The organism is Achromobacter sp. RW408 (genome assembly GCF_003184165.1).
GTDB lineage: Bacteria > Pseudomonadota > Gammaproteobacteria > Burkholderiales > Burkholderiaceae_B > Achromobacter > Achromobacter xylosoxidans.
In genome coordinates this window covers 385,938-441,680 of sequence record NZ_QHHO01000022.1, presented here as the reverse complement: position 1 = coordinate 441,680, position 55,743 = coordinate 385,938, and the positions used below count along the sequence as shown (strand labels likewise).

The following is a 55,743-nucleotide window of genomic DNA, read 5'->3' as shown; positions in this document are numbered from 1 at the left end:
GACGGCGCGGCGCGCCGCTACGACATCCCGGCCGGCCCGCTCGATGCCGTACTGGCGCGCTATGCGGCCGAATCCGGCGTGCTGCTTGCCAGCCCGCCCGGCCTGGTGCAAGGGCGCCACAGCCCCGGGGTGCAGGGCACCTACGATTCACAGGCCGCGCTCATGGCGGCGCTGTCGGGAACCGGCGTGGAAGCGGTCAGGGATGCCCAGGGCCAATACCGGCTGCGCGCGGCTACCAGCGCCGAGGTTGCAACCCTGGCGCCGGTCACCGTGCCGGGTCTGGGCATCGCCACCACCGAAGGCACCGGTTCGTACGCTTCGAACGTGGTGACGATCGCCAAGGGCGACCAATCATTGCGCGAGATCCCGCAGGCGGTCTCGGTGATTACCCGCCAGCGCATGGACGACCAGAACATTACCGATATCCGCGACGCGCTCAATCACGCGCCAGGCGTGTCGATGGTGGCGAACGAGCCGGGCGGGCAGTTTTATTCGCGCGGATTCTTCATCCAGAGCTACCAGTTCGACGGCGTGCCGCTGGAACGGCAGCTCTACGCGCGCGGTTCGGCCTTCAATTCCGATGCGGCTCTCTATGACCGCGTGGAAATCATGCGCGGTCCGCAAGGGCTTTTCGAAGGAGCCGGCGACCCGTCGGGCTCGGTGAACATGGTCCGCAAGCGGCCGACGCCGCAGCGCCAGTTCGTCTTCACCGGCAAGGCCGGCTCGTGGGACCAGTACGGCGCGCAGGCCGACCTGGGCGGCGCGCTCAATGACAGCAAGAGCGTGCGCGGCCGCGTGGTGGTGAACTACGACACCGCCGGTTCGTTCCGCGACTATATCAACTCCCATGACCGCACCTTCTACGGCGCGCTGGACATCGACCTGGGCGCCGCCACCACCGTCGGCATCGGCTACAGCCGCGAGAAGCCCTATGGCGTGATCGACTGGTCGGGCCTGCCCAACTATGCCGACGGGTCCATGCCCGACTATGCGCGTTCCACCAACCTGAGCGCGCCGTGGAACCATGCCTCGAAAACGCAGGACACCTGGTTCGCCGACCTGACCCACCGTTTCGCCAATGGCTGGAAATTCAAGGCCGCCCTGGTGCGCGTGCAAGAGGCCAACGACATCAAGTACCTGCTGCGCACGGGACGGTTGGGACCGCCCAATACCTACCGTGGCGACGCCTATGCGTTCGACATGGAGTCCAGGAACCTGGGCGGCGACACCTATCTGACGGGGGATACCACGCTGTTCGGCCGCAAGCTCGGCCTCACGGTGGGGGCCAACTTTTCGCACCTGCGCAGCAACGACACCTGGGGTTGGCTGCGCAACGTCGAAACCCTGAACCGCAGCCCGTATCAACGATTCACCGCGCCCGCCCTGAACAGCGACGAAATCATCGCGGCCAACCGCATGGACGATGGCTATCGTTCCGACAAAAAGGGCTTGTACGCCAGCGCGCGCTACCAACTGGCCGATCCGCTGCTGCTGGTGCTGGGCGGCCGCTACTCCTGGTACAAGCAGACCTACATTTCCAATGGGGTCTGGGGCTACAGCGAGACCACGGCCGAGGAGTCCGCGGAGTTCACCCCCTTCGTGGGGGCCGTGGTCACGCTCGACGACCAATGGTCGGCGTATGCCAACTACGCCGACATCTTCCGCCCGCAGAGCCAACGCGGCGTTTCCGGAGAATTCCTTGCGCCGGTGACAGGCCGCAACTATGAGCTGGGCCTGAAGGGTGAGTTGCTGGACGGCCGGGTCGATGTGGGTCTTGCGTTGTTCCGCACCGAGCAGAAGAACGTCGCCTTCGAGGATACCGACGTCCCGCAGGCCGTGGCCAACGCCCAGTGCGGCGGCACCTGCTACCGCCCCACGGCGCAGGTGCGCAGCCAGGGTTTCGAGGCCGAGATCAATGGCGAGGTGCTGCCTGGATTGCAGCTGTCCGCCTCATACACCTATACGCAGACGCGTCACCGGAGCGCCGATGTGCCGGCGGTGGGTTACGACATCTCGGCCAACACGGGGATCCCGCGCCATTTGGCGCGCCTGTGGGCCAACTATCGCCTGCCGGGGGAATGGAGCCGCTATTCGGTGGGCGCCGGCCTGACCACCCAGAGCAAATCGTCAGGCTTCGGCTATTACGGCCGCGAGCAGGGTGGCTACACCGTGCTGGACGCGCGCCTGGGCTACCGCGTGGACGAACGTCTGTCGTTCGCGTTGAACCTGGGCAACCTGACCGACAAGAAGTACTACAGCTCCATCAGCTACGACCACAATTACTACGGCGCGCCGCGCAATTACCTGCTGACGGTGCAGTACAGGATGTAGCGTCGGCGGCGCCGCGTTCGCGGTATAACCGACAGATGCAGCGCCGCGGCTCGCGCACCCCGCGCGAGCCGCGCCCGCCAGATCGGGAGACAGTCATGGCCGACATCGTCCAATTGCGTCCGGAAGGCTTGTATTGCGCCGCGGGCGGGTTCTACATCGATCCCTGGCGCCCCGTGGATGTCGCGGTCCTCACGCACGGCCATGGCGACCATGCCCGCGCAGGCATGGACCGCTATCACACCAGCGTCGAGGGCCTGCCGATCCTGCGGTGGCGGCTGGGGGACCAGGACTATCGCGTCCATGCGTACGGCGAGCCCTTCACGCTGGGCCGCGCGCGCGTCTCGCTGCACCCCGCGGGCCACGTGCTGGGATCCGCGCAGGTGCGCGTCGAAGTCGATGGCCAGGTGTGGGTCGTGTCGGGCGACTACAAGCGCCAGCCGGACCCCACCTGTACGCCGTTCGAGGTGGTGCCTTGCGACACCTTCATCACGGAAGCGACCTTCGGCCTGCCGATATACCGCTGGCCCAGCGCCGCCGACGTGGCGCGCGACATCGTGCAGTGGCGCGACCACTGCGCGGCGCGCGGCGAGGCCGCCATTCTCTACTGCTATGCGCTGGGCAAGGCGCAGCGCGTGCTGGCCGAGCTGATGCCTTTCATCGACCGCCCCGTCTACCTGCATGGCGCGATCGCCGCGGGCGTGGACGTCTATCGCGGCGCGGGCGTGGCAATGGCCGATACGCGCCTGGTCATCGACGCGGAAGGGGCGCCAGCGGCCGCGGGCACGGGATTTGCTGGCGAGCTGGTCCTGGCGCCGCCCTCGGCCGCCGGCAGTGCGTGGCTGCGGCGTTTCCGCAAGGCCCAACATGGTTTTGCCTCCGGCTGGATGCGGCTGCGCGGCAACCGGCGCCGGCGCAACATGGACCGTGGTTTCGTCGTGTCGGACCATGCGGACTGGCCCGATCTGCTGCGCACCGTCCGCCAGACCGGTGCGCGGCGCGTCATCGCCACGCACGGCGACACCGACGCGCTGGTGCGCACCTTGAACGAATCAGGCATCGCCGCCGAGACGCTGGCCACGCAGTACGGCGAAGACGACTAGGAGCCGCGCCCTTCCGTGCTGGCCGGCCGTGCTGGCAGGCCGCGGGACAGGCGCTTTTTTTGGATCGGCAGGAGAACGGACGCAGGCATGAAGCGATTCGCGGCGTTGTATCAGGAACTGGACCGCAGTACCGCCACCTTGGACAAGCGCGCGGCGCTGGTGGCGTACTTCCGTGATGCGCCGCCCCGCGACGCGGCATGGGCGTTGTATCTGCTGGCCGGCGGCAAGATCACCAGCGCGCGCAGGAAGATCGCGGCGGTCGGCGAACTGCGTGCCTGGGTCGCGAGCGCGTCCGACACCGCGCCCTGGCTGGTGGATGCCTGCTATGACCAGGTCGGCGACCTGGCCGAGACGCTGGCGCTGCTGGTTCCCGACCCCGCCACCGCCGCGCCCGAGCGCGGCCTGGCCGATTGGATCGAAGAGATCCTGTTGCCCGTGGCCAATCGCGACGAGGGCGAGCGCCGCGAGGTCATCGTGGCCGCATGGATGGGCCTGCCGTATGCGGAACGCCTGGTCTTCAACAAACTGCTGACCGGCGCCCTGCGCGTCGGCGTGTCGCAGCGGATGGTGCAGCAGGCGCTGGCGGAGATGTCGGGCGTGCCCATCGCGCGCATCGCCCAGCGCATGCTGGGCGCGTGGTCGCCCAGCCCCGCCTTCCTGCGTGACTTGCTGAGCGCCGAGGAATTGCCCGGCGACCGCCAGCAGCCTTACCCCTTCTTTCTGGCTTCGCCGCTGGAGGGCGATCCGGCGCTGCTGGGGCCGATCGGCGACTGGCTGCTCGAATGGAAGTGGGACGGCATCCGCGCGCAATTGATACGGCGGCGTGGCGAGGTGGCATTGTGGTCGCGCGGCGAGGAGCGCCTGGACGGCCGGTTTCCCGAGGTCGAGGCCGCGGCCGCGGCGCTGGATGTGGACTGCGTCATGGACGGGGAGCTGCTGGCCTGGCAGGACGACACAGCCGGTCCCATGCCGTTTTCCGCCTTGCAGACCCGCATCCAGCGTCTCAAGCCCGGGCCCAAGTGGCTGGCCGAGGCGCCGGTGCGCCTGCTGGCCTACGATTTGCTGGAGCTGGACGGCGCCGATCTGCGCGAGCTGCCGCAGACCGAACGGCGCGCCCGGCTGGAAGCGTTGCTGCGCCGGCATCCGGACCCGCGCCTGCGGCTGTCGCCGATCGTCGCGCCCGAAAGCTGGGACGAGGCCCGCCTGCTGCGCGCGCAATCGCGCGAACGCGGCGTGGAGGGCTTCATGCTCAAGCGCGGCGCCGCGCCGTACCAGAGCGGCAGGCGGCGCGGCGACTGGTGGAAGTGGAAGATCGATCCGCTCACCATCGACGCGGTGCTGCTGTATGCGCAGTCCGGCCACGGCCGCCGCAGCACGCTCTACACCGACTACACCTTCGGCCTGTGGGATGGCGATGCGCTGGTGCCCATCGCCAAGGCCTATTCGGGCCTGGACGACAAGGAGATCCTGGAACTGGACCGTTGGCTGCGCGCCCACACGCGCGAGCGTTTCGGCCCGGTGCGCTCGGTTGATCCGGTACAGGTGTTCGAGCTGGGTTTCGAGGGCGTCAACCTGTCCAAGCGCCACAAGTCGGGCGTGGCGGTGCGTTTTCCGCGCATCCTGCGCTGGCGGCATGACAAGCGCGCCGACCAGGCCGACCGGCTCGACACGTTGAAGGCGCTGGCGCGATGAGCGCCATGCGCCGTGGCCGGGATGCGCCGCTGGCGGCATGGTTCGCGGCGCGCGGCTGGAAGCCCGCCCCGTTTCAGCGCGAGACGTGGCGGCGCTATCTGGATGGCGAATCGGGCCTGCTGCACACGCCCACGGGTAGCGGCAAGACCCTGGCGGCATTTGGCGGCCCGCTGCTGGAGGCCCTGGCCGGTGACGCGCCCATGGCCCCGGGTGAAGGGCCGCTGGTGCTGTGGGTCACGCCGTTGCGGGCGCTCGCCGCCGACACCACCCGCGCGCTGACGCAGACGGCGGCCGACATGGGCCTGGCGTGGACGGTGGCGCTGCGCACGGGCGATGCCAGCGCCCGCGACAAGCGCCTGGCGCGGCAGGGCAAGGCGCAGGCGCTGGTGATCACGCCCGAATCCCTGGCCCTGCTGCTTTCCTACGCCGACGCGTCGTCGCGCTTTCGCGCCCTGCGCTGCATCGTGGTGGACGAATGGCACGAATTGCTGGGCAACAAGCGCGGCGTGCTGCTGCAGCTGTGCCTGGCGCGCCTGCGGCGCCTGTCGCCCGGCGTGCGGACCTGGGGCCTGTCCGCCACGCTCGGCAACCTGGACGAGGCCCGCGCCGTGTTGCTGCCGCACGCGCCGGGCAGCGCCCTGGTGGCGGGCGCGCGGCCGCGGCGGATGCAGATATCGACGCTGCTGCCCGAGCGCAGCCGCGCCCTGCCATGGGCCGGGCACCTGGGCCTGTCGCAGCTGGAGCGGGTGTTCAAGCGCCTCTTCGACGTGCGCGCGACGCTCCTGTTCACCAATACCCGCGCCCAGGCCGAGCTGTGGCATCGCGCCCTGGAATCCATCTGGCCCGAGGCTCCCGCCACACTGGCGCTGCATCATGGATCGCTGGCCCCGAAGCTGCGCGCCGCCGTGGAACAGGGCTTGCGCGACGGCACGGTGCGCTGCGTGGTGGCCACATCCAGCCTGGACCTGGGCGTGGATTTTCCGGCCGTGGACCAGGTCTTGCAGATCGGCAGCCCCAAGGGTGTGGCGCGCCTCCTGCAACGCGCCGGACGCGCCCGCCACCGCCCGGGGGAATCGGGCAACGTGGTCTGCGTGCCGGCACAGGCGCTCGAGCTGATCGAGTATGCCGCCGCCCGCCAGGCGATCGCGCGCGGCGAGATCGAGTCCAGGCCGCCGCCAGTCGGCAGCCTGGACGTGCTGGCCCAGCATGCCGTCACGCTGGCGCTGGGTGGTGGCTTCGAGGCGGACGAGCTGTACCGGGAAGTCCGCGGCACCCACGCCTACGCCGCGCTCGACGCCGCGACGTGGCGGGCCGTGCTGGACTTCATCGTGCAGGGCGGCCGCGCGCTGGCGAAGTATCCGGATTACCAACGCGTCGTGCGCGATGACGATGGACGCTACCGTGTGCGCGACCGGCGCGTCGCGTTCCGCCATCGGCTGTCCATCGGCACCATCACCGCCGACGGCGCGGTGGCCGTGAGGTATTTGCGCGGGGCCAGCCTGGGATCGGTGGAAGAAGGTTTCCTGGCCCGCCTGCGGCGTGGCGACCGGTTCCAGTTCGCCGGGCGCACGCTGGAACTGGTGCGGCTGGAGGGCATGGTCGCCTACGTGCGGCGCGCCAAGGGCGGCGATGGCCCGGTCGCGACCTGGCAGGGCGGGCGCATGCCCCTGTCGACGCAACTGGCCAGCGAGGTGGAAAGCCTGTATTCGCATCCCGGTCCGCATCCGGAGATGCGCGCGGTCGAACCGCTGCTGCGGATCCAGGCGCAGGCCAGCGCGCTGCCGGATCGCGGCCGGCTGGTGGCCGAGCGGATCGGTTCGCGCCGCGGCATGCATCTGTTCCTGTTCCCGTTCGCCGGCCGCGCCGTGCATGAAGGCATCGCGGCAATGATCGCGCTGCGCTGGGGCCGACGGCAGGCCAACACGATCTCCTATACGGTCAACGACTACGGGCTGATGCTGACGCTGGCCGAGCCGGCCGCGCTGGACGACGCCCTGCTGCGCCAGCTGCTCAGCCCCGACAACATGGCCGATGACCTGCGCGACGGCGTGAACCTGGGCGAAATGGCGCGCCGGCAGTTTCGCGAGATCGCGCGCGTGGCGGGCCTGCTGACGCCGTCGCTCCCCGGCCAGGCGGCGCGTTCGCTGCGCCAGGTGCAGGCATCGAGCGGCCTGCTGTACGACGTCCTGCGTCGCTACGACCCGGACCATCTGCTGCTGGCCCAAGCGGAGCGCGAAGTGTTCGAGCTGCAGCTGGAAGCGCCGCGCCTGCTGGCGGCGTTGCACGACTGCCAGCGGCGCGAGCTGCTGTTGCGCGAACCGCGGGCGCTGACGCCGCTGTCGTTTCCGCTCTGGACGGAGAGCATGCGCGGGCAATTGAGCACCGAGACCTGGCAAGCGCGCGTCAGGCGCGCCGCGGCGCAACTGGAGAAGCGCTATGAACGCATCGCCTGACGACGAGCTGGACATCGTGTTGGCGGGCGAGGCCATGGTGCTGTCGGGGGCGCGGGCGATGTTCCGGCCCGCCCGGGGGCGCTTGATCATTGCCGACCTGCACCTGGGGAAAAGCCATGTCTTCCGGCGCGCGGGCATCGCGGTGCCCAGTGGCGCCACGCGCGGCGATCTGGACCGGCTGGCCGCCCTGGTTGCGCGCACGGCCGCCCGCGAGCTGTGGATCGTGGGCGACCTGTTGCACGGACCCGCCGCGCAGGCGGCCTGGCGCGACGCGTGGCTGGAATGGCGGCGCCAGCATGCCGGGCTGGACGTCGCCGTGCTGGCGGGCAATCACGACCGCGCGCTGGACGGCGGAGTCCTGGAAGTGCGACAGCTCGGTGATGCCTGCGTGGATGGTCCCTTCCTGTTCAGTCACATCCCGCGGGCGGGAGCGAACGGTCAGCACGTCATCGCGGGGCACATGCATCCGAAGACGTCGGTGCCGGGAGTGCCGCGCAGTTGGCCGGCGTTCTGGCTGCGTACGGGCCTCACGGTCCTGCCGGCCTTTTCGGACTTCACTGGCGGTCACATCGTGGATGGCGGTGAAGGCGGGTTGATCGTCGCCTGCGTGGCTGGCACGCCGATCCCCGTGGCGGGGCGCCTGCGGTGAGGGCTTCCACCTTGAGCGGCGCTGTGTGTCGAACGCCGCGGTTTCATGGACAGGTGGCCGCGCGCGGCGGGCGAGGTGTGCCTCAGCCCTGTTGCGCCAGCCACATCTGGCGATAGCGGCCCGGGACAGCCAGCAGTTGCGCGTGCGTGCCGCGCTGTGTGATGCGACCGTCCTCGAACACCAGGATGCGATCCGCCGCGACGATGGTAGACAGGCGGTGGGCGATCACGATGACGCTGCGGTCCGCGACCAGGGTATCGATGGCCGCCTGCACCGCCAGTTCGCTCTCGGTGTCGAGCGCGGCGGTGGGCTCGTCCAGGATCACGATCGGCGCGTTCTTGAGGATGGCGCGCGCGATCGACAGGCGCTGGCGTTCGCCGCCCGACAGCTTGCCGCCAGCCTCGCCCAGGCGGGTCTGCCAGCCTTGCGGCAGGCGCTCGATGAAGTCCAGGCAATGGGCCGCGCGGGCGGCGGCGTGGATGTCAGCTTCGCTGGCATCGGGCCTTGCCATGCCGATGTTGCCGAGCACGGCGTCGTCGAACAGGTGCACATCCTGGAACACGGTCGAGATCAGGCGGTTCAGGTCGGCGGCTGGCAGGCTGCGGATGTCCACGCCGCCGATGCGGACCGCGCCGCGTTGCGGATCGGCGTGCCGCATCAGCAGGCGCGTCAGCGTGGTCTTACCGGAGCCCGAAGGGCCCACCAGCGCGGTCAGGCCGCGCGCCGGCAGATCCAGGTCGATATCGCGCAGGGCTGGCGCACTGCCGCCGGCGTAGCGGAATTCGAGACCGTTGATACGGATGCGCGCCGGTCCGCCAGGGCCTCCCTCTGACGGCCATTGCGGCAGCGGCGCCACCGCCCGTACGTCTTCGATGCGGGCCAGGGCGGCCTCGATCAGCGCCAGGATCGTGGTGAAGTTCACGAAGGTCGCCAGCGGCTCGGCAAAGCGCGCCACCAGCACCAGTACCGCGCCGAGAGCCGCGGGAGCCAGGCTCCCCTGGGTGACCCACAGCATGCCGCAGCCCAGGATTGCCAGCATCCCGGATTCGACGATGGCGGCCACCATCAACGACGGCTTGGCGCCGCGCCGGTGATGCTCGCGCTGCAATCGTTCCACCTGCTCGAAGCCGGCGCGCAGGCGTTCATTGGCGGCGCCGGCTCGGCCCGTCGCCAGGCACACGGGCAGTCCTTGCATGTACTCGAGCAGTTCCGCGTTCAAGGCTTCATTGGCGCGGCCCGTGGCCGCATGCCCGCGATCCAGCGCCGGCCGGCGCCAGCGGTAGAGCGGCACGATCACGGGAAACACCAGCATCAGCGCCATGCCCAGTCGCCAGTCCCAGGCCAGCAGCGCCAGCGCGGTCGTGGCCGGCGTAACCGCGGCGCCCAGGATCAGGTTGATCACCGTCAGCGCGTAGTTCATCTGCTCGTCGACGCCGCCCAGCAGCTTGGCGGCGATGCCGCCGGTGCGGTGGGCCTGCAGCGCCTCCAGCGGCATGCGCCGCAGTTGCTCGCCCAGCAGCACGCGCAGCTCGTGCGTGGCGCGCGCCATGTGGCCGCGATAGTCGAAGCCCTGCGCGCGCCAGCGCAGGATGATGGCGGCGGCTGCCAGCAAGGTGAAGCCCGCCAGCCAGGCCAGCGCGGCGCGCCAGGGATCGCCGCGGGTCACGTGGACGAACAGGGGCACGATGCAGGCCAGCGACAGGCCCTGGCACACGGCGGCGGCCAGCAACAGGCACAGGCTGGCGCGCAGGCGGCCGGCCTGGCTGCCTGCGCTGCGGAGAAGGCGGCGATAGGTGTCGCGCCAGGGAGCGGGAGGTGTCGTCATGAGGGTTGCTCGCCCAAGGTCCAGCGGCGGGCGCGTTGATGGTTGTTCCAGAGCTGGGCATAGAGGCCGCCCGCCGCGAGCAGGGTGTCGTGCGTGCCGGATTCGGCTAGCCGGCCACGGTCCAGCACCAGGATCTGGTCGGCGTGGCGGATGCTGGCGAGCCGGTGCGCGACCATGATGACGGTGCGGCCGCGCATCAGCGCGGCCAGCGCGGCGCCGACCGCGCGTTCGTTTTCGGGATCGGTGGCGGCGGTGGCTTCGTCCAGCACCAGGATCGGGCGGTCCATCAGCACGGCGCGGGCGATCGTCAGGCGCTGGCGCTGGCCGCCGGACAGGTCCTTGCCGTCTTCGCGCAGCACGGTGGCGTAGCCGTCGGGCAGCGCGAGGATGAAGTCGTGCGCCTGCGCCGCCCGGGCGGCGGCCTCGATCTCGGCGGGGCGGGCATCGGGGCGGCCCATGGCGATGTTCTCGGCCACGCTGCCGGAGAACAGGAAGTTGTCCTGGAACACGAAGGCGACATGCTCGAACAGGGTCTCGCGTTCCAGGTCGCGCACGTCGACGCCCACCAGCAGGCGCCCGGCATCGATGTCCCAGAAGCGGGCGATCAACCGCGCCACGGTGCTCTTGCCGGCGCCTGAACGGCCGACCAGCGCCGTCACCTGGCCGGCATGCGCGGTGAAACTCAGGTTGTCCAGCGCGGTATGGCCACCATAGCCGAAGCGCACATCCTCGAAGCACACGCTGGCGTCGGCCGGCCGCCGCCGCGGCGCGCGGGCCGGCGCCAGCGGCGCGATCGCCAGCACCTGCTGGATGCGCGCCACGCTCAGCTTGGCCTGGTCGATCATGTGCGCCAGCGACATCATCGGGAACATGGCTTCGGCCATGCCCATGCCGAACAGCAGCAAGGCCAGCCAGATTGGAAAGCCGAGCTGGCCCTGCGCCGTCCACCAGGCGCCCAGCCACAGCAGCACCGCAAGGGTCGGCAGCGGCCCGAGCGCGGCAATCGCGAAGCGGGAACTGAAGCTGGCGCCGCGATACCAGTCGGTCAGCATCGCCAGGTAGCGCTCCAGGGCGCGGTGGTAGCGTCCGAAGGTGCTCTGGCCGGTATCGAAGGTGCGCACCACGGGCATGGCCTGCACGTATTCGATCACCGCGGCGCTGACCTGTTCGCGCGCCTGGTGGTAGCGCCGCGTCATGGCTCCGCGGCCGCGCATCGCCAGCGACAGGACCGCCACGCCTACCGCCAGCACGCCCACGGCGGCCAGTGCCATGCGCCAGTCCAGCGCGAACAGCAGCGCCGCGCTGAATAGCGGCATGGCGTAGGCGCGGGCGAACAGCGGCGTGCTGTCGGCCACGAAAACGTGCAGCGCCTGCACGTCGTTCTGCACCACCTTGGCCAGCGGGCCGCTGCCCAGCGCCTGCAATTCGCCGAAGGAAAGCCGCGCCAGGTGCCGCACCAGGTCGTTGCGCAGGATCACTTCCAGGCGGAAGGCGGCGTAGTGCGACTGGTTGAAGGCCTGCAGCCGCAGGAAGCAGGCCAGCAGGGTGCAGGCCAGCGCGCCCAGGAACGCGGGCCAGGGATAGGTGTCCGGGGACAGCAGCAACTCACGCATGGCCAGCGCCAGGCAGGCCAGGCTCGACAGGCTGCACAGCACGCCGGCCACGGCCAGCCCCATGGCCAGGCGGATCCGGCCGCGCACCGGCCGCATGATTTCCCAGGACTTGTTCATGTTGCCTCCCGGGGAACCCAGCGCGCGGCGGCCAATAGGCCGCATACCGCCAGCACGACCGCCGCGCCGACCACGCCGCCGTAGCCGATGCGGCCGGCCAGCATGGTGCCGGCCGAGGTCAGCAGCATCGCGAAGAAGTGACTCACGCTCATTTGCAGCGTGTAGTCGGTGGCGGGACTGTGCGGCGACGACTGATCCATGATAAGCGTGCACAGCACCGTGGCGGCCGGCGTGTACAGCATGTAGTACAGCACCACCGCCACGCCCGCGGCGGTGTGCGAGCCCCAGGCCATGGCGGGCAGCGCCAGGCCGCCAATGCCCACGGCCTGCAACAGCGCCGCCGCGAGCGTGGCGCCACGCCGCGACCAGCGCTTCAACAGGCGGCCGTAGGCCAGCGCCACGAGCAGGCCGGCGGTGGCGCCCACGACGTTGAGCACCAGGCCGATGTCGGCGAGCGACCATCCGGTATCGAGCAGCGATGGCATGATGACTGCGTAGCCGAGCGATGCGGAGGCGGGATAGAGCAACAGCACCAACAGCCAGTGCTTGCGTTGCGGCCCTCGCCAGAAGGCCAGCAGGCGCGCGTGGCTGGCGGGGCCGGCGTTGCGCGGCCATTGCGGTTCACGGTAGCCCAGCAGCTGCAGCCATGACACTGCTGTGAGCGCCGCCAGCAACAGGCAGCAGCCGCGCCAGCCCAACCGCGGATAGAGCATCAACATCATGCCGCCGCCCACCAGGTTGCCGATCAGGCCGCCGGCGATCTGCAGACCGTTGCCGAAACCGCGATCAGCGGGGCGGGTCAGCACGCGGCAGGCCAGGCCGTCGAGCGCCACGTCCTGCGCGCCCGAGAACAGCGCGGTCGCCCAGCACAGCAGGTAGATCGTCGTGAAGTCGGCGCGCAGGTCGAGCAGGCCGATCAGGGCCAGGCACAGCACCAGCCCGGCCTGGGTCGCCAGCAGCCAGCCGCGGTAATGGCCGCGCAGGCCAGTCGCGTGGCGGTCGATCCAGGGCGCGTACAGCGCCTTCAGCGGCCAGGCCATGCCCATCAGGTAGACCAGGCCGATGGTGTCCAGGCTGGCCCCGCCTTCGCGCAGGATGGCCACCATGGCGATGACGAAGAACATCAGCCCCAGGAACTGGGTACTGTAGAGACTGGCCAGCAAGGCCCAGGTACGGCGCGATGGCACGGGGAAGCTTCTCCGGAGGGATGAGTAGGCGGATCTCGGAAGTGCCTGGAGCGGCGGCGCGGGCCGCAATCCGGGATCGGATGCCGTGGATACATGGATGATAATGATTTTTATTGTTGTTTCTACCCGAATCCGATCATCTCGGCCTGAATCGGATAGACGGCCCATTCCATGTCCGGCGGCCACGCATGCCGCGCTTGAGGCAGGCGCCAGCGCTGATGCCCGGACGGCCAGCCTTCGTCCGCTTTTTTGGGACGGCGGCAGGGATATCCTCCCTTTGTCGCGGTCTTTATAATATAGTCCCCTACACTATATATTCCTTTCCCACGACCATGGCCCACACCATCCGCCAGAAGGACAAACTCATCGCCCGCGTGCGGCGCATCCGCGGCCAGCTCGAAGGGCTGGAACGGGCGCTGGAGGCCGAGGCGGCTTGCGGCGAGGTGCTGCGCCAGCTGGCATCCGCGCGCGGCGCGCTCAGCGGCCTGACCGCCGAGGTGATGCAGGGCCATCTGGACGAGCACGTGGTGCACGCGCCGTCGCAGGCCGAGCGGGTCGAGGCGGCGCGGGAAATGATGGACGTTATCCGGGCCTACATGAAATAGCGGTCCGCCGGCAGGGGCCGCCGGTCACAGGCCCCGCGAGCAGCAGGAACAATCCCATGAATACTTCCCCGTCCCATGACCACGTCTTCCTGGGCCAAGACCACCGGAGCAACGAGCGCCGGGTTTGGTGGGTCATCGCCTTGACCGCCAGCATGATGGCCGTCGAGATCATTGCCGGCAACGTCTACGGGTCAATGGCGCTGGTGGCCGACGGCTGGCACATGTCCACGCACGCCGGCGCCATGCTCATCACCGCGCTCGCCTACGGCTACGCGCGCCGCCAGGCCCGCAACCCGCGCTTCACCTTCGGCACCGGCAAGCTGGGCGAACTGGCGGGATTCGCCAGCGCGGTCGTACTGGCGCTGATCGCCCTGATCATCGGCTGGGAAAGCCTGGTGCGCCTGATCGACCCGGTGCCCATCCGCTTCGACCAGGCCATCGCCATCGCGGTCGTCGGCCTGCTGGTCAACCTGGTGTCGGCCTGGCTGCTGAAGGATGACCATGGCCACGCGCATGGCCATGGCGGGCATGCGCACGGCCACGCGGGGCACGACCACCACCACGGCCGCGCGCACCGCCACGATCACGATCACGATCACCGTCACGACCATGACCATGACCACGCGCCCGCCGCGGGCCATGGCCATCCGCAGGTCCGCGACAACAACCTGCGGTCCGCCTACATCCACGTGCTGGCCGACGCGCTGACTTCGGTGCTGGCCATCGTGGCGCTGCTGGCGGGCCGCAGCTATGGCTGGCTATGGGCGGACGCGGCGATGGGCGTGGTCGGCGCGCTGGTCATCGCGCGTTGGTCATGGGGCCTGATCCGCGACTCGGGCACCGTGCTGCTCGACGCCACGCCGCAAAGCGCCCGGCTGCGCCACGACATCGAGCGGGCGCTGGACGCCGGCGATGGCCAGATCGCCGACCTGCACGTATGGCAGGTCGGGCCCGGCCACTTCGCGGCGATCGTGTCGCTGGTCACGGCGCATCCGCGCGACAGCGCTTTCTACAAGGGCAAGCTGGCGCATATCGCGGGCTTGTCGCATGTGACGGTGGAGACCCAGGCCGTGCCGTGAGCGCGGCGGCCCGCGGGCTCAATCGCAGGCGCCGGCGTCGCGCCGGGCCGGATCGATGCAGCGCTTCCAGGCCTGCGCATCCAGCGCCGTCACGGGCAGGAAGCGGGTCATCTCGTGCACATACAGGAATACCCGCCCCGGGGTCTCGCGCAAGGCCTGGTGGAACGGCGCGATCTGCCCGGCGTCCAGGACCACCTGGCCCCGCGCGTTGCTGAGTCCCTTGAGCAATACCGTCTGCACCTTCGGGTCCCAGGACGGCAGGCCGTCGCCTTCGACCGTGTCGGCCGGCACCCGTACCAGCCGCCAGGGTTCATCGGGAATCTCGGTGGTGATGACCGGGGAAGTGCCGGGCGCCACCGGCAGGATCCGGTCTTCCTGGGCGGGTGGAACCGGATAGGCGATCAGGGCGCCGTCCTGGTCCGGGTCGGGGCGCGACCGATAGACCGAGCGCGTCGTGCCGTCCGGGTTCAGGCGGTGCACCAGCGTGCCGAGCGGACCGGCGCGCTGGTCGATGGTGCGCAGCAGGGCGCCGGCGTCGTCGCGCACGTAGTAGACCGGCCGCTCGGGCGTAGCGCTGCAGCCAGCCTGGAAGACGGCCGTGACCCGCCCCTTGGCATCGCGCCTGACGCAGGCTTGCTGCAATGCGCCGCCACGGTCTCGTGCCGACGCATACTCCGCATAGCCCGCCAGCCGGCCCTCGGCATCATAGGCCAGCCGGTAGCCGCCATCTTCGATCTGGCGCCCGCGCTGCAGCCGGTAGCGGTCGATACGGCACAGCCGGCCCTCGGCGTCGCGCTGCAACACGGTCGCGCCCGGTTCGCCGGCGCGGCTGGCGTAGACGCTCCAGTCCACCGCGTCGGGCCAGATGCGCGGGGCCAGGTCGCCATCCTCGGGGACCGCGATCAGCCGGGTGTCGGCCGGCACCCGTTCCCCATGCAGGCCGAGCAGCACGCGCGGGCCGTCCAGCGACAGCGCCAGTGGCTGGGGGCGCAACGCGGCGCCGGGCGGATCGGCGCCGAAGGGCGTGTCCAGAGGCGGGCAGGCGGACCAGGCCAGGGCAGGGGCAAGCGCCAGCAACAAGGCGCCCAGTCGGCCCGGCCGGGGACGGGGCAGGGTTGCGTCAGCCATGTTGCAGGTCGTCCAAAAAGCGCACCACGTTCCAGTATTCGCGCGTCATGGCGCCCAGCCGCAGGCGCGGGCCGTCCTCGAACACCAGGAAGGGGTAGACGCCGCGTTCCAGCGTGCCGTCGGCCGGCAGGCGGTAGGGCTTGTAGGCCTCGGGGTCGTTGAAAAGACGTTCCAGTTCGCCGCCGCCGTCCACGTGCAGATACCACGCGCGCAGTGTCAGCGGGGCCTTGCCCGGCGGCGTGTCGGTGTAGGGGCCGCCATCGCCCGCCACCACCGACTGGCGCAATACGCCGACCAGCAGGCGCGCGGGACCCTGGAACACGATTTCGCCGGAGACCGAGCCGGCGGGCCGCGCCGCCAGTTCGCGCACGAACCCCACCGCGCGCGATGACGGCACCACGGTATCGGCGAAGATGCGCTCGACGTCGGCATCGGTGGCATCTGGCACGGCGGCCAGCTGGCGCAGGTTGCGCTCGAATTGGTCCAGCCATTGCTGGTAGCGCTGCGTCTGCGCCTGGCGGTCGAAGGCCTGGGCGGCGGGAGCGCAAGCCAGCCACAGCAGTGCGGCAATGCAGCAGAACACAAGGCGAAGGCGGTGCGCGGCGAGATGCGCCTGCGGCGGCGTGGGCAAGGGCATGCCGGAGACTCCAGGACAGGGATCGACGGATTATGCGCAGGACGGCCGTGATCTGTCACCTTCGGCGCGCACTGCGGCGGGCGAGGAAAGTCGGGGCATTGACCGGCATGCTTCTACGCTTGGTAACGCACGCGGACCGTTGCCGGCGCTATGCTCGACCGGCAGCATCCCTGGCGCGCGTCCACCGGGCCTTGCGGCGCGTTCGCGTGTTTCCGTTTTTCATCTCAGGAGAGCGAAGATGGTCAGCAAGAATACGGTTTGCCTCTGGTACGACCGCGACGCGCTGGAGGCGGCGCGTTTCTATGCCCAGACCTTTCCCGACAGCGCGGTGGGCCGCGTCATGCACGCGCCCGGCGATTATCCGTCGGGCAAGGAAGGCGATGTCCTGACGGTGGAGTTCACCGTCGCCGGCATTCCCTGTCTCGGCCTGAACGGCGGCCCCGGCACCCCCCACAACCACGCCTTCTCGTTCCAGATCGCCACCGACGACCAGGCCGAGACCGACCGCCTGTGGAACGCGATCGTCGGCAACGGCGGCGCGGAGAACGTCTGCGGCTGGTGCCAGGACAAATGGGGCCTGTCGTGGCAGATCACGCCGCGGGTGCTGACCGAGGCGCTGGTGTCGCCCGATCGCGCCGCCGCCAAGCGCGCCTTCGAGGCCATGATGCAGATGGGCAAGATCGACGTCGCCGGCATCGAGGCGGCGCTGCGCGGCTGAATGAGTCGGTCTGGCGGCTGGCGCGCCCGCCGCCGTGCGGGCGCGCTGACGCGACCCGCGCAATTCCCATCGTTTCCGTTTTCCGGGCGCCGCAAGGCGCCCGTGTCGTTGTTGCCGCCCGTTGTAAAGGCCGCTCACGGCGCGCCGGCGCCACCGGGTGTTCGTCCCGGGCACGCCAATTGCGCGAGGAGTGATCCGCCTACGCAGACAGAAGGAGCAACGACGTGCAAACCGTATCCGACTTCGTGCTGGACCGCCTCGGCCAGTGGGGCGTGCAACGCGTGTTTGGTTATCCCGGCGACGGCATCAACGGGCTGATCGGCGCCTTCGGCCGCAACGACACACTGGAATTCGTGCAGACCCGGCACGAAGAGGGCGCCGCTTTCATGGCCTGCGCCCATGCCAAGTTCACCGGGCAGGTCGGCGTCTGCATGGCGACGTCCGGCCCGGGCGCCATCCACCTGCTCAATGGCCTGTACGACGCCAGGATGGACCATCAGCCCGTGGTGGCCATCGTCGGCCAGCAGGCGCGCAGCGCCCTGGGCGGCGACTACCAGCAGGAGGTCGACCTCGTGAACCTGTTCAAGGACGTGGCGCACGAGTTCGTGCACATGGTGACCTCGCCCCTGCAGGCGCGGCACATGGTCGACCGCGCCATGCGTATTGCGTTGGAGCGGCGCAGCGTCGTCTGCCTGATCTTCCCGAACGATGTGCAGGACCTGGAGGCCGTGCCCGTGCCGCCGCGCGAGCATGGCACCGTGCACACCGGCATCGGCATCACGTCGCATGCGGCGGTGCCGCCCGAGGCCGCCCTGGCCAATGCGGCCGACCTGCTCAACCGCGGCGAGCGGGTGGCGATGCTGGTGGGGGCCGGCGCCTTGTCCGCCGGCGCCGAGGTGCGCGCGGTGGCCGAGCGCCTGGGGGCGGGCGTGGCCAAGGCGCTGCTGGGCAAGGCGGTGTTGCCGGACGCGCTGCCGTACGTGACGGGCGCCATCGGTCTGCTGGGCACCCAGCCGAGCTGGGAAATGATGAACGAATGCGACGCCTTGCTGATGGTGGGCACTTCCTTCCCCTATGCCGAATTCCTGCCCAAGGAGGGCCAGGCCCGCGCCGTGCAGATCGACGTGGACGGCCGCCAACTGAGCCTGCGCTATCCCGTCGAGGTGGGGCTGGTGGGCGATGCCCGGCTGACGCTCGAAGCCTTGTTGCCGCGGCTGGAGCCCAAATCGTCGAATTCCTGGCGCGAGCGCATAGAGAAAAGCGTGCGCCGCTGGCGCGAGACCGTCACGGCGCGTGCCATGGTCGAAGCCAAGCCCGTCAATCCGCAACGCCCGTTCCTGGAGCTGTCCAGTCGACTGCCGCCGCATAGCATCATCACCTGCGACTCGGGCTCGGCCGCCAACTGGTATGCGCGCGACGTCCAGTTGGACGAAGGCATGATGGCGTCGGTCTCGGGCGGCCTGGCAAGCATGGGCTGCGGCGTGCCCTACGCGGTGGCCGCCAAGCTCGCCTATCCCGGGCGTCCGGTGATCGCGCTGGTGGGCGATGGCGCGATGCAGATGCTCGGCATCAACGAACTCATCACCATCGCCCACCGCTGGAAGGACTGGAGCGACCCGACGCTCGTGGTGCTGGTGCTCAACAACGGCGACCTGAACCTGGTGACGTGGGAGCAGCGCGTCATGGGTGGCGATCCGCGCTTTGCCGCGTCGCAGTGGCTGCCGGAGTTTTCCTACGCCGACTACGGCCGCATGCTGGGCCTGGAAGGCATCCGGGTTACGTCGCCCGACGAGGTGGGGCCGGCGTGGGATCGCGCCCTGGCGGCGGGGCGCCCGGCGGTGCTGGAAGTGGTGACCGATCCGGAAATGCCGCCGTTGCCGCCGCATGTGTCGATGAAGCAATTCGGCGCCTACATGACGGCCTTGCGCAAGGAAACCGGGGCGGCGGGCACGGCCGCGCTGCGCGCCACCATCAAGCAATGGTGGGCGAGCTGACCTGGCCGGCGGCGTGCCGCCGTGCCGGCTGGCCCGGCGGCACGCCACTTGCTGTAGGACCGGGGTCCGGGCTCGCGGTGAGGTTGGCGCGGACTTTTTTTCAAGGAGGTGTCATGGCTACACACAACGGCAACGGGACGTTGCGCGACCTGATTGCGGGAACCGAAAGCCTGCTGCGCAGCACTGCCAGCTACGGCGGCACGGAGATCGAAGCGGCGCGCGATCGTCTTAAGCAGCAACTCGACGCCGCGCGCGCCGAGGCGCGCGGATGGGAGAAGCATGCATGGCGGCGCGCCCGGGAAGTCTCGGCCGCGACCGATGGCTATGTGCACGAGAACGCCTGGAAGAGCATCGCCGGCGCCGTGCTGGTGGGCGCGCTGGCTGGCGCCTGCCTGATGTCGGAAGCGCGCCGCCGCTGACGCGGCGCAATCCTCGATTCCAAGATATGCAGCGGGTACGCCCGCGGGAGAAACGCGATGGAACAGCAATCGAATATCGTCGGTGGTCCGAAGTCCAAGGCGCTGGGGCCCGGCCCCGAAGTGATGGCCGCCAGTACCCTGGAAGGAAATGACGTCTATAACGCCGCCGGCGAAAGCCTGGGCGACATCAAGGCGATCATGCTCGATGTGCCGCGCGGGCGCGTGGCCTATGCGGTGCTGGCGCGCGGCGGCGTGCTGGGGATGGGGGAAAAACTGTTCGCCATTCCGTGGGCGGCGCTGACGCTGGACACCGACCGCAAGTGCTTCGTGCTCAATGTCGACAAGGAAACCCTCAAGGACGCGCCGGGCTTCGACAAGGACAACTGGCCGAGCATGGCCGACGAGACCTGGGCGCGCGACGTGCACAAGTACTACAACCAGGACGTCTACTGGTAAGGGGCGCTTGCCACGGCCGGCGGCCGGCATATCCGCTTGCGCGGACCTGCCGGCCGGACCCGGCGCGGCGGCGGCGTCAGCCGGCGTCGATCCAGCGGCCGAGGTCTGGCCGCACCTGCTGGCGCGCGCGGCCACGCCGCACCTGCTCATCGTCCAGCCGCGCGGCGCCCGCGGAATCGATATCGAAAGCGATGCCCAGCGCGCCGGCCACGCCGGGATCCTCGATGGGCAACTCCCACGTCAGGAACACCTGCGACAAGTCGCGGCTCTCCGGGAAGTCGGCCTCGTCGAACATGCTGGAACCCCGCGGCACCACGCCATGAGGCTGGCAGGTGTCGAACAGCACCGCGGTGCCGCGCGTCAGCGCGATGCGCTGGCCGCTGTTGGCGAACAGCAGGTCCAGTCCCTTGTCCTCGCTCAGGAACAGATTGCAGAAGGCCGCGCCGCCATACTGGTCGCCGTCGTGGTGGTAGCGCGCGCCGCGGCAGGCCATCAAGGCGATATCGCTTTCGGCCAGCGCGTCGCCCAGGCCTAGCGCGCCGGTCCAGTCGCGCATGGCCTGCACGCAGGCGGTGTAACCGGGCCAGCGCGCGATGGTGCGCGCCAGCGCCATCTGTTCGACGTCGCCGGGGCCGAGTTCCAGGCGCGATGCGATGTCGCGCGCCCAGTCCGCCAGCAGGCGGTCGGGCGGCGCGGGCAGGGTGAGCGTGGCGCTGCGCACCACGTCGCTGACGCCGCGGCTGCGCAGGGCATCGCCGCTCCAGAAGTACGAGACCAGGCGGTCGGGGGACAACGGCATGATGCGCGGGGACCGGTTCATCCGCTCTGCACGTTTGCCCAGAGCCGCTGCCACCAGGAGCGGCGCGGCGGCCGCGGCCGGTTGCCGGTGTAGTGCTTCTGCGAGGCCTTGATCAAGTCGCCAAAAGGGGACGCGCTACGGTAGTCGTCGAGCCGATGGCCGGCGGCCAACGCTTCCTGGTAGTAGCGGTCGAACAGCTCGGTCAGATCGGTGCGCGCATGCGCCACCACTTCGCCGTCGAACCAGTGGCGGCGACCTTCCGCGCGCAGGCGCGGCATGGCGTAACGGTGCGAGAACTGCGTGCCCATGTCCGAGTAATGCAGGATGCGGATATCGTCGCGCGCCAGGCCGTCGCCGTCGATGCTGTTGTAGCGTGGGTCGAGGTACTGGACCAGGTGCGGCCGGCTGGCGAAATAGTGCGTCATGTCGTGGTTGGCGCGACGCATCGCGCGCAGCGCGTCGAGTGGCGGCAGATGGGCGCGGGCGCGCTCGCAGTCCCATAATGCCATGCATGAACGCCAGCCCTCTCCATCGCCTTCGCGGCGGGCTGCGACGATCGCTCCCTCGGCCAGCGGCATGTCCCAGATCTCTGCCAGGTCGCACAGCACCAGCATGTCCGCATCCATATAGAAGGCGCGGCCCTGGAAACCGGCCGCGGCCGGTACCGCCCAGCGCAGGGCGGAGAATGGCGTGGCCCATTTTTCGGTGCGCCAGCCCAGGCCGCGCGCCGGGTCGCAGTACCACGGGCTGGCAGGATCGCGCGACAGGCGCATCCAGGTGATCTCGACCGGCCGCGAAGCATGTTTGCGGGCGCTGTAGTCCAGCACCATCATCTGCTCCAGGTCGCAGTCGTTGGGGTCGCAGCCGACAAAAATCCTTATGGCGTCATTCATTTTGTCTCGTCATCCCGGGCGGCAGGGGCCGGTCCGCGCTGCCGGCTTTCCTGAATTTTCACTGAATTGTAATCGGGTTTTTCAGGGGGAAGGTCCCGCGGCGGCGTAGTCGCGCCGCGCTGTTGCATGCAGCGGACGCTTGCCGCGCGGGCGCTGCCGAGGGCGTGTAAACCGAATACAGTGCGCGACGGAGCCCGCGCCTCGCGGCGAGGGCAGACATCAAAAAAGGGAGACGAGACATGGATACGGCAGGAACGCTGGCCGCCCGCGTGCGCGAGCAGGTCGGCGAAACGGAATGGCAGGTGCGCAAGGATCTGGCGGCGCTCTACCGGCTGGTGGCGCTGTTCGGCTGGGATGACCTGATCTTCACCCACATCACGGCCAAGGTGCCCGGCACCGAGCATTTCCTCATCAACCCCTACGGCATGATGTTTGACGAGATCACCGCGTCCAGCCTGGTCAAGATCGACCTGGACGGGCGCAAGGTGATGGACTCGGCATACGACATCAATCCGGCGGGCTTCACCATCCACAGCTGTATCCACGCGGCCCGCAAGGACGCCATGTGCGTCCTGCACACGCATTCCATCAACGGAGTGGCGGTGTCGGCGCAGAAGGACGGCCTGCTGCCGCTGTCGCAGTTCGCCTTCATCGCGCTGCGTTCGCTGGCATATCACGACTACGAAGGCCTGGCGCTCAATCCCGAGGAACAGCCGCGCCTGGTGCGCGACCTGGGCGCCAGCCAGTACCTGATCCTGCGCAACCATGGCCTGTTGACGGTGGGACAGAGCATGGCCGAAGCGTTCCAGGCCATGCACCGGCTGGAAGCGGCCTGCATGGTGCAGGTGCGGGCGCAGGCCGGGGGCGGCGAACTGACCTTCATCCCGCCCGAGGTGCTGGCGCGCGCCGCGGTGGAATCCCCGGCCGACCGCGCCCACAAGGCCGCGCTGGCCTGGCCGGGCCTGCTGCGCCGGCTGGACCGGCGCAATCCGGGCTACGCCGACTGACGACCCCAGCGGTCCGCCGCGTCCCGCCGGTGCGGCGGAGCGGGCGCGGCCAGGGTGGCCAAGACCCGCGCCTTATTTCTTCCCGGGCTGCGGTTCCAGGAACTCGGCGCAGTCCGGCACCGGCGTGGCCGGCTGGTAGACCGAGCCGTCTTCCTTCCACTTGTAGGTCACCGTGTAGCTGCACTGCTTGTCGGCCTGCGGTTGCAGTTGCGCGGCCGTCGGCGCGGGCCGCTTGCTCGAATCGGCGTAGCGGCTGGCGTCGGCCGGACTGCGCGTGGCCTGCGTGGTGACCTGCAGGTCCGGGTACGGCTGCTGGCTGGGCAGGGCCTTCACCGTGGCGTCATAGCGGTAATAGTCCATGCAGTTGCCTTCGCGGCGTTTCTCGTCGGCCTCGTTGGCGCAGGCGCGGATGCCGGCCTTGGCGGAGTAGGGCAGCAGGTGCGCCAGGGCCGAGGACTTGTCGCCCAGGTCGACCATGAACAGGTACAGGTCGCGGCGCGAGAAGCTGCCGCCGGGGAACTGGATCTCTTCCTTGTAGTCCGGCTCGTTGGGGCCGATCACGCCGACCAGCGCGCGTTCCTCGCTCAGGCGGATGAGGTGCGGCCAGACCGTGAAGCGCGTGAAGTTCGGGATGTCGGGCAGGTCCCAGAAGCGGTAGTCGGCGCGCAGGGTGCGGCTGGTGGCGAACGGGCCGTTATCCTCGAAGCCGCCGTCGACCTTGATCCCCACGCACCAGTCGGCCTGCTTGTTGCAGTAAAGCTGGTTTTGCGGGTTGAGCGTCAGGGGCTCGACATCGGGCTGCACCGCGGACGCGACGGCGGGCAGGACGGCGCAGAGCAGCGTCGCAAGGGCTTTGTTCATCGTGGTTCCTAATGGGTCGGGAAAAGCGGTCGGGAAAAGCGCCGGCGCATTGTGGCCCGATTCCTCCGGCAAAGCGTCACCAATTGTATAAGGCGGTGCGAAAGTTCCGCGTCGGGCAGCGCGTCAGCGCGGCCCCTGCGCGCGGTGCCGCAGGATCAGGTCGTGCAAGGCCTGGGCGGCCGGCGACAGGTGCGCGCCCTTGCGGCTGATGAGCGAAAAGGTGCGTCTCACCACCGGCGTGTGCAGCGACACCAGGCGCAGCCCCGGATACGAACCGGCCTGCCAGGCCAGCCGCGGCGCCACGGCGATGCCGGCGCCGGCCGCCACCAGCCCGACGGCGGTCGAACTGCGCTGCACTTCATAGAAGGCCGTCAGCCGCGGCGCCAGCTCTGCCAGCGCGTGATCGAGCAGCGGCCGGTTGTTGCTGCTGGCGCCGGGAAAGATCAGCCGATGGCCCTCCAGTTTTTCCCAGGGCAGCGTGCGGCGTCGCGCCAGCGGATGGTCCTCGCGGCAGATCAGCACGAAGTCGTCCTGCAGCAGCGGGATGCTCCGCAGCGTGGGGGCGTGGGTCTCGGCGATGTTGATGCCGAACTCGGCCTCGCGCGTGAGCACCGCCTGCGCCACGGCGCCGGAAGAGTGGTCCAGCACCTTGACGCGGTTCTGCGGATGCTCGGCGCTGTAGCGCTGCAGGATGTGCGGCAGGTCGTGCACGCCGATGGTCGGCACACACGCCAGCGTCACGTCGCCGCGCTGGGCCTTGCCGGTTTCCCGGATCTCGGTAAGCGCCGCGGCCAGGTCGGCCAGCAGGCGCCGCGCCTGCGGCAGGAAGCTGTCGCCCGGCGGCGTCAGCGCCACCGAGCGGGTGGTGCGCTCCACCAGCCGCACGCCCAGGAACGATTCCAGGTTCTGCAGCCGGCGGCTCAGCGCGGTCTGGGTGATGCTGAGCTCGCCGGCGGCGCGGCGAAAGCTCTTGTGATCCGCGATCGCCACGAAGGCCTGCACGCCGAGCACGTCGATTTTCATGAGAAAAACGCATCAATTGACTAATTAATATCATTTTACGGTCGGCAAGGCTGCGCTCACAATGCCCGCATCCTGGCAGGAGACAGACCATGAACATCACGATTCTGGACGACTATTTCGACACGCTGCGGGGCTTGCCCTGTTTCCGCAAACTCGATGGCCATGCCGTCACGGTCTGGAACGACCATGTGCAGGACGTGGACGCGCTGGCCGAGCGCCTGCGCGACACCGAGGCGCTGGTGCTGATCCGCGAACGCACCCAGATCCGCGCGCCGCTCATCGCGCGCCTGCCCAAGCTGCGGCTGATCAGCCAGCGCAGCGTCTATCCGCACATCGACGTCGACGCCTGCACCGCGCACGGCGTCATCCTGTCTTCCAACCAGCATGCCGGCACGCCGTCGTACGCGGCCGCCGAACTGACCTGGGGCCTGGTGCTGGCCGGCATGCGGCGGATCCCGCAGCAAGTTGAGGCGCTCAAGAACGGCGTCTGGCAGACCGGCATGGGCCGTACCCTGCGCGGCCGCACTCTCGGTATCTACGGTTATGGCCGGATCGGCGCCGAAGTGGCGCGCTACGGCGCCGCCTTTGGCATGAAGGTGCTGGTGTGGGCGCGCGAGGCCTCGCGCCAACGGGCGCGCGACGACGGCTGGGATGTGGCGCCGGACAAGCAGGCGTTCTTCGAGGCCTGCGACGTGCTCTCGCTGCACATGCGGCTGGTGCCGGATACGCGCGGCATCGTCACGGCGGCCGATCTGGCGCGCATGAAGCCATCGGCGCTGTTGGTGAATACCAGCCGCGCCGGCCTGATCGAGTCGGGCGCGCTGGTGCAGGCGCTGCGCGCGGGCCGCCCCGGCATGGCGGCGGTGGACGTGTTCGAAACCGAACCGCTGCGCGATCCGAAGGACCCGCTGCTGCAACTGCCCAACGCGATCTGCACGCCGCATATCGGCTACGTCACCGAGGACGAGTACGAAACCCAATTCTCGGACGTCTTCGATCAGATCGTGTCCTATGCCGCCGGCAAGCCGATCCACGTGATCAATCCCGCGGTCCTGGCCTGACGCCCGCTTGGTCGCCGGGGCGAGATCCCGCCGCGCCTTCACGCGCGCCGCAGGCGACCCGTCAGGACGATGGCCGCGGCGGGTGCGATGGCGAACACGCCGAACAGCGCCAGCGCGGCGCTTTTTGCCCCTTCGACGCCGCCGGGTTGCGTGAGGCCGCCGGCATTGGCGACCACCCCGGCCAGCGCCGCGGTCAGGGCGGTGGCATACAACTGCACCGTGGTGATCGACGACGACGCCAGCGTTTCTTCGCCCGGCGCGGCGGCCGAGAACACCCGGGTCAGCAGGTGCGGCCAGCCCAGGCCGATGCCGAATCCCACCGCCGTCAGCATCACGCCATGCAGGACAGGTCCCAGCGGCGCGGGATGCCAGGTGACGACCGGCATGGTGACCGCCAGTCCGGCCAGCGCGGCCAGCACGACGATGGGACTGGCCCGGATCAGGCGCCAGGCGCGGGCCGGCTCGCGGCCGGCGCTGTAGATCGAGGCCAGTGTCCAGCCGCCCGCCATCAGCGCGGTCATGTAGCCCGCGGCCAGCGGCGTCATCGCGTGCGTCACCTGGAGGAAGTACGGCACGAAAATCTCGGTGGTCAGGGCCGCCACCAGCAGGCTCATGATGGCGTAGAGCAGGCCCAGCTGGGTGCCGAGCGTATAGGCGCCGGTGGGCAGCAGCTTGGCGCGGGCGCGGGTATCGATGCGCGCGATGGCGGCGGCGATGGCGATGCCCGTGGCGATGCCGGCGGCGTTCCAGGCCAGGCTTTGCGACAGGCTGGCCGCCGAGATGGCCAGCACCGACAGCACCAGCAGCGTGATGGTCAGCCACGGCACCGGTCCCGACGCCGATTCGCCGTGGGTCTTGCCGCGGAACTGGCTGGCGACGATCAGGGCCAGCAACAATGCCACCGGCACCAGCACCCAGAACGCCGGCCGCCACTGGCCGTTTTGCGCGAACACGCCGCCGATCGCCGGGCCGCCCAATGTGGCCACGCCCCACATGCCGGACACCAGCGCCATGGCCCGCGGCCACAGCCGCGCGTCGAAGATGACGCGGATCAAGGCATAACTCAGCGCGAACAGCACGCCGCCGCCCAGACCCTGCACCGTGCGGCCCAGCAACAGCGCGGGCATCGACGGCGCCAGGGCGCAGGCGATTGCGCCCGCCGAGAACACCGCCAGCGCCAGCAGGTACGCCAGGCGCGGACCGAGGCGGTCGATGAGCTTGGCCGACAGCGCCGAGCCGACGATGGAGGCGGCCACGAACAGCGTAGTGTTCCAGGCGTAATAGGTCAGCCCGCCGATCTCGCGAATGATGGTCGGCAGGATGGTGGTGACGACGTAGATATTGATCGCGTGCAGCGCGACGCCGCCCGCCAGCGCGATCGAGCGCAGGGCGTTCCTGCCGCGCAGCAGGTCGGCCCAGGAGACGGGGGGAAGGGTCCCGCCGGGCGTGGTAAGGCTGGATGGCATCGCGATTCCTTTTTTTGTAAATTATCAATCCAACAAGTGATGGAATGATAGGAAGATGCTAAGGTCGCGTCAATGAAGACCTTGCCGCCCGCCCCGCCATTGACCGACGTCGCCGCCGATTCCCTCGATGATCTGGCCGACGCCGCCAAGACTCTCGGCCACCCGCATCGGCTCGCGTTGCTGCAGGCGGTGCTGCAACGCGAAAGCACGGTGGAGCAGCTGGCGCTGGGCGTCGGCCTGTCGATCACCAATGCCTCGCAACACCTGCAGCAGCTCAAGCGCGCCGGCTTCATCCAGTCGCGCCGCGACGGCAAGCACGTGCTGTATCGCGGCGGCGCGGGCCCGGTGTCCGAAGTGCTGTCCGCGCTGCAGGACTACCTGTCACACCAGCGCCAGGAAATGCGGCGCGTGGCCGCCGACAGCGTCAATCACCCCGAGCAGCTCGAGGCGGTCTCGATAGAACAATTGGTCGCCAAGCTTGATGACGGCGCGCTGTTGCTGGACGTCCGGTCACCCGCGGACTATGCCGCCGGCCACATTCCGGGCGCGGTCAACATCCCGACCGAAGAACTGGAGTCGCACCTGGCGCAGCTGCCGCGCGACCAGCAGATCGTGGCATATTGCGGCGGCCGATACTGCGTGCTGTCGATGCGCGCGGTGGCCTTGCTGCGCAAGCGCGGCTTCCAGGCGCAGCGCCTGGGCGACGGCTTTCCCGCCTGGAAGGCGGCCGGCCTGCGCGTCAAGGCGGCGCGCCATTGATCCCAATTCCTTTTTTCCGGCAGCACCATGATCACCTTGAGAACCTCCACCCCCGCGGACGGCGCGCGCGTCGTCGACATCTGGCGCCGCGCCGTGGATGCCACCCATGACTTCCTGTCGCCGCGGGACCGCCATGACATCGAGGCCGAGGTCGTGGCCTTCCTGCCCGCCGCCACGCTCGACCTGGCGGTGGACGCGGACGACCGCGCGCTGGCCTTCATGCTGCTCGACGGCAGCCACATGGAAGCGCTGTTCGTCGACCCCGACGCGCGCGGCGCGGGCGTCGGGCGCGCCCTGGTCGAGGATGCGCTGCGGCGCCATCCCGGCCTGAGCACCGACGTCAACGAGCAGAACGCGCAGGCGATCGGTTTCTATGAACGGCTGGGGTTCGAGCGCACCGGGCGGTCCGAGCGCGACGGCCAGGGACGGGCCTATCCGCTGATCCATCTGCGTCATCGCGGCGACGCGCCGGCATGAGCCCGGTCTTCAAGTCCGAGCGCCACGCCGAAGCCGTGCGCCAGGCCTATGCCGCCGCGCTGGCCCATTGGCCGGCCGATGTGCGGCGAGTGACGGTGCCGACGCCGGCCGGCGACACCCATGTGCTGGTGTGCGGCCGCGAGGACGCCCCGCCCCTGGTGCTGCTGCATGGCGCGCAGAGCACGGCCGCCAGCTGGCAGCGGCAGGCCGCGGCCTGGGCGCCGCATTTCCGCATTTACGCGATCGACCTGATCGGCGAGGCCGGCCCGAGCGCGCTGGCGCGGCTGCCGCTGGCGAGCGATGCGCACGCGGCCTGGCTGGAGGCCGTGCTCGATGGACTGGGCGTGGCGCGCGCGGCGTGCTTCGGCATCTCGCTGGGCGCGTGGCTGGCGCTGGACTTCGCCGTGCGGCGGCCGGCGCGGGTCGAGCGGCTGGCGCTGTTGTGCCCGTCCGGCATCGGCCGCCAGAAGCACATCCTGCCGTGGGTCCTGCCATTGTTGCTGCTGGGGCCCGCCGGCCGCGCGCTGGTGCGCCGCCGCATCATCGGGCCGCTGCCCGTCGATCCGGCGCCTGCCGATCGGGCTCAGTTTGCGTTGATGCACGCCATCAATCGTGGTTTCCGCTCGCGCTTCGGCGCCATTCCGGTCTTCGGCGACGAGGCGCTGCGCCAGTTGTCGCAGCCGCTGTTCGTGGCGGTGGGCGGGCGCGACGTGATGCTCGATTCGCAAGATACCTGCGAACGGTTGCGCCGCCTGGCGCCGAGCGCGCAGGTGACGCTGTTGCCGAGTGAGCGGCATTTCATCCGGGGACAGGACGACGCGGTGCTGGCATTCCTGCGGGCGGCCTAGGGCCTGTTCACACGATAAGGAGCCTCGCACAGGCCGGCAATCGGGCGCCAGGCGCGGTCGCGCCGCAACGGGGGCGAGATTGCGCCGTCAGCGTGGCGCGCCCGGCGTCTCGGCCCGCAGCGGCGGCGGCTCGAAGGCCCGCACCGGCGGCGCGTCGCCGTGCCAGCGTTCCACCTGCACCAAGGCCGACAGCGCGCTCGGGCCCTGCGCCAGCCGCGACGTGCCCACGTCCACCGTCAGCACGTTGGGATTGCCGTGGCGTTCGAGCGAGCCGTCCTGCGGGTCGAACCAGGCGCCGGTGGGCATCACCACCACGCCGCGCAGCAGGTCGGCGCTGAGCTGCGCGCCGCCGAGGCAGGCGCCGCGGTCATTGAAGATGCGCACCACATCGCCCTGCGCGATGCCGCGTTCGGCGGCGTCGTCGGGATGCAGCAGCACCGCCTCGCGGCCGGCGACCTTGTGGGCGCGGGTGGCTGGCGCCGGGTCCAGTTGCGAATGCAGCCGGTCGGCGGGCTGGCAAGTGACCAGGTGCAGCGGCCAGCGCGCCGCGCGTTCGGCGCCCAGCCATTCCACCGGCGGCAGCCAGGCTGGATGCGGCGGGCAGTCGTCATAGCCGAACTCGGCGATCGCCGCGCTGTGCAGTTCGAGACGGCCGGAGCGGGTCTTGAGCGGATGCGCGGCGGGATCCTCGCGGAACTGCTCGAACAGCACGAAGTCGCGCGGGGGCGGCGGCAGCGCCACGTGGCCTCGCTCCCAGAATTCATCGAAGGCCGGCAGCGTCAGTTGCGCGGCTTCCCAGGCCGGCCGCATCTGTTCGTAGATGTGGCGGATCCAGGCCATCTCGTCGCGGCCTTCGGTGAAGGCCTGCTCGAAGCCGCCGCGCGCGGCCAGTTCCCGGTAGATGTCGAAGTCGTTGCGGCTGTGGCCCACCGGCGCCAGCGCCTGCCGCATCGCCAGCAGGTAGCGGTCGCGCGAGGAGCCGCCGATGTCGTTGCGTTCGAGCGTGGTGGTGGCGGGCAGCACGATGTCGGCGCGCCGCGCCGTCGGCGTCCACCAGGGTTCGTGCACGATGATGGTCTCGGGCCGCGTCCAGGCCCGCGCCAGGCGGTTCAGGTCCTGGTGGTGGTGGAACGGGTTGCCGCCGGCCCAGTAGACCAGGCGGATGTCGGGATAGACGCCGGTCCTGCCGTTGAACGCATACGATTCACCCGGTTGCAACAGCATGTCGGTCAGGCGCGCCACCGGAATCGAGGCGCCGGCCGGATTGCGCCCCGCGCGCATCTCCGGCGCGGGCAGGTCGGGGCGCGGATTGCCGGCGCCGTTCATCGAGCCGTGGCCGAAGGCGAAACCGCCGCCGGGCAGGCCGATCTGGCCCAACAGGGCGGCCAGCGCCACGCTGCCCCAATAGGGTTGTTCGCCGCGATGGCCGCGCTGCAGCGACCATGAGCAGGACAGCAGCGCGCGGGTGCCGGCCGCTTCCAGCGCCAGCGCGCGGATGGTGGCGGCGGGCACGCCGCAGATGCGTTCGGCCCATTGCGCGCTCTTGGGCTGGCCGTCGGCGCGGCCCAGCAGGTAGTCCGCATACTGCTCGAAGCCGTTGCAGCAGCGCGCCAGGAATTCGCGATCGTGGCGATCCTCGGCCAGCAGCGTGTGCGCCATGCCCAGCATCATCGCCGCGTCGGTGTTCGGCCGTATCGGGATCCATTCGGCCGCCAGCGCCTCGGGCGCGTCGGCGCGCGTGGGGCTGACCACCACCGCGCGCATGCCGGCTTGCCGTGCCCGCGCCAGCCAGCCGGGCGCGCTGTGGTCGCCCGCGCCACCCGAGGCGATCTGCGTGTTGCGCAGCGGGATGCCGCCGAACGCGATCAGCAGCCGCGTGTGCCCGACCACGCTGTTCCAGTCGGTGATGCGGCCGGTCACGGGCGCGTAGGTGCCGATGATGTGCGGCAGCAGGAACTGCGCCGCGCCCCAGCTGTAGTTGCCCGACTGGTCGACGCAGCCGCCGCCGGCGTACAGGAAGCGGTGCGTCAGCGTGCGCGCATGGTGCAGGCGGCCGGCCGACGACCAGCCGTACGAGCCGCCGAAGATGGCGGTGGGGCCATGCTGCGCGCGCACCCGTTGCAGTTCGTCGTGCACCAGCGCCAGGGCGGTGTCCCAATCGACCTCCACATAGCCGTCCACGCCGCGCAATTCGGGCGCGCCGCGGTGCCTGAGCCAGCTGGCGCGCACGGCGGGGCGGGCGATGCGCAGCGACGAATGCACCATGTCGGGCATCGCGTGGATAAGCGGGGACGGGGCCTGGTCGTGCGCGAACGGCTCGCAGCCCACGACGCGGCCGTCGCGCACCAGCGCGGTATAGGCGCCCCAATGGGACAGGGACGGATAACGGGAGATCGCTTCGGTCATGCGGGCGCCGCCGTGAAAAGCGTATTGTTATGGAAATCCTCATAACTTAATCGCATTGCCTTAGAAAATCTTTGTCTTTCGGGCGTCCTGAAAGTGTGGAAAATAGAAAAATTTTCGGGGCCGCTCTTCCTATACTGCATAAGCAGCAAGGGGAATGGTCAGGTGCAGGCGCCAACCACCGCGCGCCAGCCTGGCTTTTTTGATTGAGCAGTCCATCCGCATGTGGAGCAGGTCATGAGCAAAATGAAAATCCAGGGGTCCTTCGTCGCCATCGTCACGCCGTTCAATCGCGACGGCAGCGTCGATTTCAGCGCCTTCCGCAGCCTGTTGAAGTTCCAGGAAGACAACGGCACCGCCGCCGTGCTGATCATGGGCTCCACCGGTGAAGTCTCGCTGCTGTCGCCCGAAGAGCGGCGCCAGGTGATCGTCGAGACGGCCAAGATGAAGACCGGCAGGATGAAGCTGTTCTACGGCTGCACCGGCAACAACACCGACACCACCATCGACTACCTGAAGTTCGCGCGCGCCAACGGCGCCGACGGCGCGATCCTGGCCGCGCCGGCCTACATCTGCGCCTCCGAAGCCGACACCGAAGCCTATTTCCTCGAAGTGGCCGACGCCACCGACCTGCCGCTGGGCATCTACAACAACCCGCCCCGGGTCAAGAGCGACCTGCACTGGGACCAGCTGCTGCGTATCTTCAAGCACCCGAACTACGTGGTGCACAAGGAATCGACCACGCGCGTGGGCCAGGTGGCGCAAGTGCTGCGCGGCCGTCCCGACGTGTCGGTGATGTGCTGCGACTCGCCCAACCTGGGGCTGGTGGTGCCCACCATGAGCCTGGGCGGCCACGGCACCGCCAACATGACCGGCAACATCGCGCCGGCCGAGATGGCCGAGATTTCGCGTCCCTGGGACACGCCGGACGTGTCGGTCAGCTTCCGCGAAGGCTACCTGGGCCTGCTGCCGATGCTGCATTACTCGTACTCCGCCATCAACCCGGTGGCGATCAAGTCGCTGATGAAGGCGGTGGGCCTGCCGGTCGGCGACCTGCGCCGTCCGCTGCGCGGCCTGGAGGGCGACGCCCTGGCCAAGGGCCTGCGCATCGTGCGCGAGTTGGGGCTGGATACCAAGTACGGCTTCAGCTCCGCGCAGCTCAAGGCGGCGTGATTCCCCTGTTCCGGCGGCGATAGCCGCCGGATTCATTTTTGACGACCCACGACACGGCGGCCGCGAGCGTCGCGGCCGGTGGCGTGGGCGGCCCCTGCGCGCCCGAAACGGATGCGTCATCGCCAAGAGAGACCCCACCATGTTCCATTGCCCGTCCCGCCCCGCGCCGCTCAAGCGGCTTTTCAGCGCCGCCCTGCTGGCGTTGGGCCTCACCACCACCGCCGCCGCGCTGGCCGCCGACAGCTATCCGCAGCGCCCCATCACGCTGGTGGTGCCGCATCCGCCGGGCGGTTCCGTCGACGGCGTGGCGCGCCTGTACGCCGAGCAACTGGGCAAGGAACTGGGCCAGTCGGTGGTGGTGGAAAACCGCGCCGGTGCCTCGGGCATGATCGGCGCCGCCTATGTGGCGCGCGCGGCGCCCGATGGCTACACGCTGTACCTGAATGCCTCCATCCACGCGATCAATCCGCTGCTGTACAAAAAGACCATCAAGTTCGATTCGGTCAAGGATTTCACGCCCATCAGCGAACTGGCGCAGGGCGCGCTGATCTTCAGCGTCAACCCCAAGGTGCCGGCCGACAACGTGCGGGACCTGGTCAAGCTGCTCAAGGCCGAGCCGCAGAAGTACTCCTTCGCCACCACCGGTTTCGGCTCGGCCGGCCACCTGGCCGCGGCCTCGTTCCTGCATGAAAACGGCCTGGAGCAGATTCCCATCGTGCTGTATCGCGGCGGCGGCCCGGCGCTGTCGGACCTGGTCGGCGGCCAGGTGCAGGGGCTGATCGACCCGATGCTGTCGTCGCTGCCGATGGTGCGCGCCGGCAAGCTCAAGGCGGTGGCGCTGACCGGCGCCGACCGCAGCCCCCTGCTGCCTGACCTTGCCACCATGAAGGAGCAGGGCCAGAAGAACTTCGAGTTCTATTCCTGGTACGGCGTGTGGGGGCCGGCCAACCTGCCCGAACCGGTGCTGCGCAAGCTGGAGGCGGTGTCGGCCAAGGTGATGGCCAGCCCGAAGATCGTCGAACAACTGAACGGGCTGGGCTTCGAGCCGTCGGTGAAGAACTCGGCGGCCTTCGCCAGGTTCATCGATGCCGAGATGAAGCGCTACCAGGTCATCATCGACCAGGCCAACATCCACATCACGGAATGACGGGGGCCATGCCGCCCCGATACTGCGACGGGCTGAGGCCGTAGCGGCGCTGGAACGCCTTGGCCAGCTGCGTTTCCGAGCGAAACCCGGCAGCCCGCGCCAGGGGCTTGAGCGGCTGGCCCGCGTCCAGCCCCGCGCGCACCGCTTCGAGCCGTAGCGCCTCGAGAAAAGCCCGTGGCGTATAGCCGGTGTCGCGCGTGAAGCCGCGATGGAAGGTGCGTGGCGCCTGGCCGGCCAGTGATGCCATGCGTTCGACATCGATGGCTTCGGCCAGATGGTCGCGCAGCCAATCGACCAGTTCGCCGTAGGCGCCGGCCTGCCCCTCGAGGATCGTCGAGTATTGCGCCTGGTTGCCGCTGCGCCGCAGCGCCAGGTTCAGCTGTCTTGCCACTCGCGCCGCCAGCCAGCGGCCCGCGTCCTGTTCGACCATGGCCAGGCACATGTCGATGCCGGCAGTGACGCCGCCCGAGGTCCAGAATCGGTCGTCCTGAACATAGAGCGCCTCCGGCTCCACCTGCAAGCCATCGAAGTGGCGCGCCAGCAATTGTGCCGAAGCCCAATGCGTTGCCACGCGCCGGCCGCCCAGCATGCCCCAATGGGCCAGCAGGAAGGCGCCGGTGCACACCGAAGCCAGGCGCCGCGTCCGCGTGCCGGCCTGGCCAACCCACGCGCGCAAGGTTTCGTCGGCGCCGGCCTGCATCAGCCCTTCGCGCTCGCCGCCGGCGATGATCAGTGTGTCGACCGTGGCCGGGTCGATGCCAGCCACTGCCTCGGTCTGCAGCGTCAGGCCGTTGGACAGCGTGACCGGTCCACCCCGGGCCGACAGGAGGGCGACGCGATACCGTGCGTCCAGGCCCAGCGCGCTGGCCATGGAGAAGACGTCGGCGGGGCCGGCCACGTCCAGGTGCTGCACCGTGGGATAGACGACGATGGCGACCAGGCGGGGCCTGCCGGCGGCGGAGTGTCGCGGCATGGGGAAGGCTAAGTGGCAATGCCGGCATCTTAACGCGGCCGGATGGCAGAAAACGACTGAATTCTGTCATTGCTGCCGAGCGCGCGCTATCGCTAGGCTGTCGGAATTGGGGCATGGCCTCGTTGCGGAAAAGGGTGGTTCATGGCGGTCGGATGGGGGCGAGCGGGCCTGGTATGCGTGTTGACGACCGTGGCCGTCGCCGCGGCCTGGTCGGTGTGGCGCGATCCTGGCGGGGTGCCCGCGCCGCCATCACCGCGCGGGCAGGCCGGGCCATTGACCGCTGCGCGGCCTGCCGCGGCTGGCCGCCTGCCGCGTGTCGTGGTGATCGGCCATAACGCCAACACCGAGCTGACCGACTTCGTGGTGCCCTACGCGGTGCTCAAGCGCTCGGGCGCCGCCGAGGTCTGGGCGCTGGGCCTGGATCCCGGACCGATACGGTTCTTTCCCGCCTTGCGGGCACAGCCGGATGCCGACATCGCCGCGTTCGACGCGCATTACCCGGACGGCGCCGACTACGTGATCGTGCCGGCCGTGCACGAAGACGCGGATCCGCGGCTGTCGGCCTGGGTGCGCGCGCAGGCCGGCAAGGGCGCCGTCGTCATCGGCATTTGCGACGGGGTGTGGGTACTGGCGCGGGCCGGCTTGCTGGACGGCCGTCAGGCGGTTTCGCATTGGTATTCGCGCTCGACGCTGGCGCGCGACTTTCCGGCGGTGCGCTGGCGCCAGGATCGCCGCTACATCGCGGACGGCGGGGTGGTGACCACCACGGGCGTCAGTGCTTCGATTCCCGTGTCGTTGGCGCTGGTCGAGACCCTGGCCGGCCGGCCGCGCGCGCAAACGGTGGCGCTCGAACTGGGCCAGGCGCACTGGGACGATGCCCATCCGGGCCAGGACTTTCAGCTCGGGCCGCGCCATATCTACACCGCGACGCGCAATGCAACGGCCTTCTGGCGGCACGAGACGCTGCAGGCGCGGCTGACAGCGGGTACGGACGATCTGCGGCTGGCCCTGACTGCCGATGCCTATGCCCGCAGCTACAGGACCTCGGTGGTCGGGGTGGCCTCCGAGCCGGGCCCCGTGAGGCTGGCCAGCGGCCTGGCCTATCTGCCCGACCAGGTGTCGTCAGCGGACATGCCGTCGCTGCCCATGGACAACACGCTGGCGCCGACTCCCACGCCGTTGCTGGACGGGATTCTGCGCGGCATGAGCGCGCGCTACGGACGCGCCACCGCCGGCTTCGTGGCGCTGCAGTTGGAATATCCCATGAGGGAACCCTGATCAGGGGCTCGCCGTCGGAGGGGGACCGCCATGCGCCGCCTACGGCATCGTCCGGGCCGACAGCGGTTGGCGCGGCTGGACCGCCGCCGCCAGCGCCACCAGCAGCAACAGGCTGGCGGCGACCACGTATGGCATCCATGGGCGCACGCCGTACAGCAACGTGCATACCAGCGGCGCCACCACCATCGCCATGCCCTGCACGGCGATCACCGAGCCGGCGGCGATGCCTTGTTCGTCGGCCGTGACGGCGTTGGCCGCCAGGGTCTGGATCGACGGGAACACCAGCCCCATGCCGGCGGCCATGATGGCATAGCACGCCACCAGGCCCCAGGCGCCGCCCAGCACCGGCACCAGCAGGAAGCCGACGCCGGACAGCAGGGCGCCGCCCGCCAGGCAGCGAGCCGCGTTCATGCGCCGCGCCTTGGCCAGTCCCACCTGCACCAGGATCAGCATGACGCCGACGGTGGTCATGGCCCATCCGGCCGTCCGTGCCGCCGGGCCGGGCTCCTGGCGCAGCGCGTCCATGGCATAGAAGCCGACGATCATCTGCGCCGTGATGACCGCGCTCATGGCCAGCAGCATGGCGGCCAGCGGCAGGCGCAGGCGCCGGTCGCTCAGCTTGAGCGGCGGCGTGACGCGCGGTTCGTGCGCGGCGTCGGACGGCAGTTTCGCGGCCAGCCATAGCGTGCCCAGCAAGGGCAGCACGGCGGCGATGTAGAGCGGCAGCGTCAGGCTGTCCTTGACCAGCAGGCCGCCGATGGCGGGCCCCAGCACCATGCCCAGGCCGTTGGCCGCGCCCAGCCTGGCCATCATGGCGCCGCGCTGCTCCGGCGCGGTGATGTCGGCGATGCGCGCGGCGCTGACGGTGGGCATGGCGGCGTAGAAGGCGCCGAGCAGGGCGCGCAGCGCCATCAGCGCCAACAGCGCCAGCCATGCCGGCGGCGGCTCGCGCAGCATCAGGTCCAGGCCGATGGCCAGCAGCAGGTAGCTGACGATGTAGCCGGCGGCGGCGCGCAGCAGCACGCGGCGGCGGCCGACGCGGTCGCTGCGGCCGCCCCAGTAGCGCGCCATCAGCATCCACAGCACGCCGGCCACGGTGACCACCAGCCCGCCATGCCATTCGGCCAGCCGCAGGCCGCGCACCACCGGGCCGATCACGGGCATGAAGGCCATGATGGCGGTCAGGCACAGGGTATTGAAGACGAACAGGGCGGCGGCCTCGTTCGGGCGGCGGACGGGGTCTGGCGTAGGTGTCATGAAAGACTGGATGAGGATGAAAATTGTTATCATCCAGGCCAGGCGGCGGCCGCGCTAGCGAATCCGCGCCGGAAATTGCGGAATTGGAACAAAATGGCCTCTCAGCCCCGTCTTGCCCCGGACCGCGGCGCGCCGCTCAGCGTGCAGGACCTGCTGCGCCTGCTGCCGCCGGACTGGCTCAGGATCCGCTCCCAGCACGAACTGCCGGGCGGCATCTCGATCGGCTGCCTGGACGGCCGGCCCGAATCGGACTGGGCCGCCAGCGGCGCGGCCGAGTCCAGCGTGGGCGTGGCGATCGTGCTGCAAGGCCAGTTCGGCCTGGGCTTCGAGGGCGGCACGGCCCTGCGCATCCAGCCGGGCAGCGTCATCCTGCACGGCACGGTCGAGCCGGTGCCGGGCTGGGACGAATTCAAGGGCCGGCGCGACATCCGCGTGGTCGATATCCGTTTTTCGAACGAAGCCACGCGCGCCCTGTGGTGGCGCACCTTGCGCCAGGTGCCGTCCGCCGCGTTCGCGGCCGATGGCAGCGTGCCGGCGCGCGACGCCCAACTGGCGACGCTGCCGCTGTGGCCCGGCCTGGCGCGCGTGGCCGGCGAGATCCTGGCCTGGAGCCAGGATCGTGGCGAGGTCGCCGCGCTGTATCTGCAGGGCAAGGCCCAGGAGGCGCTGGCCCTGACCCTGGCGCACCTGGCCGGCCGCGGCGCGGCCGACCAGCCGCCGCCCGCGGACCGCAGGCGGCTGGCCGAGGCCCATCGCCGCATCCAGCACGAATACGCCGATTGCGGCAGCGTGCGCCAGCTGGCGCAGGCCGTGGGGCTGAGCGAAAAACGGTTGCAGGCAGGCTTCATGTCGCTCTACGGGCAATCGGTGCATGGCTGCCTGCTGCAAGCCAGGATGGACGCGGCCGCCGGCCTGTTGCGGCGCGGCTGCTCGGTTACCGAAACCGCATACAGCATCGGGTTTTCCAGCCTCAGCCACTTCATCAAGGCCTTCAAGGCGCATCGCGGCGCCACGCCCAAGGCCTGGCTGCGCGGCGCCGCGCAATAGGCGCGGCACGGTCGCGCCGCGCCGGCTTGGGGGGTAGCGGCAATACCGGTATCGCGGCTGGCCTTGCTGCGTGGAGCGAGGCTGGCAACAATCCCCGTTCACCGACTTAGCGCTCGACATCCCGAGGCTTTTTTCCATGACATCGTCCAGCTCCCCGGAACGCGCCGACGCCGATGCGGCCGCGTCGGCCGGGAACATCCATTGGCGGCGCAACCTGGCCGTCTGTTTCGCCGGTTCGTTCAGCACCATCGTGGCGATGACGCTGCTGCTGCCGTTCCTGCCGCTGTACGTGGAGGAACTGGGCGTGCAGGGTCACGCCGCCATCGTGCAGTGGTCGGGCGTGGCCTATGGCGCCACCTTCTTCGCCGCGGCGCTGGTCGCGCCCCTGTGGGGCCGGCTGGGCGACCGCTACGGGCGCAAGCTGATGCTGGTGCGCGCGTCGTTTGGCATGGCGATCTGTATGTCGCTGACTGGCATGGTGCAGAGCGTGTGGCAGCTGGTGCTGCTGCGGCTGCTGGTGGGCCTGGCCGGCGGCTACGCGTCGGGTTCGACCATCCTGGTGGCGATGCAGGCGCCCAAGGCGCGCTCGGGCTGGGCGCTGGGCGTGCTGTCGGCGGGCATCATGGCGGGCAACCTGGTGGGCCCGCTGATCGGCGGCGGGCTGCCGCCATTGATCGGCATCCGCGCCACCTTCCTTCTGGCCGGCGGCGTGATCTTCCTGGCCTTCCTGGCGACGGTGTTCCTGATCAAGGAGATGCCGCGCCCGGCCAAGCCCGCCAGGCAGGAAGGCAAGCGGCGCGGCGGCTGGGCCCAGATTCCCGACAAGCGGCCGGTGGCCGCGATGCTGGCGACGGGCATGCTGCTGATGTTCGCCACCATGTCGATCGAACCGATCATCACGGTGTACGTGGGCCAGCTGGTGGACGACCCGGCCCGCGTCACGCTGGTGTCGGGCGTGGTGATGTCGGCGGCGGCGCTGGGCGCCATCCTGTCGGCGTCGCGGTTGGGCCGGTTGGCCGACCGGGTCGGCCACTGGACCGTGATCATCGGCGCGCTGGCGGTGGCGGCGTTGCTGCTGGTGCCGCAGGCCTTCGTCACCGCCGGCTGGCAGTTGGTGGCGCTGCGTTTCCTGATGGGTTTGGCGCTGGGCGGGCTGCTGCCGTGCGTGACCAGCGTGATCCGCCACAATGTGCCCGACGGCGTCGGCGGCAACGTGCTCGGCATGTCGATCTCGGCGCAGTACGCGGGCCAGGTGGCGGGCCCCTTGCTCGGCGGATTCATCGGCGGGCATTTCGGCATGCCGGCCGTGTTCCTGGGCACGGCCGTGCTGCTGGCCATGGGGGCGCTGGCCAATGCCGTGCTGCGGGCGCGCCACCAGCGTGTCGCGGCCGGCGCGTAGCGGGGCGCGGACGCCGATGGCGCAAGCAGCCCGGGCGCGGCGGCGTCCTTGCGCGTCGGCGCATCAGAAGCCGGCCGAGCGCGCATCCATGACGTGGTCGATCAGGCCCCATTCGACCGCTTCCTCGGCGGTCATGTAGCGGTCGCGGTCCAGGCTGCGCTCGACGTCCTCGTAGCTGCGGCCGCAGTGTTCGGCATACAGGCGGATGATGCGCTGCTTGGTGCGCTGCATTTCCTCGGCGTGGATCAGCATGTCCGAGGCCTGTCCCTGGAAGCCGCCCAGCGGCTGGTGCACGTGCAGGCTGGCGTTGGCCAGCGCGGCGCGCTTGCCGGGCTCGCCCGCCATCAGCAGGAACGAGCCCATCGATCGCGCCGTGCCCATGCACAGCGTGTGCACCGGCGATTTGATGAACTGCATGGTGTCGTACATGGCCAGGCCGCTGGTGATCACGCCGCCGGGCGAGTTGATGTACATGTGTATCGGCTTGCCGGGGTTCTCGGCTTCCAGGAACAGCAGCTGCGCGCACACCAGGGCCGAGACGGCGTCGTTGACTTCGCCGCTCAGGAAGATGATGCGTTCGCGCAGCAGGCGCGAGTAGATGTCGAACGAACGTTCCCCGCGGCCGGACTGTTCCACCACCATCGGGACGAGCTGCATCGTTTCGCTCATGAGCGAACTCCTGTCTTGCGTGAAAAGGGAGGGGGGCGTCAGGCGGCGAGCTTGAAGCCGGACCAGGAATCGTTGGCCGCCTGCGGCGCCGGTTGCGTCAGGCGGGCGTCATCAGGGGTGTGGACGATGGTGAGGCGCGTGCCGCCATCGGCGGTGGGACTGAGCTGGAACGTCACCACGCTGGCCAGGCAGGGCGGCAGCGTCTCGCGCATGCGGTAGCGGACCTCGACGCCCGGGGTGGCGGCCAGCGGCTCGGCGTCGGCCAGCGCGCCGTCCGGCAGCCATTGCTCGCGCAGCGCCGGGATGCTGATGGCGCGCCAGACTTTCTCGGGCGGCGCGTCCAGCTCGTAATCGAGCACCAGCGCCGTGTCCTGCCGGGTGGGGTCCGCGGGGTTCATTGGTCCATTTCCTTGAGCAGTGTCTTCAGGGCGTCGACGCGCGCCGGCCAGTAGGCACGGTACTTGGACATCCAGCCGGCGAGCAGCGCCAGACCGTCCGGATCGACCTGGTAGTTGACGAAGCGCCCCTGGCGTTCCTCGCGCACCAGGCGCGCCTGGCGCAGCACCGCCAGGTGTTGCGAGACCGCGGGCTGGCTGATGTCCAGGCCCGCGCGCAGCGCGCTGGCGTTCATGGCGCCCGCGGCGAGCTTGTCGAAGATCGCGCGGCGGGTGGGGTCGGCCAGGGCCTTGAAGATGTCGTTTTCCATCATGGCAACACATTAGCAAACACTTATGTGTTGTGCAAGCCCCCGATGAACCTGCGCCCGGGCCGTCCGGTTCAGTGGATGGTGCGGGCGGCCTTGCGGGCGCGCTTGATGTCGTACATGCGGGCATCGGCCAGGCGCACGGCTTCCTCGGCCGACAGGCCGCGCGGATCCAGCGCCACCACGCCGACGCTGGCGCCCTCATACGGCAGGGTGACCTCGCCGAGCTGGTAGCGGCCGACGGTGGCGGCGGCGGCGCGATCTTCCAGCGAGCGGGCTGCTTCCTCGGCGTCGCCGCGTTGGGCCTCGTGCCCCGGCGCCGCGTCGCCGCGCGCCAGGGCCGGGCCGGGGCCGATCAGCACGAATTCGTCGCCGCCCAGCCGGCCCACCATGTCGGAGGCGCGCAGCGTCATTGCCAGGCGGCGCGCGATTTCCTGCAGGAAGACGTCGCCCTGCTGGTGGCCGTGGGTGTCGTTGATGCCCTTGAAGCCGTCCAGGTCGACCACGCCCACCAGCACGCTGCCGCCTTCGCGCAGGGCGCGGCCGCGCAGCCGGTCCAGTTCTTCGTACAGGGCGCGGCGGTTGGGCAGGCCGGTGAGCGGATCGGTCAGCGCAAATGCCAGCAGCCTGGCGTTGGCGTCGCGCAGTTGGGCGACGAGCTGCTCGCGTTCCAGGAAGCTGGCGATCACGTTGGAGAAAAGCCGCAGGATCGATTCGGCCTGTGGCGCGATCGGCCGCTGGCTGGCGCTGGCGCCGCACAGGGTGCCCAGCAGCAGGCCGTCGTCGGTGCGGATGGGCGCGCTGACGTAGGTCTGGATGCCAAGCTGGCGCGCCGCCTCGGAGTCGGGCCAGCAGGCGCCGACGTCGCTGGTGGCCATGCGGCCCTCGTCCAGCGCGCGCTTGCACAGCGTGTCCGACCATGGCACCGACAGGCCTTCCGGAATCTGTAACGTGCCGGCGTTGCGCGCGTAGCGTACCTGCTGCCGGTCGGCCTGCGGGTCGATCGACGTGAGGTAGGTGGATTCCAGCCCGGTCACGGCGCCGAGCATATCCAGGATGGGGCGGGTCAACTGTTCGACCGACTTGGCGGCCTGCAGCGACGCCGACAGTTCGGCGAGTATCGGGTCCAACGAAAGCTCCCTGCGTATCACTGGCGTGACCAAACCGGTTCCAAGGCGGCCCGGGCCGTCGACGCATTCCACGCCGCGCACCGCGGTCTTGGCGTCCATTATGCCTTGCCGGGACTGCCGCTCCATGTCGTTTGCGTATGCGCAGGGTTCGACGCGCGCCGGGCCTAAAGTCCCTTGCCGCCTTGCCGTAAGTCTGGGTGGCGCGGACCTTTTATCGCGTACCTGGATACCCGTGCCCTCCGGCACGGGCAGTTGCAGTAAGAAGACAAGCATGAAAATCACCTCGTTGCGCAACAGGATCCTGTTGATCACCTGTTTCACCGTCATCGGCGCGCTGGTGCTCTCGGGCATCGCGATCTATCAGATCGTGCGCGACAACATGATGGCGACCATCTCCGCGGACCTGGACGCCATCGCCGCCGGCAATGCCAGCGCCATCGAACGCTGGTCCGCCGACAAGGCCCAGGCCGTGATCGCCACCGCCGCCGTGGTCGAAAAGGGCGATCCGCGCGGCCTGACCAAACTGATGGGCGAAACCAACGGCTTTCCCATCACCAGCATCGGCTGGAGCGACAAGACCTACTTCTCCACCGCGCAGACGCCGCCCGACTACGATCCGACCGCGCGTCCCTGGTACAAGAGCGCGGTGGCCGCCGGCAAGCTGGCCGTGACCAAGCCATATGGCGATTCGGGCACCGGCAAGCCCTACGTGGCCTTCACCGCGCCGATCGTGCGCAACGGCCAGACCACCGGCGCCATCAGCGGCGCGGTGGCGCTGGACGGTATCAAGGACGTCATCAAGGTCATCCGGCCGACGCCGTCCAGCACCGCGTTCGTGCTGGCGACCGATGGCCAGGTGATTTCGCACGTCGATGACAAGCTGGCGCTCAAGCCGTCGACCGACGTGGCGGCCGGCCTCACGCCGGCCGTGCTGGCCGACATGGCGCGCGACGGCGCCGCGCCGCTGGCGTTGAGCCTGAACGACGCGCCCAAGCTGCTCAAGGCGCGCCGCATCCCCGGCACCGATTGGTTCCTGGTGATCGCGCTGGACGAGGCCGAGGCCACCGCGGGCCTGGCGCAGGTGTTCAACGCCACCCTGATCTCGATGGTGGTGCTGACGCTGGTTGCCGTCGTGCTGGCCAGCGTGGTGACGTCGCGCGCCTTCAAGCGCCTGTCCGCGGTGCGCGATGCGATGGACACCATCGGCTCGGGCGAAGGCGACATGACGCACCGGCTGGCCGTGGTGGGCCATGACGAAGTGGCGCAGATCTCCGCTTCATTCAACGCCTTTGTCGACAAGATCAGCCACGTGATGCTCGACGTGCGCAACGGCGTGCATTCGATGACCTCGGCCACGCGCGAGATCGAGATGGGCAACCGCGACCTGTCGCAGCGCACCGAGGTATCGGCCGGCTCGTTGCAGGAAACCTCGTCGGCGCTGACCGAATTGACTTCCAGCGTGCGCCAGACCGAGGAGGCCGCCGAGCACGCTACGCGCCTGGCGACCGAGGCCAGCCTGGCGGCCGAGCGCGGCGGCCAGGTGGTGACCGATGCCGTCACCACCATGGGCGCCATCGCGCAGTCGTCCGAGCGCATCACCGAGATCATCAGCGTCATCGACGGCATTGCGTTCCAGACCAATATCCTGGCGCTGAACGCGGCGGTGGAAGCGGCGCGCGCCGGCGAGCAGGGCCGCGGCTTTGCCGTGGTGGCCGGCGAAGTCCGCACGTTGGCGCAGCGCAGCGCCGCCTCGGCGCAGGAGATCCGCGCGCTGATCCAGGCTTCGGTACAGAACGTCAAGAGCGGCACCGAGCGGGTGCAGGCGGCCGGCTCGACGATGCAGGAAATCGTCGAAGGCGTGTCGCGCGTGCAGAAGCTGGTCAGCGAAATCCACGGGGCCATGGCCGAGCAGAGCGTGGGCATCAGCCAGATCGACCGCAGCGTTTCCGACATGGACCAGGCCACCCAGCAGAACGCCGCGCTGGTGGAACAGTCGGCGGCGGCGTCCGCCATGTTGAGCGATCAGGCCGGCGCGCTGGCCGGCACGGTGGCCCTGTTCAAGTTGCGGGAAAACTTGCGGGTTGCCGCGCCCGAGCGGATCGCGCTGCCCGCCTGACCGCTTTGCCCGATGTGGCGACGCCTGTCGCCACGCGCCGCGATCGCTATCGCGGTTTGCGCCGGCTCCTGCCGGTGATGCGGGCGGCGGCCTCGGCCGATTGTTGGACGGCCCGGTCGCCTCGCCACCGCAGATCCGCTTCATAGTCCCGCAAGGCCTGCCCCAGCGGCAGGCCTTTGCACACCCGCGCCAGCCGCGTCGCCAGCGATTGCGCATCGGCCAGGGCGGTGTTGGCGCCGAGGCCGCCCGCCGGGTTCATCGCATGCACCGCGTCGCCCAGGAAAGTCAGCCCGGCTTGCGTCCATTGCGGCAGGGGCGGCGCCTGGTAGACGGTCTTGAGCGCGATACCGCGCGGGTCGCTGGCGGCCACCATGGCGGCCAGCGCGGGATGCACCGGCGCCAGCAGGCGTTGCGCGGCCTGTTGCCAGCGCGCGCCCGTCGCGGTGTCGTCCCGCTGGCTCGCGCTGATCGCGGCGTCGTCCGCGCCCAGCACCGCGCTGCGCTCGCCGATGATCGCCCAGTACTGGTAGCCAGGCACCGCCGTCAGCGCGCAAACCGGCGCGAGGCGTTGCGCCAGCGCCGGCAGCGCCTCCAGTTTCATGGCGTCCAGCACCAGCGCGTAGCCGGCGCCGAACACCACGCCGGCGCCGTCGCGCAGGTCCGGCGGCAGGCCTTCGGGCGCGAGGCTGCCGGCCGGCGCCATGCCGAAGATCGTCACCGTGCCGCTGTCCTCGGGCGCCGCTTGCGGCAAGTGCTGGCGCCGCAGCGCCGAGTGCACGCCGTCGGCGGCCACCACCAGCGTGCCGGGCCGCGCGCGGATGCCTTCCAGGCGCGGGCCGCCGTCGTCCATTCCCGCGCAGCCATGGCCGAAATGCACGCGCCCGTCCAGGCCGGCCAGCAGGATCTCGCGCAGCGTCTGCCGGTGCGCCGAGCGGTCGGGCGGGGCGTCGGCGTCGTCCAGGCGCCAGGTGGCGGAGGCGCGTTGCGGCAGCGGCCGCAGTTGCGCGTCGAGCATGGCGCCCGGGCGGTCGTGGGGCGAGCAACTGTGCTGGAACAGGGCGTAAAGGTCCGGCGGCAGGCAGTGCGCCAGCGCCGCCTGGCCGCTGGCGTCGATGCGCAGGCGGTAGCCCTGCACCCGGCTGTCGGTGCGCGCGTCGCGCTCGTAGACGTCGAAGTCGATGCCGGCGCGCGCCAGCCCCTGCGCCAGGCACAGGCCGCCCAGGCCGGCGCCGATGATGGAAACGTGGAGATTCTGCATAATGTCCTCGAAGCAGGCCGGCGTTGCCGGCACCCGTACAGCTTGCGCGCAAGCGCGTCCCCGCCGGTAATGCCGGCGCGCCAACAAATCATGCGAACCCGCCAGACCGCAGCCCCCGCGCCCGACTACAGCGAATTGCTCGACGGCCCGGCCGTGTGCGTGTTCCATGGCGCCGACGCGCCAGGCAGCGAATTCCGCCTGGGCTCGCGCGAATACGATTGGCACGCCCATGCCCGCGGGCAGTTGTTCGGGGTGGATAGCGGCGCGATGCGGGTGCGCACCGAGGCCGGCTCATGGCTGTTGCCGCCGCAGCGCGCGGGCTGGATCCCGCCGGGGCTGCGGCATCGGGTCAGCGTGGTGGGCGCGGCCAGCGGCTGGGTGGCGCTGGTGCATCCGCGGGCCGCCGCGGCCCTGCCGACGTCGCCCTGCGTGCTGGGTGCGGATGGGGTGTTGCGCGCCATGGTGCTGCGCGCGGCCGATTGGCCGGACAAGCTGGCGCTGGACCCGGCGCGCGCGCGCTTCGCGGCGGTGTTGCTGGACGAGATCGAGGCGGCGCCGCGCGAGCGCCTGCACCTGCCATGGCCGCGCGACCGCCGGCTGGCTCGGCTTGCGCAAGTCCTGGCGGACGACCCGGCCGACAACCGGCCGCTGGAAGCACTGGCAGCGCTGGCCGGGCTGGCGCCGCGCACCGCGCAGCGCCTTTTCCGCGAGGAAACGGGATTAGGCTTCGCGCAGTGGCGCCAGCAACTGCGGCTGATCCACGCGCTGGAACGCCTGAGCGCGGGCCAGCCGGTGGCGCAGGTGGCCGACGCGCTGGGCTACGCCACGCCCGGCAATTTCATCGCCATGTTCAAGCGCGCCTTCGGCACGACGCCGGGGCGCTATCTGCGGGCGCCGCTGGCCGAGGGCGACGCCGCCGTCGCTTGAGCCGCGCCGGGGCGCGTGGCGTCCCGCTCGCTACCGGCCCCTTACTTCGCCAGCTTGCGCATCTCGGCGATCAGGTCCGCCTTGCCCTCGAAGCCGATGCCGGGCAGTTCGGGCAGGGTGACGTGGCCGTTGTCGACCCGCACGCCGTCGGGGAAGCCGCCGTAGGGCTGGAACAGGTCCGGATAGGATTCATTGCCGCCCAGCCCCAGGCCGGCGGCGATGTTCAGCGACATCTGGTGGCCGCCGTGCGGAATGCAGCGGCTGGCCGACCAGCCGTGCTGGCGCAGCATGTCCAGCGTGCGCAGGTATTCCACCAGGCCATAGCTCAGGGCGCAGTCGAATTGCAGCCAGTCGCGGTCCGGCCGCATGCCGCCGTAGCGGATCAGGTTGCGCGCATCCTGCATCGAAAACAGGTTCTCGCCGGTGGCCATCGGCTTGTCGTAGTAGTTGCGCAGCGTGGCCTGCAGTTCGAAGTCGAGCGGGTCGCCGGCTTCCTCGTACCAGAACAGGTCGTACTGCGACAGCGCCTTGGCGTAGCGGATCGCGGTGTCCAGGTCGAAGCGGCCGTTGGCGTCGACCGCCAGTTTCCTGCCGTCGCCCAGCACGCCCAGGATGGCGTCGATGCGGCGCAGGTCTTCGTCCAGCGAGGCGCCGCCGATCTTCTTCTTGACCACGGTATAGCCGCGGTCGACGTAGCCGCGCATCTCGTCCTTGAGCTTGCCCAGGTCCTGGCCCGGGTAGTAGTAGCCGCCCGCCGCATAGACGAACACGCGGCGGTCGGGGCGGCCGTTGCCGTAGCGCTCGGCCAACAGCTGGAACAGCGGCTTGCCGGCGATTTTGGCGACCGCGTCCCACACCGCCATGTCGATGGTGCCGATGGCGACCGAGCGTTCGCCATGGCCGCCCGGCTTTTCGTTGACGTACATCGCGTTCCAGATGCGGTGCGGATCGAGGTTGTCGCCGCTGTCGTCGAGCAGGCTGGCGGGGTCGGCCTCCAGCACGCGCGGGATGAAGCGTTCGCGCATCAGCGTGCCCTGGCCATAGCGGCCGTTGGAATTGAAGCCGTAGCCGATCACGCGCCGGCCGTCGCGCACCACGTCGGTCACCACCGCCACCAGGCTCAGCGTCATCTTGCTGAAGTCGATGTAGGCGTTGCGGATCGGGGAACTGATCGGGACGGTCTTCTCGCGGATTTCGACGATTTTCATGGTGTCTCCTGGCCGTGCGGCGGATGGGAAAAACCGTAGATTATTGGCTTGAAGGCGCATTATGATTCGCTATCAGGCACTACTTTATTAATTGAAAGTTAAAGATTCCGGCGCTCGTTGCCCGTCGCCGGCCTCGTCCCGATGAGGCGTTCCCCGCCGTGAACCACGATCTGGCATCTTCCCTGGAGTTCTTCGTGCTGCTGGCGCGCCACCGCAACCTGTCGACGGTGGCGCGCCAGCTCGACCTGACGCCGCCGGCGGCCACCAAGCGCCTGGCGCAACTGGAGGCGCGGCTGGGCGTGCGGCTGGTGAACCGCACCACCCGCAGCATCAGCCTGACGCCCGAAGGCGAAACCTACCTGCACTACGCCACGCGCATCCTGGCCGACGTGCGCGAAATGGAAGAGGTGGTGTCGTCCAGCGGCTCGGTGCCCAAGGGCCTGTTGCGCATCAATGCGACGCTCGGCTTCGGCCGCACGGCGATCGCGCCCATCGTGTCGGAGTTCGCCCTGCATCATCCGCAGGTCGAGGTGCAGCTGGACGTGACCGACCGGCCGATCGACCTGGTGGAAAGCGGCGTGGACCTGGGCATCCGCTTCGGTGCCTTGCCCGATCAACGCCTGGTGGCGCGCCGCGTCCTGTCGAACCGGCGCTTCCTGTGCGCGGCGCCGCGCTACCTGGCGCGCCACGGCACGCCCGCCAGCCTGCGCGACCTGGCCGACCACCAGTGCATCATCCACCGGCAGAACGAGGACGCCTACGGCGTCTGGCGCTTCACGCGCGACGGCCGAGCCGAGACCGTGAAGGTGCACGGCGCGCTGTCCAGCAACGATGGCGACATCGCGCTGAACTGGGCGCTGGACGGCCATGGCATCCTGGTGCGCTCGGAGTGGGACCTGGCCAAGTACCTGGAAAGCGGGCGCTTGCGCGTGGTGCTGCCCGAGTTCATCCTGCCTTCGGCCGACCTGTTCGTGTACTACCCCAGCAAGCGCGACCTGTCGGCGCGCACGCGGGCGTTCATCGATTTCCTGATGGCGCGATTCGCGTAGGCCAGGCCGGGGGGCGAAGGCGCGCCGGTCGGCGGCATGCGCGGGGCGGACGCTAGGCGAACCGGTAGGCGAGCACTTCGTCGCCGGCCGCGTCGATCTCGCCCGTGGGCGCCCAGCCCAGCCGCCGGTAGAAGCCATGCGAGCGCACGCCCGGATCGGCCGCGCAGCTCAGGAACAACCGTTCATGGCCCAGCGCCCGCAGCGTTCGCATGACCTGCCCGAGCAGTTCGCGGCCGATGCCGCGGCCCTCGTAGGCCGGCAGCAGGGCCAGCACCAGGATCTCGCCGCTGTCGCGATCGCCGAAGCAATAACCCGCCATTACGCCGTCGGCCAGCGCCGCCACGCCCGGCAGCGCGCCGTCGCGGATGCCATCACGCCAGCTTTCGACGGTGATGCCCAGGGCGCGCAGGTCCTCGGCCGAGAAGGCGTTCTCGCGGGTGCGGCCGCGCAGGTCGATGCAGGCGGCGGCGTCGTCGGGATGGGCTGGGCGGTAATGCAGGTTCATGTCGGGTGTCGCCTATCGGAAGAGGGCGCGGCCGGCGCGCCGCGCAAGGCTGGCGCGGGGATCAGCCGCCGAGCGCCGCCAGGTTCAGCGTGTGGCTGTGGCCGAGCCACAGCGCGCAGTCGCGGTGATCGCGCAGCGATTCGCCGGTGTTCGGATGCAGGAACACGTCCAGCAGGCCATGGTTCAGCGCCAGCCAGGTGAGCACGCGCGGCAGCGCGGCCGGCGCGAAGGCGAGCTGGTAGCTCCATTGCGGGTGCGGGCCGACCGGGCGCTCGTGGAAGCGGCCCATCTGGATGCTGTCGCCGAATGCGTCCAGCGCCTGTGCGCGCAGCGCCCAGGCCGCGTCGCGGCTGTCGGCGTTGAAGTAGACGTGGGCGTGCCAGCTGTCGACGATGGCGGGGTCCAGGATCATGGTGGTCAACCTCCGGCGCGCTTGGCGCGATGGCCGAGTTTTTCGAGCGCGGCCAGGATGCGGTCGCAGTGATCGCCCTGCACCTCGATGACGCCGTCCTTGACGGTGCCGCCGGAGCCGCAGGCGGTACGCAACTGCTTGCCCAGCGCCGCCAGCGCGTCGTCGTCCAGCGGCAGGCCCTTGACGACGGTCACGGCCTTGCCGCCGCGGCCCTTGGTTTCGCGCGACACGCGCGCGCCGCCCGGCGCGGGCACCGGGCGGGACGCCGCCTGGCATTGGCAGTCGGCGAGCGGGCGCCGGCATTGGGGGCACATGCGGCCGCCGTCGGTGGAATAGACGAGTCCGCCCTTGGAGCTGCTTTTCATGGGTATTGCGTGATGTTGCGGTTCAGGCGGCCATTATGCCGGACCCGCCGCAGCCTGGCGTCGCCGGAGCCGCGCGCGCCGCGCTCACTCGTCGAAGCCGCGAGGCCCCAGCGATTCGACCAGGTAGTCGATGAAGGACTTGATGCGCGAGGAGATCGCGGTATTGCGGTAATAGACCGCATTGACCGGCTGGCGCACGTCCAGCGTCTGGCGCGGGAACAGCTGGCGCAGCGCGCCGGACTGGCGGTCGGCGCGCGTCATGAAGTCGGAAAGGCAGACGATGCCGGCGTCGTTCAGCGCAAGTTGCCGCAGCGTCTCGCCGCTGAACGAGCGGATCGACGGCTGGATGTGCAGCGGCTGGCCGTCGGCGTCCTCCAGCGGCCATTCGTTCAACGATTCCAGTTGCGAGAACCCCAGCAGCGTGTGCTCGCGCAGATCGGCTACCCGCTTGGGCGTGCCGTGCGCCGCCAGGTAGCCGGGGCTGGCCAGCACGCGCACGCGGCTGCGGCCGATGGGCACCGCGTGCAGCGACGAATCCTTCAGGCTGCCGATGCGCAGCGCCAGGTCGGTGCGGCGTTCCAGCAGGTCGATGTTGCCCTCGTTGCTGTTCAGCTCCAGCTCGACCTTGGGATAGCGCTGGCGGTAGCCCGGCACCAGCGGAACGATGACGTGCAGCATGAAGGGCGAGGCGGCGTCGACCCGCAGGCGGCCGGCCGGCTGGTTGCGGCGCGCGCGCATCTGTTCCTCGGTCTCTTCGACCGCGGCGATGATCTTGCGGGCCTGCTCCAGGTAGGCGCTGCCTTCCTCGGTCAGCTCCAGCCGCCGGGTGGTGCGGCGCATCAGCGTGGTCTGCAACTTTTCCTCCAGCCGCGTCATGGTGCGGCTGGTGGCGGAAATGGTCTGCTGCAGCGCATCGGCGGCGGCGGTGATCGAACCGCAGTCCACGATGGCGATAAAGACCTGCATTTCGTCGAGTGTCGTCTTCATATTTGACGTTATATCAAAAGTATTTCGCCAATACCGGGCTTATTCCGCAAGGATCGAGCGGGCACACTGGATGCATTCCAACACTTACCCAGGAGTTTTACATGAGCATTCCGTCTTTTGGCGTCGGCACTTTCCGCCTGCAGGGCCAGGTCGTCATCGATTCCGTGCGTAACGCGCTGGACGTCGGCTACCGCGCCGTCGACACCGCCCAGATCTATGAAAACGAAGCCGAAGTGGGCCAGGCCATCGAGGCCAGCGGCGTCGCCCGCGCCGACCTGTTCGTGACCACCAAGATCTGGGTGCCGAACTATGGCCGCGCCAAGCTGGTGCCCAGCCTGAAGGACAGCCTGGCCAAGCTGCGCACCGACTACGTCGACCTGACCCTGATCCACTGGCCCGCGCCCGGCAACGGCGTGGCCATCGCCGAGATGATGGCCGGCCTGATGGACGCCCGCGAGCAGGGCCTGACGCGCCAGATCGGCATTTCCAATTTCCCCATCGCCGAGACCCGCGAAGCCATCGCCGCCGTCGGCAAGGAAGCGATCGCCACCAACCAGATCGAGCTCAGCCCGTATCTGCAGAACCGCAAGCTGGTGGACTTCCTGAACGAACAGGGCATTCAGGTCACGTCGTACATGACGCTGGCCTACGGCAAGGTGCTCAAGGACCCCGTGATCGGCCAGATCGCGCAGCGCCACAACGCCACGCCGGCGCAGGTGGCGCTGGCCTGGGCGCTGCAGCGCGGCTTCGCCGTGATCCCGTCGTCCACCAAGCGCGAGAACCTGGCGAGCAACCTGCTGGCCCGCGACCTGCGCCTGACCGACGCCGACATGGCGCAGATCGCCGCGCTGGAACGCAATGGCCGCGAAGTCAGCCCCGACGGCCTGGCCGCGGCCTGGGACTGAGGCGCGCCATGGACAACGCGCTTTCGAGCCTGACCGCGGGCGGTTTCAGCATCGGACTGGAAGCGCCCCTGGACAACGACTGGACCGCCGCCGGCGAGCAGGCGCGGCGCCAGGCCGGCCGCCTGCCCGGCGAGCCCGACCTGCAACGCCACGCCGACCTGGCCGTGCTGGCCGACCGGCTCGGCTTTCGCGCCCTGTGGGTGCGCGACGTGCCGCTGTACGACCCGGCCTTCGGCGACGCCGGCCAGGTGTTCGAGATCTTCACCTACCTGGGTTACCTGGCGGGCGTCACGCGCGACATCCTGCTGGGCACCGCCGCGGTGGTGCTGCCGCTGCGCGAGCCGCTGCTGACGCTCAAGTCCGCCGCCAGCGTGCAGCGGCTGAGCGGCAACCGCCTGCTGCTGGGCGTGGCCAGCGGCGACCGGCCGGTGGAGTATCCGCTGTTCGGCCGCGATTTTCCCAATCGCGGCGCCGCTTTCCGCGAACAGGTGGCGCTGCTGCGCCAAGGCGCCCGCGGCAGCCTGCCCGATGGCCTGGACGTGCTGCCGCGGGCGCCGGCGCCGCCGCTGCTGGTGGCGGGCCTGGCGCAGCAGACGCCGGCCTGGATCGGTGCGCACATGGATGCCTGCCTGGCCTATCCCGGCGCGCCCGACGACCATGCGCGGCGCAGCGCCGCCTGGCGCCAGGTGGCCGGCGACAAGCCCTATGCCAGTTTCATCCACCTGGACCTGGCCGAGGACCCGGACGCGCCGCTGCGGCGCTTTCGCTTCGGCGCGCAGGCGGGCCGCCACGCGCTGGCGCGGGAACTCCATGCGCTGCGCGCCGCGGGTGTGCAGCACATCGGCCTGCACCTGCGGCGCAACCAGCGGCCGCTGGCCGACACGCTGCACGAGATCGCCGAGCACGTGCTGCCGCAGTTCCATGGCGGCGTGCCGGCCCCGCAAGCGGAAACCACGGCCGCCTGAGCCTCTCGCGGCCTATCAACACAAGGAGCAAGCACCATGAAGCTATTCATCACCGGCGCCAGCGGATTCATCGGCGGCGCGGTCGCTACCTCGATGGTCAAGGCCGGTCATGAGGTCCGCGGCCTGATCCGCAACCCCGAGCGCGCCGCCGAGCTGCGCGGTTTCGGCATCGAACCGGTGCTGGGCACATTGGACGACGCGGCGCTGCTGGCGGCCGAGGCGCGCGCCGCCGACGCCGTCATCAACGCGGCCGACAGCGACCACCGTGGCGCCGTCGAGGCCCTGCTGGGCGCGCTGGCCGGCAGCGGCAAGGTGTTCATCCACACCAGCGGCAGCAGCCTGGTCGCCGACGACGCGCTGGGCGAGCCGTCCGACGCGGTGTTCGACGAAACCACGCCGGTGGCGCCGGTGCCGGGCAAGGCCGCGCGCATCGCCATCAACGACCTGATCCTGGCCAGCGCGCCCGGCGTGCGCAGCGTGGTGCTGTGCCACAGCCTGATCTACGGCGCCACCGAGGGGCTGCGCGCCGAAAGCGTGCAGATTCCGCCGCTGGTGGCGCAGGCTCGCGCAAGCGGCATCGCGCGGCACGTCGGCCGCGGCCTGAACCGCTGGTCCAACGTGCACGTTGCCGACGTGGCGGCGCTGTACCGGCTGGCTCTGGACAAGGCGCCGGCCGGCAGTTTCTATTTCGTCGAGAACGGCGAGGCGGCCTTCGTCGACCTGGTCGGCGCCATCGGCCAGGCGCTGGGGTTGGGGCCGGCCCAGGCCTGGGATCCGGCGCAGGCGGTGGCCTACTGGGGCAAGGACCTGGGCGCCTACGCGCTCGGTTCCAACAGCCGGGTGCGGGCGGGCAAGGCGCGCCGCGAGCTGGGCTGGGCGCCGGTCCATGGCGACGTGATCGCCTGGGTGCGCCAGGCCATCGCCTGACGCGGGGGCGGCGCGGGCGGCGTCCACAGGGTGGGCCAAGGGCGCAACGCCGTCAGCAAAACGCCAACCGAGTTGCGGTAAGGTGATCGCTCCCTTCAGAGATTCCGCACGGAGCAGAACTTGAAATACCGCAAACTCGGCCGTACCGACCTGGACGTCAGCCTGATCGGCCTGGGCACCATGACCTGGGGCGAGCAGAACACCGAGGCCGAGGCCCACCAGCAACTGGACTACGCGCTGGAGCGCGGCGTCAACCTGGTCGACGTGGCCGAAATGTACCCGGTGCCGCCCAAGCCCGAAACCCAGGGCCTGACCGAAACCTACATCGGCACCTGGCTGGCGCGCAGCAAGCGCCGCCAGGACATCGTGCTGGCCAGCAAGGTGGCCGGCCCGGCGCGCGACCCCAAGCGCCCCGGCCACATCCGCGACGGCAAGACCTTCCTGGACCGCAAGAACCTGACCGAGGCTCTGGACGCCAGCCTCAAGCGCCTGCAGACCGACTACCTGGACCTGTACCAGCTGCACTGGCCCGACCGCACCACCGCCACCTTCGGCCAGCTCTCGTATCCGTGGGTCAAGGACGAGCACACCGTGCCGATCGAGGAAACCCTGTCGGTGCTGCAGGACTTCGTCAGCGCCGGCAAGGTGCGCCACGTGGGCGTCTCGAACGAAACGCCGTGGGGCGTATCGCAATTCCTCAAGGCCGCCGACAACCTGGGCCTGCCGCGCATCGCCTCGATCCAGAACCCCTACAGCCTGCTCAACCGCGTCTACGAGATCGGCCTGTCGGAATTCACCCACCACGAAGGCGTGGGCCTGCTGGCCTATTCGCCGCTGGCCATGGGCATGCTCTGCGGCAAATACCTGGACGGCGCGCGTCCGGCCAACGCCCGCCTGACGCTGTACACGCGCTTCACCCGCTACAGCAACCCGCAGGCCGAGGCCGCCACCCGCGAATACGTGGAGCTGGCACGCCAGCACGGCATCTCGCCCACGCACCTGGCGCTGGCCTGGATCAATCAGCGTCCGTTCGTCACCAGCAACCTGATCGGCGCGACCAATCTGCAGCAATTGAAGGAAAATATCGACAGCGTCGACGTCGAACTGCCGGCCGACGTGCTGCAGGCCATCGACCAGATCCACGTGCGCCACCCGAACCCGGCGCCCTGATCCCGCTTGCCGGGAGCGACGAGGACCCATCATGCGCAATCTCGATTTCAGCTCCTGGCAAACCGTGCTGTCCACGCTGTTGGGCCTGGCGGTCATCACCCTGATCGGGGTGGGGATCCGCCTGTTGGTGATGCAGACCATCCAGCAGCGGCGCGAACGCGAGAACCGCCAGATCAATGAGCGCCTGCGCACCTTGATCGCGGCCTACAAGACGCTGGGTGGATCCTTCACCGGCAACCTGGTGGTGGATCCCAGCCATCTTCGCGACCTGCGCCGTGGCGCGCCCGAGACGGCCGGCGAACCCGAAGCCCACGAAGACGACGACCCGCTGCGACCCCCCAGCGCCGACGGCCCAGGCGCCGAGCGCCGGCGGCGGGTGCGCGACGCCGTCGAGGCCGCGCTTTCCGACATCATCCTGCTGGGCACCGAGGACCAGGTCCGGTTGGCCGCGCAGGCGGCCGCCGACCTGGTGGCCGGGCGTGGCATCGAGACCGCCGAGCTGGTGGTGTCGCTGCGCGACTTCATCCGTCGCGTGCTGAACCTGGAACCGGTGCCGGCCGGGCTGGCGATTCC

52 protein-coding genes (1 of these 52 cut by a window edge) are annotated in these 55,743 nt (G+C 69.8%); 29 read left to right on the top strand and 23 right to left on the bottom strand.

Going from position 1 to position 55,743, the window contains the following annotated elements; genetic code table 11:
* The 5 genes from DK459_RS04295 to pdeM all read left to right on the top strand — a co-directional run.
* Positions 1–2,331 carry the 3' portion of a TonB-dependent siderophore receptor gene (locus DK459_RS04295; protein ID WP_020926454.1) on the top strand. It extends 174 nt beyond the left edge of the window, so the window shows 2,331 of its 2,505 coding nt (coding positions 175–2,505); its start codon lies off the left edge, out of view; the stop codon is at positions 2,329–2,331.
* A gap of 95 nt (positions 2,332–2,426) precedes the next feature.
* A complete protein-coding gene (locus DK459_RS04290) occupies positions 2,427–3,431 on the top strand; it encodes a ligase-associated DNA damage response exonuclease (protein WP_110134487.1) in 1,005 nt (334 codons plus the stop codon).
* Between the two features lie 87 nt (positions 3,432–3,518).
* Positions 3,519–5,123: an ATP-dependent DNA ligase gene (locus DK459_RS04285; protein WP_110134486.1), complete on the top strand. Its 1,605-nt coding sequence runs from the start codon at positions 3,519–3,521 to the stop codon at positions 5,121–5,123.
* Positions 5,120–7,576: a ligase-associated DNA damage response DEXH box helicase gene (locus DK459_RS04280; RefSeq protein ID WP_110134485.1), complete on the top strand. Its 2,457-nt coding sequence runs from the start codon at positions 5,120–5,122 to the stop codon at positions 7,574–7,576. Before DK459_RS04285 ends, DK459_RS04280 begins: the two co-directional genes overlap by 4 nt.
* The gene (gene pdeM / locus DK459_RS04275; RefSeq protein WP_110134484.1) at positions 7,560–8,225 is read left to right on the top strand and encodes a ligase-associated DNA damage response endonuclease PdeM; all 666 of its coding nucleotides are present in this window, start codon (positions 7,560–7,562) and stop codon (positions 8,223–8,225) included. Before DK459_RS04280 ends, pdeM begins: the two co-directional genes overlap by 17 nt.
* An 82-nt stretch (positions 8,226–8,307) precedes the next feature.
* Here the strand turns inward: pdeM and DK459_RS04270 are convergent, their stop codons facing one another.
* Genes DK459_RS04270 through DK459_RS04260 form a run of 3 tightly spaced genes read right to left on the bottom strand, consistent with a single transcriptional unit; the run spans position 8,308 to position 12,967 of the window.
* The gene (locus DK459_RS04270; protein WP_110134483.1) at positions 8,308–10,050 is read right to left on the bottom strand and encodes an ABC transporter ATP-binding protein; all 1,743 of its coding nucleotides are present in this window, start codon (positions 10,048–10,050) and stop codon (positions 8,308–8,310) included.
* Positions 10,047–11,780, bottom strand: a complete 1,734-nt coding sequence (locus tag DK459_RS04265; RefSeq protein WP_110134482.1) for an ABC transporter ATP-binding protein — start codon at positions 11,778–11,780, stop codon at positions 10,047–10,049. Before DK459_RS04265 ends, DK459_RS04270 begins: the two co-directional genes overlap by 4 nt.
* Positions 11,777–12,967, bottom strand: coding sequence for an MFS transporter (locus DK459_RS04260; RefSeq protein WP_026384084.1), 1,191 nt, complete (start codon positions 12,965–12,967; stop codon positions 11,777–11,779). The genes DK459_RS04265 and DK459_RS04260 overlap by 4 nt, the downstream gene beginning before the upstream one ends.
* A 332-nt stretch (positions 12,968–13,299) precedes the next feature.
* On the opposite strand from DK459_RS04260, the gene DK459_RS04255 reads away from it, so the two are divergent.
* Positions 13,300–13,572, top strand: a complete 273-nt coding sequence (locus DK459_RS04255; protein ID WP_110134481.1) for a metal/formaldehyde-sensitive transcriptional repressor — start codon at positions 13,300–13,302, stop codon at positions 13,570–13,572.
* A gap of 56 nt (positions 13,573–13,628) precedes the next feature.
* The gene (gene dmeF, locus DK459_RS04250; protein WP_110134480.1) at positions 13,629–14,651 is read left to right on the top strand and encodes a CDF family Co(II)/Ni(II) efflux transporter DmeF; all 1,023 of its coding nucleotides are present in this window, start codon (positions 13,629–13,631) and stop codon (positions 14,649–14,651) included.
* Positions 14,652–14,669: 18 nt separating this feature from the next.
* Here dmeF and DK459_RS04245 read toward each other — a convergent pair whose 3' ends face one another.
* Together DK459_RS04245 and DK459_RS04240 are read right to left on the bottom strand one after the other, a co-directional pair.
* Positions 14,670–15,779 carry a hypothetical protein gene (locus DK459_RS04245; protein WP_232254266.1) on the bottom strand — a complete coding sequence of 370 codons (1,110 nt, stop codon included), beginning with the start codon at positions 15,777–15,779 and terminating at the stop codon, positions 14,670–14,672.
* On the bottom strand, positions 15,772–16,416 hold the full coding sequence (locus DK459_RS04240) for a hypothetical protein (protein ID WP_110134479.1): 645 nt from the start codon (positions 16,414–16,416) through the stop codon (positions 15,772–15,774). The genes DK459_RS04245 and DK459_RS04240 overlap by 8 nt, the downstream gene beginning before the upstream one ends.
* 238 nt (positions 16,417–16,654) lie before the next feature.
* Here DK459_RS04240 and DK459_RS04235 point away from each other — a divergent pair, with 238 nt between their 5' ends.
* The 4 genes from DK459_RS04235 to DK459_RS04220 all read left to right on the top strand — a co-directional run bounded on the left by DK459_RS04235 (position 16,655) and on the right by DK459_RS04220 (position 20,003).
* Complete coding sequence (locus tag DK459_RS04235) at positions 16,655–17,134, top strand: VOC family protein (protein WP_020926465.1); 480 nt, start codon at positions 16,655–16,657, stop codon at positions 17,132–17,134.
* 224 nt (positions 17,135–17,358) lie between these two features.
* On the top strand, positions 17,359–19,128 hold the full coding sequence (locus DK459_RS04230; protein ID WP_054505222.1) for a thiamine pyrophosphate-requiring protein: 1,770 nt from the start codon (positions 17,359–17,361) through the stop codon (positions 19,126–19,128).
* A gap of 113 nt (positions 19,129–19,241) precedes the next feature.
* Positions 19,242–19,547 carry a YqjD family protein gene (locus DK459_RS04225; RefSeq protein WP_006386032.1) on the top strand — a complete coding sequence of 102 codons (306 nt, stop codon included), beginning with the start codon at positions 19,242–19,244 and terminating at the stop codon, positions 19,545–19,547.
* A 57-nt stretch (positions 19,548–19,604) separates the two neighbouring features.
* Positions 19,605–20,003: a PRC-barrel domain-containing protein gene (locus tag DK459_RS04220; RefSeq protein WP_006386033.1), complete on the top strand. Its 399-nt coding sequence runs from the start codon at positions 19,605–19,607 to the stop codon at positions 20,001–20,003.
* Positions 20,004–20,079: 76 nt separating this feature from the next.
* On the opposite strand, the gene DK459_RS04215 is transcribed toward DK459_RS04220, so the two are convergent.
* Positions 20,080–20,823, bottom strand: a complete 744-nt coding sequence (locus DK459_RS04215; RefSeq protein WP_047991796.1) for a hypothetical protein — start codon at positions 20,821–20,823, stop codon at positions 20,080–20,082.
* On the bottom strand, positions 20,820–21,695 hold the full coding sequence (locus DK459_RS04210) for a glycosyl transferase (RefSeq protein WP_026384089.1): 876 nt from the start codon (positions 21,693–21,695) through the stop codon (positions 20,820–20,822). Before DK459_RS04210 ends, DK459_RS04215 begins: the two co-directional genes overlap by 4 nt.
* Before the next feature lie 239 nt (positions 21,696–21,934).
* Here DK459_RS04210 and DK459_RS04205 point away from each other — a divergent pair, with 239 nt between their 5' ends.
* Positions 21,935–22,702 carry a class II aldolase/adducin family protein gene (locus DK459_RS04205; RefSeq protein ID WP_006386036.1) on the top strand — a complete coding sequence of 256 codons (768 nt, stop codon included), beginning with the start codon at positions 21,935–21,937 and terminating at the stop codon, positions 22,700–22,702.
* Between the two features lie 72 nt (positions 22,703–22,774).
* Here the strand turns inward: DK459_RS04205 and DK459_RS04200 are convergent, their stop codons facing one another.
* Positions 22,775–23,563, bottom strand: coding sequence for a hypothetical protein (locus DK459_RS04200; protein ID WP_006386037.1), 789 nt, complete (start codon positions 23,561–23,563; stop codon positions 22,775–22,777).
* A 123-nt stretch (positions 23,564–23,686) separates the two neighbouring features.
* Positions 23,687–24,586 (bottom strand): LysR family transcriptional regulator, encoded by a 900-nt coding sequence (locus tag DK459_RS04195; RefSeq protein WP_110134478.1) that lies wholly within the window; start codon positions 24,584–24,586, stop codon positions 23,687–23,689.
* Positions 24,587–24,675: 89 nt separating this feature from the next.
* Here DK459_RS04195 and DK459_RS04190 point away from each other — a divergent pair, with 89 nt between their 5' ends.
* Positions 24,676–25,647: a D-2-hydroxyacid dehydrogenase family protein gene (locus DK459_RS04190; RefSeq protein WP_054442783.1), complete on the top strand. Its 972-nt coding sequence runs from the start codon at positions 24,676–24,678 to the stop codon at positions 25,645–25,647.
* 38 nt (positions 25,648–25,685) lie between these two features.
* On the opposite strand, the gene DK459_RS04185 is transcribed toward DK459_RS04190, so the two are convergent.
* A complete protein-coding gene (locus tag DK459_RS04185) occupies positions 25,686–27,113 on the bottom strand; it encodes an MFS transporter (protein ID WP_006386040.1) in 1,428 nt (475 codons plus the stop codon).
* 72 nt (positions 27,114–27,185) lie between these two features.
* On the opposite strand from DK459_RS04185, the gene DK459_RS04180 reads away from it, so the two are divergent.
* Genes DK459_RS04180 through DK459_RS04170 form a run of 3 tightly spaced genes read left to right on the top strand, consistent with a single transcriptional unit; the run spans position 27,186 to position 29,197 of the window.
* The gene (locus DK459_RS04180) at positions 27,186–27,872 is read left to right on the top strand and encodes a metalloregulator ArsR/SmtB family transcription factor (protein ID WP_006386041.1); all 687 of its coding nucleotides are present in this window, start codon (positions 27,186–27,188) and stop codon (positions 27,870–27,872) included.
* 27 nt (positions 27,873–27,899) lie between these two features.
* Positions 27,900–28,349 carry an acetyltransferase gene (locus tag DK459_RS04175; RefSeq protein WP_054499159.1) on the top strand — a complete coding sequence of 150 codons (450 nt, stop codon included), beginning with the start codon at positions 27,900–27,902 and terminating at the stop codon, positions 28,347–28,349.
* Complete coding sequence (locus DK459_RS04170) at positions 28,346–29,197, top strand: alpha/beta fold hydrolase (RefSeq protein ID WP_054499158.1); 852 nt, start codon at positions 28,346–28,348, stop codon at positions 29,195–29,197. The genes DK459_RS04175 and DK459_RS04170 overlap by 4 nt, the downstream gene beginning before the upstream one ends.
* An 87-nt stretch (positions 29,198–29,284) precedes the next feature.
* Here DK459_RS04170 and DK459_RS04165 read toward each other — a convergent pair whose 3' ends face one another.
* Entirely contained in the window at positions 29,285–31,603 is a 2,319-nt protein-coding gene (locus tag DK459_RS04165; protein WP_110134477.1) for a molybdopterin-dependent oxidoreductase, read from the bottom strand.
* A gap of 234 nt (positions 31,604–31,837) precedes the next feature.
* Between DK459_RS04165 and DK459_RS04160 the strand changes: the two genes are divergently transcribed.
* Together DK459_RS04160 and DK459_RS04155 are read left to right on the top strand one after the other, a co-directional pair.
* Positions 31,838–32,773: a 4-hydroxy-tetrahydrodipicolinate synthase gene (locus DK459_RS04160; protein ID WP_020926474.1), complete on the top strand. Its 936-nt coding sequence runs from the start codon at positions 31,838–31,840 to the stop codon at positions 32,771–32,773.
* A gap of 139 nt (positions 32,774–32,912) precedes the next feature.
* Positions 32,913–33,920 (top strand): tripartite tricarboxylate transporter substrate binding protein, encoded by a 1,008-nt coding sequence (locus tag DK459_RS04155; protein WP_006386046.1) that lies wholly within the window; start codon positions 32,913–32,915, stop codon positions 33,918–33,920.
* On the opposite strand, the gene DK459_RS04150 is transcribed toward DK459_RS04155, so the two are convergent.
* Entirely contained in the window at positions 33,910–34,893 is a 984-nt protein-coding gene (locus DK459_RS04150) for a GlxA family transcriptional regulator (protein WP_006386047.1), read from the bottom strand. The genes DK459_RS04155 and DK459_RS04150 overlap by 11 nt on opposite strands.
* A 141-nt stretch (positions 34,894–35,034) precedes the next feature.
* Between DK459_RS04150 and DK459_RS04145 the strand changes: the two genes are divergently transcribed.
* On the top strand, positions 35,035–36,171 hold the full coding sequence (locus DK459_RS04145; RefSeq protein WP_006386048.1) for a DJ-1/PfpI family protein: 1,137 nt from the start codon (positions 35,035–35,037) through the stop codon (positions 36,169–36,171).
* Positions 36,172–36,210: 39 nt separating this feature from the next.
* On the opposite strand, the gene DK459_RS04140 is transcribed toward DK459_RS04145, so the two are convergent.
* A complete protein-coding gene (locus DK459_RS04140; RefSeq protein ID WP_070542495.1) occupies positions 36,211–37,428 on the bottom strand; it encodes an MFS transporter in 1,218 nt (405 codons plus the stop codon).
* Positions 37,429–37,521: 93 nt separating this feature from the next.
* Between DK459_RS04140 and DK459_RS04135 the strand changes: the two genes are divergently transcribed.
* The gene (locus DK459_RS04135) at positions 37,522–38,475 is read left to right on the top strand and encodes an AraC family transcriptional regulator (protein WP_050807720.1); all 954 of its coding nucleotides are present in this window, start codon (positions 37,522–37,524) and stop codon (positions 38,473–38,475) included.
* Between the two features lie 136 nt (positions 38,476–38,611).
* The gene (locus tag DK459_RS04130) at positions 38,612–39,874 is read left to right on the top strand and encodes an MFS transporter (protein WP_038504371.1); all 1,263 of its coding nucleotides are present in this window, start codon (positions 38,612–38,614) and stop codon (positions 39,872–39,874) included.
* Between the two features lie 63 nt (positions 39,875–39,937).
* Here the strand turns inward: DK459_RS04130 and DK459_RS04125 are convergent, their stop codons facing one another.
* From DK459_RS04125 to DK459_RS04110, 4 genes are all read right to left on the bottom strand, one after another.
* Positions 39,938–40,543 carry an ATP-dependent Clp protease proteolytic subunit gene (locus DK459_RS04125; RefSeq protein WP_006384598.1) on the bottom strand — a complete coding sequence of 202 codons (606 nt, stop codon included), beginning with the start codon at positions 40,541–40,543 and terminating at the stop codon, positions 39,938–39,940.
* Positions 40,544–40,581: 38 nt separating this feature from the next.
* Positions 40,582–40,941 (bottom strand): SRPBCC domain-containing protein, encoded by a 360-nt coding sequence (locus DK459_RS04120; protein ID WP_006384597.1) that lies wholly within the window; start codon positions 40,939–40,941, stop codon positions 40,582–40,584.
* Positions 40,938–41,252, bottom strand: coding sequence for a helix-turn-helix transcriptional regulator (locus DK459_RS04115; RefSeq protein ID WP_006384596.1), 315 nt, complete (start codon positions 41,250–41,252; stop codon positions 40,938–40,940). The genes DK459_RS04120 and DK459_RS04115 overlap by 4 nt, the downstream gene beginning before the upstream one ends.
* Before the next feature lie 68 nt (positions 41,253–41,320).
* Positions 41,321–42,376 (bottom strand): sensor domain-containing diguanylate cyclase, encoded by a 1,056-nt coding sequence (locus tag DK459_RS04110; RefSeq protein WP_223203238.1) that lies wholly within the window; start codon positions 42,374–42,376, stop codon positions 41,321–41,323.
* A gap of 271 nt (positions 42,377–42,647) precedes the next feature.
* On the opposite strand from DK459_RS04110, the gene DK459_RS04105 reads away from it, so the two are divergent.
* A complete protein-coding gene (locus DK459_RS04105) occupies positions 42,648–44,492 on the top strand; it encodes a methyl-accepting chemotaxis protein (RefSeq protein WP_054447941.1) in 1,845 nt (614 codons plus the stop codon).
* 46 nt (positions 44,493–44,538) lie between these two features.
* On the opposite strand, the gene DK459_RS04100 is transcribed toward DK459_RS04105, so the two are convergent.
* Positions 44,539–45,750, bottom strand: a complete 1,212-nt coding sequence (locus tag DK459_RS04100; RefSeq protein WP_054447942.1) for an FAD-dependent monooxygenase — start codon at positions 45,748–45,750, stop codon at positions 44,539–44,541.
* A gap of 90 nt (positions 45,751–45,840) precedes the next feature.
* On the opposite strand from DK459_RS04100, the gene DK459_RS04095 reads away from it, so the two are divergent.
* A complete protein-coding gene (locus tag DK459_RS04095; protein WP_054448055.1) occupies positions 45,841–46,677 on the top strand; it encodes a helix-turn-helix transcriptional regulator in 837 nt (278 codons plus the stop codon).
* A 41-nt stretch (positions 46,678–46,718) separates the two neighbouring features.
* On the opposite strand, the gene DK459_RS04090 is transcribed toward DK459_RS04095, so the two are convergent.
* On the bottom strand, positions 46,719–47,885 hold the full coding sequence (locus tag DK459_RS04090; RefSeq protein WP_054442802.1) for a mandelate racemase/muconate lactonizing enzyme family protein: 1,167 nt from the start codon (positions 47,883–47,885) through the stop codon (positions 46,719–46,721).
* A gap of 158 nt (positions 47,886–48,043) precedes the next feature.
* Here DK459_RS04090 and DK459_RS04085 point away from each other — a divergent pair, with 158 nt between their 5' ends.
* A complete protein-coding gene (locus DK459_RS04085; RefSeq protein WP_054442804.1) occupies positions 48,044–48,934 on the top strand; it encodes a LysR family transcriptional regulator in 891 nt (296 codons plus the stop codon).
* A gap of 52 nt (positions 48,935–48,986) precedes the next feature.
* Here the strand turns inward: DK459_RS04085 and DK459_RS04080 are convergent, their stop codons facing one another.
* From DK459_RS04080 to DK459_RS04065, 4 genes are all read right to left on the bottom strand, one after another.
* Positions 48,987–49,439, bottom strand: coding sequence for a GNAT family N-acetyltransferase (locus DK459_RS04080; RefSeq protein WP_110134476.1), 453 nt, complete (start codon positions 49,437–49,439; stop codon positions 48,987–48,989).
* A 61-nt stretch (positions 49,440–49,500) separates the two neighbouring features.
* Positions 49,501–49,851 carry a DOPA 4,5-dioxygenase family protein gene (locus tag DK459_RS04075; protein ID WP_110134596.1) on the bottom strand — a complete coding sequence of 117 codons (351 nt, stop codon included), beginning with the start codon at positions 49,849–49,851 and terminating at the stop codon, positions 49,501–49,503.
* A 5-nt stretch (positions 49,852–49,856) separates the two neighbouring features.
* Entirely contained in the window at positions 49,857–50,216 is a 360-nt protein-coding gene (locus tag DK459_RS04070) for a translation initiation factor Sui1 (protein ID WP_006387337.1), read from the bottom strand.
* 84 nt (positions 50,217–50,300) lie between these two features.
* Positions 50,301–51,203 carry a LysR substrate-binding domain-containing protein gene (locus DK459_RS04065; RefSeq protein WP_020926490.1) on the bottom strand — a complete coding sequence of 301 codons (903 nt, stop codon included), beginning with the start codon at positions 51,201–51,203 and terminating at the stop codon, positions 50,301–50,303.
* Positions 51,204–51,304: 101 nt separating this feature from the next.
* Between DK459_RS04065 and dkgB the strand changes: the two genes are divergently transcribed.
* From dkgB to DK459_RS04040, 5 genes are all read left to right on the top strand, one after another.
* Positions 51,305–52,108: a 2,5-didehydrogluconate reductase DkgB gene (dkgB, locus tag DK459_RS04060; RefSeq protein ID WP_110134475.1), complete on the top strand. Its 804-nt coding sequence runs from the start codon at positions 51,305–51,307 to the stop codon at positions 52,106–52,108.
* An 8-nt stretch (positions 52,109–52,116) separates the two neighbouring features.
* On the top strand, positions 52,117–53,073 hold the full coding sequence (locus DK459_RS04055) for a TIGR03571 family LLM class oxidoreductase (RefSeq protein WP_053499228.1): 957 nt from the start codon (positions 52,117–52,119) through the stop codon (positions 53,071–53,073).
* Between the two features lie 36 nt (positions 53,074–53,109).
* On the top strand, positions 53,110–54,000 hold the full coding sequence (locus tag DK459_RS04050; RefSeq protein WP_054442808.1) for an NAD-dependent epimerase/dehydratase family protein: 891 nt from the start codon (positions 53,110–53,112) through the stop codon (positions 53,998–54,000).
* A 120-nt stretch (positions 54,001–54,120) separates the two neighbouring features.
* Positions 54,121–55,170 carry an NADP(H)-dependent aldo-keto reductase gene (locus DK459_RS04045; protein WP_054442810.1) on the top strand — a complete coding sequence of 350 codons (1,050 nt, stop codon included), beginning with the start codon at positions 54,121–54,123 and terminating at the stop codon, positions 55,168–55,170.
* Positions 55,171–55,201: 31 nt separating this feature from the next.
* Positions 55,202–55,743: hypothetical protein (locus DK459_RS04040; RefSeq protein WP_199234260.1), on the top strand; the 542-nt coding region annotated here is incomplete at its 3' end.

Bases quoted from the DNA above. Each gene is read 5' to 3' on its own strand.
- DK459_RS04170 (WP_054499158.1), top strand. From the start codon at position 28,346: ATGAGCCCGGTCTTCAAGTCCGAGCGCCACGCCGAAGCCGTGCGCCAG.
- DK459_RS04205 (WP_006386036.1), top strand. From the start codon at position 21,935: ATGGATACGGCAGGAACGCTGGCCGCCCGCGTGCGCGAGCAGGTCGGC.
- DK459_RS04210 (WP_026384089.1), bottom strand. From the start codon at position 21,695: ATGAATGACGCCATAAGGATTTTTGTCGGCTGCGACCCCAACGACTGC.
- DK459_RS04200 (WP_006386037.1), bottom strand. From the start codon at position 23,563: ATGAACAAAGCCCTTGCGACGCTGCTCTGCGCCGTCCTGCCCGCCGTC.
- DK459_RS04175 (WP_054499159.1), top strand. From the start codon at position 27,900: ATGATCACCTTGAGAACCTCCACCCCCGCGGACGGCGCGCGCGTCGTC.
- DK459_RS04105 (WP_054447941.1), top strand. From the start codon at position 42,648: ATGAAAATCACCTCGTTGCGCAACAGGATCCTGTTGATCACCTGTTTC.
- DK459_RS04280 (WP_110134485.1), top strand. From the start codon at position 5,120: ATGAGCGCCATGCGCCGTGGCCGGGATGCGCCGCTGGCGGCATGGTTC.
- DK459_RS04075 (WP_110134596.1), bottom strand. From the start codon at position 49,851: ATGATCCTGGACCCCGCCATCGTCGACAGCTGGCACGCCCACGTCTAC.
- DK459_RS04155 (WP_006386046.1), top strand. From the start codon at position 32,913: ATGTTCCATTGCCCGTCCCGCCCCGCGCCGCTCAAGCGGCTTTTCAGC.
- DK459_RS04160 (WP_020926474.1), top strand. From the start codon at position 31,838: ATGAGCAAAATGAAAATCCAGGGGTCCTTCGTCGCCATCGTCACGCCG.
- pdeM (WP_110134484.1), top strand. From the start codon at position 7,560: ATGAACGCATCGCCTGACGACGAGCTGGACATCGTGTTGGCGGGCGAG.
- DK459_RS04225 (WP_006386032.1), top strand. From the start codon at position 19,242: ATGGCTACACACAACGGCAACGGGACGTTGCGCGACCTGATTGCGGGA.
- DK459_RS04130 (WP_038504371.1), top strand. From the start codon at position 38,612: ATGACATCGTCCAGCTCCCCGGAACGCGCCGACGCCGATGCGGCCGCG.
- DK459_RS04125 (WP_006384598.1), bottom strand. From the start codon at position 40,543: ATGAGCGAAACGATGCAGCTCGTCCCGATGGTGGTGGAACAGTCCGGC.
- dmeF (WP_110134480.1), top strand. From the start codon at position 13,629: ATGAATACTTCCCCGTCCCATGACCACGTCTTCCTGGGCCAAGACCAC.
- DK459_RS04050 (WP_054442808.1), top strand. From the start codon at position 53,110: ATGAAGCTATTCATCACCGGCGCCAGCGGATTCATCGGCGGCGCGGTC.
- DK459_RS04270 (WP_110134483.1), bottom strand. From the start codon at position 10,050: ATGACGACACCTCCCGCTCCCTGGCGCGACACCTATCGCCGCCTTCTC.
- DK459_RS04245 (WP_232254266.1), bottom strand. From the start codon at position 15,779: ATGGCTGACGCAACCCTGCCCCGTCCCCGGCCGGGCCGACTGGGCGCC.
- DK459_RS04145 (WP_006386048.1), top strand. From the start codon at position 35,035: ATGGCGGTCGGATGGGGGCGAGCGGGCCTGGTATGCGTGTTGACGACC.
- dkgB (WP_110134475.1), top strand. From the start codon at position 51,305: ATGAGCATTCCGTCTTTTGGCGTCGGCACTTTCCGCCTGCAGGGCCAG.
- DK459_RS04140 (WP_070542495.1), bottom strand. From the start codon at position 37,428: ATGACACCTACGCCAGACCCCGTCCGCCGCCCGAACGAGGCCGCCGCC.
- DK459_RS04180 (WP_006386041.1), top strand. From the start codon at position 27,186: ATGAAGACCTTGCCGCCCGCCCCGCCATTGACCGACGTCGCCGCCGAT.
- DK459_RS04265 (WP_110134482.1), bottom strand. From the start codon at position 11,780: ATGAACAAGTCCTGGGAAATCATGCGGCCGGTGCGCGGCCGGATCCGC.
- DK459_RS04150 (WP_006386047.1), bottom strand. From the start codon at position 34,893: ATGCCGCGACACTCCGCCGCCGGCAGGCCCCGCCTGGTCGCCATCGTC.
- DK459_RS04095 (WP_054448055.1), top strand. From the start codon at position 45,841: ATGCGAACCCGCCAGACCGCAGCCCCCGCGCCCGACTACAGCGAATTG.
- DK459_RS04235 (WP_020926465.1), top strand. From the start codon at position 16,655: ATGGTCAGCAAGAATACGGTTTGCCTCTGGTACGACCGCGACGCGCTG.
- DK459_RS04165 (WP_110134477.1), bottom strand. From the start codon at position 31,603: ATGACCGAAGCGATCTCCCGTTATCCGTCCCTGTCCCATTGGGGCGCC.
- DK459_RS04065 (WP_020926490.1), bottom strand. From the start codon at position 51,203: ATGAAGACGACACTCGACGAAATGCAGGTCTTTATCGCCATCGTGGAC.
- DK459_RS04195 (WP_110134478.1), bottom strand. From the start codon at position 24,586: ATGAAAATCGACGTGCTCGGCGTGCAGGCCTTCGTGGCGATCGCGGAT.
- DK459_RS04285 (WP_110134486.1), top strand. From the start codon at position 3,519: ATGAAGCGATTCGCGGCGTTGTATCAGGAACTGGACCGCAGTACCGCC.
- DK459_RS04055 (WP_053499228.1), top strand. From the start codon at position 52,117: ATGGACAACGCGCTTTCGAGCCTGACCGCGGGCGGTTTCAGCATCGGA.
- DK459_RS04185 (WP_006386040.1), bottom strand. From the start codon at position 27,113: ATGCCATCCAGCCTTACCACGCCCGGCGGGACCCTTCCCCCCGTCTCC.
- DK459_RS04080 (WP_110134476.1), bottom strand. From the start codon at position 49,439: ATGAACCTGCATTACCGCCCAGCCCATCCCGACGACGCCGCCGCCTGC.
- DK459_RS04135 (WP_050807720.1), top strand. From the start codon at position 37,522: ATGGCCTCTCAGCCCCGTCTTGCCCCGGACCGCGGCGCGCCGCTCAGC.
- DK459_RS04115 (WP_006384596.1), bottom strand. From the start codon at position 41,252: ATGATGGAAAACGACATCTTCAAGGCCCTGGCCGACCCCACCCGCCGC.
- DK459_RS04070 (WP_006387337.1), bottom strand. From the start codon at position 50,216: ATGAAAAGCAGCTCCAAGGGCGGACTCGTCTATTCCACCGACGGCGGC.
- DK459_RS04190 (WP_054442783.1), top strand. From the start codon at position 24,676: ATGAACATCACGATTCTGGACGACTATTTCGACACGCTGCGGGGCTTG.
- DK459_RS04240 (WP_110134479.1), bottom strand. From the start codon at position 16,416: ATGCCCTTGCCCACGCCGCCGCAGGCGCATCTCGCCGCGCACCGCCTT.
- DK459_RS04090 (WP_054442802.1), bottom strand. From the start codon at position 47,885: ATGAAAATCGTCGAAATCCGCGAGAAGACCGTCCCGATCAGTTCCCCG.
- DK459_RS04100 (WP_054447942.1), bottom strand. From the start codon at position 45,750: ATGCAGAATCTCCACGTTTCCATCATCGGCGCCGGCCTGGGCGGCCTG.
- DK459_RS04120 (WP_006384597.1), bottom strand. From the start codon at position 40,941: ATGAACCCCGCGGACCCCACCCGGCAGGACACGGCGCTGGTGCTCGAT.
- DK459_RS04215 (WP_047991796.1), bottom strand. From the start codon at position 20,823: ATGAACCGGTCCCCGCGCATCATGCCGTTGTCCCCCGACCGCCTGGTC.
- DK459_RS04290 (WP_110134487.1), top strand. From the start codon at position 2,427: ATGGCCGACATCGTCCAATTGCGTCCGGAAGGCTTGTATTGCGCCGCG.
- DK459_RS04255 (WP_110134481.1), top strand. From the start codon at position 13,300: ATGGCCCACACCATCCGCCAGAAGGACAAACTCATCGCCCGCGTGCGG.
- DK459_RS04220 (WP_006386033.1), top strand. From the start codon at position 19,605: ATGGAACAGCAATCGAATATCGTCGGTGGTCCGAAGTCCAAGGCGCTG.